This window comes from Rheinheimera sp. MM224 (assembly GCF_947090785.1).
In the GTDB taxonomy this organism is placed as follows: domain Bacteria; phylum Pseudomonadota; class Gammaproteobacteria; order Enterobacterales; family Alteromonadaceae; genus Pararheinheimera.
In genome coordinates, this window is sequence record NZ_OX352320.1 from 2,421,774 (window position 1) to 2,479,444 (window position 57,671).

Consider the following 57,671-nt stretch of genomic DNA (forward strand, 5'->3'; position numbering starts at 1 on the left):
GCACCGAAAGCCATTCGTTGTTTTATTTAAGTTTAGTTTCGCCGTTTTTTGCCTGGCTGTTAGTTAAATTACTAGGAAAGCCGGCGCTTTTTAAGCAAAGTTTGATTGCGATAGGGTTGGTGCTGCTGACTCATCCGCTGTTGGATACCCTGACCATCTATGGCACTCAGCTGGCTTTGCCTTTTAGTGATTATCCTTTTGGCACCGGCAGTGTTTTTGTCATCGACCCTTTGTACACCCTGCCGTTATTGATGGGCACTGGCATAGCGCTTTTTAATAAAAAACTAAGCTGGAACAGCGCTGGTTTAGCCTTGAGCATTGCTTATCTGCTGTTTGGTTTAGTAGCGCAGCAATGGGCTTACGCAAAAGTAGAGCAACAATTGGCAAATTTTGATCAGCAAGCAGATAAGTTATTAGTCACAGCAACCCCATTTAATACCTTGTTATGGCGGGCTGTAGTGATCAAGGATGGTGAATATCTGGAAGGTTATTATTCGTTGCTGGATGGCTCAACACCGATGCAGTGGCGCAGTTTTACGCGGGATAAGACCTTGATTGAGCAGTGGAAAGATAATCCGGCTGTGGCTCGTTTAGCCTGGTTCAGTCATGGTTTTTATCAGCTGGAACAAAAAGGCAATGAAGTGCTGCTGACGGACCTTCGGATGGGCATGGCACCTTTTTACAGCTTTAGTTTTGTAGTCGCAGATGGCACAGAAGCCAAGCCACCGGTGCAGCTCGAATTCCCACGCGATAATGCCGCCAGCTTTGCCTGGTTGTATCAGCGGGCTTTGGCTAAAACTCAATTGCCGTTATCGGATCTGGTTCAGTAATTAAAAAGGCAGAGCTATGCTCTGCCTTTTGCTCAATCCCAAAGCACTAAGCAAAGGCAATAGCGCCTTTACCAACCCCTTCAAAAGCAACCACTTTCACTGCGCTAAGCTGATGTGATTCTTTCACGCTAGCCGCAATGTAGTCCGCTAAACACTCCACTGTGGTATCACAAGGCACTACTTCGCAGGTTGCTGCTGGCAGAGAGATTTCAAAATAGCCCTGAGCTGAGCTATAGGCAAAATGAAGAGCCCCAGCTTCAGCTTTCAGGTAACGTAAGGCGGATGCTTCAATCTGATCTTCAGCGGTTGCCAAATAAATATCTTCCCAACGTTCACTCCAGTATTTACCTAATTTAGGCGACAACATACCGTTGTCAAAAATCTGGATGGTAGAACGGTGGCCATGAGCGATACGCTGGCAGTTGCCGTCATGTTTTTTCAGACCATGGGTGTAATGGTAAGAAAAACCGCTGACTTGCTCAGTGCGCAGCTGCAACACCAGTTTGGCGACGTTATCAGGCAACAGGGGTTTAATTTGTTCAGTTAAAAATTCGGTGACAGAGGCCATATCAACTTTTTCAGCCTGAATCACGGCAAAAGCTTCAACTGGGGATGCAATTTGCAACAGCCCTTTGGCGGAGCTAAATAACACTTGCTCCACTTCACCGCTGAGCAGTTGTGTGGCCGGGCTTAAAGCAGGGACGGCCAGTTTGTGGTCAACCAATTGATCAATGGCTTTTTTAATGACTTTTTTTACCAGACCAAAATCAAATACCATGGAGGTTTGATCCAAATCCCCATGCAACTCCACATCAACAATATAACTTTCGCCAAGCAAACCGCGTTGCTGACAAAGGTAAGAAAAATCGATGACGGTTAAGTCGCGGACAAATAAAATCATAAAAAACTTCCGGATGGCGCTGAAACAGCAAAAAGTGGCGGCATTATAAAGCAATACGCAGCGCGCGTTAAGTTGGCCTTATTTTTTATGCTCCGTCAGCCAGCCATTCAGTAAACCAATTTGTCCAAGCTTATGTGCTGCATACATTAAACGTATTGCATTGCTGAGCATCACACTGTCACTCCATTCAGTTTTTTGCTGAATTTCGTGATAACAAGCCAAAGCCTCAGGCGTTAAGTAACCGCGCAACTCCTTTTTTCCGGAGCCTTTTTGCCTTTCTCTATAGCGCTGTTGTTTCTCTGCATTAGAAAGTGGTTTTTTTTCTTGTTCCGTCATAATGCTTCTATCTTTTGATGTTAGTTTGATTTCAGAAGGTCAGCTTGACTAATCGGACTTGTTTAGCTTACAAGTGTTCGCTAAAGTGGCCCAGCCTTGATGATGGATCTAACATACATGACTAAGAATAGCTTTACAAAACAAGATTTAGTGGCCTGTGGCCGTGGGGAATTATTTGGCGAAGGTAACAGTCAGTTGCCTGTCGATAATATGCTGATGATTGACCGTGTTGTGCACATTTCGGAAGAAGGTGGTAAATACGGCAAAGGGGAAATCATCGCTGAATTTGATATTCATCCTGAACTGTGGTTCTTCGATTGCCACTTTAAAGGTGATCCAGTGATGCCTGGTTGTTTAGGTTTAGACGCTATGTGGCAACTGGTAGGTTTCTTCCTCGGCTGGGCTGGTGGCCCGGGTAAAGGTCGTGCTTTAGGCGTGGGTGAAGTGAAGTTTACTGGTCAAATCCTGCCTACAGCAAAAAAAGTAACCTACCGCATTGATATGACCCGAGTGATTAAACGTAAATTGTTTATGGGTATTGCAGAAGGTTCTGTCAGTGTAGATGGTCGCGAAATTTACACCGCCAAAGAGTTAAAAGTTGGTTTGTTCCAGGATACTTCAGCATTCTAAGTTTGAATTTGATGTGAAAAACGGAGCTTTTATAAGCTCCGTTTTTTTATGCTCCGAAACAACCCGACTATTTACAGTCCGCCGAGTTTTTCCAGCAATTTGTTTTTCAGTTTTTCTTTGCCACTTTCTACTTTCTCTTTCAACTGGCCTTCCAATAAGGCTTTGGTATCCAAAGAGTATTTAGGTTTTTGCATTGTACCGCTGATTTTAAGTGGTATTTCAACGCCAGCCAGATCGTCTTTTTCTTTACCACCCTGACCTTTTGACGTATTCACCAGCGCAGTACTGAGCTGATAATCCAATTCTTCATTCAGTAAGTTAGCTGAGCCCTTGCCTGCAAGTCGTAACAAGGGTGCCGCCATTTTTAAATCCGGATTCGTCAACACACCATCAGTCAGGTTAAAGCTGCCGGTTAAGCTGGAGAAGTCCGTTTTTTGCTCTGAATTATCACCGGTCTGAGCCTCATTTTTCAGTGTGGCTTTGGCATTGCGGATCATTTGCGCGATATTGACGCCATATAAAGAACCGTCCGTGACTTCAAAACTGCCAGTTGCCAGCAGGTTTTTCTTGATCTGCTCCGGCAACAAACTATGACCTTTGCCTTCGATGGTCAGTTTTGCAGTGCCACTTAATAAATCAATGTCAGCACCGTCCATCAGCATAGGCCGCAGCGCCAGGCCGGACAGTTGTTTATTAAAGCTGTAGCTGACAGGCGTTTTGCGGGCATCCAGCGTGGCTTTGGCGTGCACTTTTCCATCGTATAAATCTGCGCTGGCGTTTTGAATTTGAACCAGCCCTGCTTTATTGGTCAACGCCAATTGCAGGTTTTCTGTATGCAGGCCAGCAGCTTTTAATGTCTTCACTGCCAGTTTTAAATCCAGATCAAATTGGCGCAGCACTGATAAATCTGGTTCTGCGCTGTTTTTCTGAGTGGTTGTACTTGCCTGTTCTGCACTGTTTTCACCCATGTAAGAGGCTGTGTCTACTTCATCCAGTTGCAGATCCAGTTTAATCACTGCTTGTTTAGCGTAATTCACTGACAGTTGGCCTGAACCTTTGATCTCATCCAGTTGCAGCTTTTTCCATTGCCACTCCAGCTGTTTTTTATCCAAAGCCAGTTTTAACTCTGTCTCTAAAGAAAGCTGTTTGACCGGGACACCTGTAAAGTCAGTTTCTAAGGCAAAGTCTTTAAGCTGCACTAACTGATTATTTTCACTCAATTGCAATTGAGCAGAACCTTTGACATCGAGCTGAGTTTGGCCAGACAGTACGATCAGTTCAAAATCCAATGGCGCCCATTCATTGGCTTTAAAATCACTTAATTTGAGTGATTTCAAGCTTAATCGCTGGTCTGGACTACCTTCACTCAACAGATTTAATTGCAGATTGCTAATAGATAGATCCTGCAGTTGCAGTTGTTGGTTGGTCGCAGGTCCAGTTTCACTAGTTGTGGTGCTTTTATCTGCCGTCAGGCCATCCATACTGGAGCTGCCGTCTTTACGGGTGACCAGATTAGCTGTAACACCGTCTAAATGCAGCTGCTGAACCTGCAGATCTTTGTTAAACAATGGCATCAAGGCTACGGCGGCCGTCAATTCCGACACTTCCAGCATTTGCTCTGGCGCAAAACCCTTTGGATTCGATAATTTTACATCGGTCAGTGACACCCCAAGACTAGGGTAAATAGTCCAGCCAATATCCCCTGCTATCTGCAGCTGCCGTCCGGTTTGCTGTTCTACCTTGTTAGTGATTTCCGCTTTAAAGTCATTTAAATCAAACACGACCAGCAGATAAAAGGCAGCTACTGCGATAAAGCCTGCCACGACCGCGAGCAGCCATTTAAACCAATTCATATCCATCTTCCTTTGGGTGAAGTTATTAAAAAGCTAACAGCTAGCATAGCTCAGTGGCATAAACCTAAGCTGAACTTGATAGTTTTTATTGGGTTATCATTGGTGGGACAATAAATGACGGTCAGTTAATTTTTATATAAAGAGATTTAGATAAAAATAGACAGGGACAGGCGATGTCCCTGTCCCAAAATTTAAAAAAACGCCCTAAAGTAACTGCAAAAGCTGCTGCAACGGATGTTTAGGTTTAACACCTTCTAAACGTTTTACCTGGCTTCGACAAGAGAATCCTGTCACCAACACCTGATCAGCCCCAGTGTTTTGTACGGGTTGTTGCCAACTCATTTCGTAAAGCGTTTTGCTGTTATCAAAATTTTGCGCCTCATGGCCATAAGTACCGGCCATACCACAGCAGCCCACAGACACCGCTTTGAGTTCTAATCCAGCTTTGGCATAAATCTGCTTCCACTGATTCTCTGTTGCTGGCAGAGCCGTTTTTTCGGTGCAATGCGCCAGTAAACTAAAACTCTGCCCTGACTGAATAGCAGGTAAGTCTTGTTTCACTAACCATTCGTGGAATAAAGCCACCTGATAATCGCCACGTTCAGAGCCTAAGGTTTTGACATACTCATCGCGATACACCAGTACTAAAGAAGCATCTAAGCCCAGCAGCGGCGCTCCTAAAGCGGCCACCTGATTTAAAAAATCAGAGGCTGTTTTCGCTGTTTTAGCAAAATCGCGTAAGAAGCCTTTGACGTGCTGCGGTTTACCGTTCGGTAAAAATGGCAACAACACAGGCCTAAACCCTAGTTTCTCTATCAGCTTCAGCGCGTCAGCCACTAAATCAGCTTCGTAGAAGCTGGTAAATGGATCTTGCACCAACAGCACTAGTTTTTGCTTTTCGGCTGCTGGCAAGGCTTGCAGCGCAGTTAAATCAAAGCTGTAGTTACCCTCAACTCTTTGTTTTAAGGTCGGAACCGATAATTGTGGTGTATCGACATAACCCACAGTCTTTTTCAGCAGGCTTGCCATCCAGCCTTGCTGCAGGAAAAAATTGACCAGCTTCGGCATACTCGCCAGCAGTGGCGCCGAACGTTCAATATTTCCGACCAGATAATCTTTGGCCGGTCGTAAATAACGACTGTGATACAACTGAATAAAACGGGCACGGAAGGATGGCACATCCACTTTGATAGGACACTGGCCCGCACAGGCTTTGCAGGCCAAACAGCCTTCCATTGCCTCCATCACTTCATGGGAGAAATCATACTGGCCCTGCTTTTTCTGCCAGCTGTTTTTGATTTTGGCAACTACACCAGACAGCGTCTGAGATTTATTCAGCAGCTCTTGCTCCTGTGCCAATACATCGACACCTTGATTGCTCATTAATCGCAACCATTCGCGCATTAAACCCGCTCTGCCTTTGGGGCTGTGTCGTCTGTCTTTGGTGACTTTACTGGACGGACACATAGGCGAATTTTCTTCGTAGTTAAAACAAAGGCCATTGCCGTTACAGTTTAAGCTGCTGTCAAAACTCTCTTTCACTACAACAGGGATTTGCCGATCGTAAAACCCACGTTTTACATCATCAACACTGACCAGCTGTTCGCTACTGTCGATAGGCGTACAAATTTTGCCAGGGTTGACGCGGTTAAAGGGGTCAAAAGCCGTTTTGATTTTACGCAGCTCTGTAAATAAAGCCTCTCCAAAAAACTCCGGGCCATATTCGCTGCGATAGCCTTTACCATGCTCGCCCCACATCAAACCGCCGTATTTAGCGGTCAGTTTTACCACCTGATCGGAGATAACGCGTAACTGTTTTTCCTGCTCCGGGTCACACATATCCAAAGCTGGACGCACATGCAACACACCAGCATCGACATGACCAAACATGCCATAGGCCAGTCCATGGCTATCGAGTAAGGCGCGGAATTCCATAATAAAATCAGCCAGATTTTCAGGAGGAACTGCGGTATCTTCAGTAAAAGGAATAGGTTTTTTGCTACCTTTGGCATTGCCCAAAAGGCCCACTGCCTTTTTGCGCATCGCGTAAATCTGGGTGATGGCGTTGTTGTCAAAAGTCAGCTGATAACCAATAATTCCAGACTCACCATTTTCAACCGACTGTTGCAGGCGTGCTTCTAACTGCTGGACTTTTTGCGCCATATCCGCTTCGTCTTCAGCATTGTATTCGACCATATTCAGGCCAAGCATAGTTTTGCCTGGCACATCTTCAATAAAGTCTTTGACCTGATGCCAAATGATGTCGTTACGGGCTAAATCCAGAACTTTGCTGTCGACAGTTTCCACCGAGGTAGCCTGAGCGGCCACTAAAAATGGTGCATTACGCAGCGCACTTTCAAAGCTGTCGTACTTCACATTCACCAGACATTTGTATGGGGCTATAGGCGTGATATTCAATTTAGCTTCGGTGACAAAACCCAAAGAACCTTCAGATCCGGTAATAACGCGGGACAAATCAAACTGAGTTAAATCCTCGTTAAACACATGCTCTAAGTCATAACCTGTTAAAAAGCGGTTTAAACGCGGAAAAGTGTTTAAAATATCGGCACGGAAATCGCGGCAACTAGATAACACCTGACGATACACCCGGCCAATGCTGTCCTGACGTTGTGCCAGCTGCTCTGCCTGAGCTATAGGCATCACATGAGTATGCAGCGCCATGCCATCAATCAGCACAGTATCGAGGGATAACACATGATCACTGGTTTTACCGTACACCAAAGAGCCCTGACCCGAGGCGTCGGTGTTGATCATGCCCCCTATGGTGGCGCGGTTTGAGGTGGATAAATCCGGTGAGAAGAAAAAGCCATAAGGTTTTAAAAAGGCATTCAGCTGATCTTTAATCACACCAGCCTGTACCCGTACCCAGCGCTCTTCAACATTAATTTCAATGATGTCACGCATATGGCGGGATAAATCGACCACCACAGCAGAAGTTAAGGCTTGACCATTAGTGCCGGTGCCGCCGCCCCTTGGCGTGAATTTGATGTCGCTAAAACTGACTGTTTGAGCCAAAGAACAAATCAGCTGCACATCAGCAGCAGATTTAGGCAACAACACAGCAGCAGGCAGCTGCTGATACACGCTGTTGTCTGTGGCCACAGCTAAACGGCTGGCATAACTGACTTCAATGTCGCCGACAAAACCAGCAGCTGTTAGAGCAGTGACATAAGCCTGGACTTGGGGATTAAGTGTTTCTGTCGCAGTTAACTTCGGGATCATAAGACGCACCAGATTTAGAACTGGGCCGAGTATACCAAAGCGCAGGATGGATGGTCAGGGCGTAGGAAAAAAATTACTGTCTTTCCAATGCCCTGCTTTGCTTACATCACTTGCATCAGTAAATGAAGATGAGCTGCTTAGTTATCGCTTTTACGTTCCAACACTTCGCCTTCAATCACCCGGCCAGAGCCTTCTGACGAACGGCTTTGCTGGTGTTGCTGAGCCTGTTGGAAAAACGACTTGCCTTGTTTGCGTAGCTGATGCCGTTTGTATAAAAACACCGGAATAAGTAACCAGCTCAGCATCAGCACAAAAAGTAATACGCCCATTGCAAACACCAGCATAATACCGGCGACCAGCCATAGCAGCACACGGCTAAGGAAACTGCCCTGCTGTTTCTGACGGAATAAGGCCTGCCATTGTTGGGCTTGCTGTTGATAATTCATTGATTGCTCTCTTTAAAACGCCTGTTCATTGGCTCTGTAAACTTAATGGGGATGCGGAAACAAATTCCCAATGCCTTCTAGGACTGCAAATTGTAACAAATAGTTCAGGAGTTTCTCTGCGTCAGCTCAGATCCGTTCCTTTGAGCCAAATACAAAGCCCACCGAAGTGGGCTTTATTGTGAAGCTGCTAACTAAGCTACTAACCAGCCGACAGCTTACTGCTGGCTGATTTTGCAGGCGTCCAGTTTCCAGACTTTTTCTACATAGTCTTCAATAGAACGGTCTGAAGTAAACTTACCCATCAGTGCAGTGTTCAGAATGGCCTTTTTCGCCCAGCCAGCCTGATCACGGTACCAGCCATCCACCTTCTCTTGTGCTTTCACGTACGACTGGAAATCGGCCAGTACTAAATACGGATCGCCACCTTCAAGCAAGCTACGTTTGATGGCAGATAATTCACCTGGTTTACCCGGCGTGAAGTAATCAGTTTCCAGCCAGTCCAGAATAGCTTTGATTTCAGCATCCTGATAATAGTAATCCCAGCTGTGATAGCCTTTGGCCTGCAGAGCTTTTACTTCATCGACGGTTAAACCGAAGATAGAAATATTATCCGGTCCCACTTCCTCTGCGATCTCAATATTGGCACCATCCAGCGTACCTACAGTGATAGCACCGTTTAACGCCAGTTTCATATTACCTGTACCAGAAGCTTCTTTACCTGCGGTAGAGATTTGCTCTGACACGTCAGCAGCCGGGATCATTTTCTCAGCTAATGTGACACGGTAGTTAGGCATAAAGACCACTTTCAGACGGTTTTTCACGCGTTTGTCGTTGTTGATCTTCTCTGCCACTTTATTGATGGCGTAAATAATTTCTTTGGCCAGTTTGTAACCAGGAGCGGCTTTAGCACCAAACAGGAATACACGTGGCACCATATCGTAATCCGGGTTTTGCAGAATACGACGGTACAAGGCCAGAATATGCAACAAGTTCAGATGCTGACGTTTGTATTCATGCAAACGTTTGATTTGAATATCAAAAATAGCATGAGGATCAATGCTGATATTGGTCAGTTTCTTCACTACCGTCGCTAAATCAGCTTTATTTTGCTGTTTAATCGCCATAAAGGCATCCTGAATGGCAGGATCATCAGCAAAAGCAGCAAATTTACTCAGCTGTTTTAAGTCACGTGGCCATTCATCGCCAATGGTTTCGTCAAGCAACTTGGCTAAACGTGGATTACAGGCTTTTAACCAGCGACGTGGCGTAACACCATTGGTGACGTTGGTAAATTTATCCGGCCATAATGCAACCATTTCCGGGAATAAATCTGATTTCACTAACTCTGAGTGAATTTCGGCCACACCATTGACGCGGAACGAACCGACCACAGACAAATGCCCCATACGGACCATAGGTTCGTGGTTGTCTTCGATAATAGACAGTTTACGTTTTTTATCGTTATCGCCAGGCCATAACACATCCACTTGCTCAACCAGGAAACGACGGTTAATTTCGTAAATGATTTCTAAGTGGCGTGGTAATACTTTTTCAAATAAACGCACTGACCATTTTTCCAGAGCTTCTGGTAACAAGGTGTGGTTAGTGTAGGCAAATACATGCTGACAAATATTCCAGGCTTCGTCCCAGCTCATTTCCGCACGGTCAACCAAAATACGCATCAATTCTGGGATAGCTACAGCCGGGTGAGTATCGTTTAGCTGAATAGCCACTTGTTCTGGGAACTTGCTCCAGTCATCACCATTAGCACGTTTGTAACGACGGATAATGTCTTTCAGTGAACATGAGCAGAAAAAATACTGCTGAATTAAGCGTAATTCTTTACCTGCGTCTGTTTCATCGTTTGGATACAGTACTTTAGAGATGGTTTCAGCTTCGATGTTCTGACGCGCCGCATCGATGTAACCACCAGAGTTAAATACGTCCCAGTTGAAGAAGTCACTGGCACGGCTTTCCCACAGACGTAATACGTTGACTGAGCTGCCCTGATAACCAACCACAGGAATATCCCAAGGCACACCTTTAATGATACGGCCAGGGTGCCATACCTTTTTCATTTTGCCTTGCAGATCGTAAGTCGTTTCTACGTAACCGTAGACTGAAATTTCCTGGATAGACTCAGGACGGCAAATCTCCCACGGGTTGCCATATTCACGCCAACTGTCAGGACGCTCAATTTGACGGCCATCTGAAAACTCCTGTTTAAACAGGCCATTTTCGTAGTGGATACCATAGCCAATGGCTGGATAATTTAATGTCGCCATGGAGTCGATAAAACAGGCAGCTAAACGGCCTAAACCGCCGTTACCCAACGCCATGTCTTCTTCCTGATCTTCCAGATCAGCGATATTTAAGCCAAGCTCAGCCAGCGCATCTTTTGCAGCGTCATAGACACCCAAATTGTGCAGGTTGTTGCTGAACAGACGACCCATTAAATATTCAAGACTGAAATAATGAACGGCGCGGGTATTTTGTTGATAGTGAGTACGCTGAGTATTACGTAAACCATCGTACACATATTCGTTGATCGCAGCACAAGTGGCACGCCACCAGGCTTGTGGGCTGGCTTTATTTACATCTGTACCAAGGCTGCCATGTAAATGTTTAATAATACTGTTTTTTAATTCTTCCGTGCTCGGAAGGTCCGCAATAGCCACTGAGGCTTTTGCCTTTGAAGACGTTTTTTTCATTGCCAAATCCCGGTTTGATGAGCGGTGAGCCGCTTTTTTTTATAACTATAGTTGTAGAAAAATTACAAAAATGGCGGGCAATAGTCAAGAATTAGCAAAAATAAAGCCTGCTATCGTAATTTTATTACAACACGCTAACAGGCTGTTTCAGGTGCTTAAATCGCCTTGAACACCGCATCCACAAAGGCTTTGGCGTCCGATTCAAGCTGCATTAAATGCGTTTGATCAACAAAACTCTCTAAATAAATTTTGTAGCTGTTTTCTGTACCAGATGGCCGCGCAGCGAACCAGCCATTTTTGGTGACTACCTTTACACCACCAATACTGGCACCATTACCTGGTGCTTTTGTAAGCACTGCAAGTATTTCATCGCCAGCCAGTTCAGTCTGTTTTACACTGCTGACATCCAAATTTTTCAGCGCAGCTTTTTGCTCTGCTGAAGCCGCTGCATCGAGACGACGATACAAAGGTGAACCAAATTCTTTGGTCAACGCCTGATACTGCTGATAAGGATCGACTCCGGTTTTCGCCAGCATTTCTGCCGCTAGTAATCCCAGAATAAAACCGTCTTTATCGGTCGACCAAACAGTGCCATCAAAACGCAGGAAACTTGCCCCAGCACTTTCTTCACCACCAAAAGCCACAGTACCTTTGTACAGACCATCGACAAACCATTTAAAGCCAACAGGGACTTCATACACTTTACGACCACGGCCTTCAGTCACTCTGTCAATCAAGGCCGAAGATACCAGTGTTTTGCCAATAGCTAAGCTGGTTGACCATAAAGGTCTGTTGCTCAATAAATAGTTAATAGCCACAGCCAGATAATGGTTTGGATTCATCAGGCCGCCACTTCGGGTCACTATGCCATGACGATCAAAATCCGGGTCATTGCCTATGGCCACATCAAACTGATCTTTGAGTTGAATCAAGTTCGCCATCGCATAAGCAGAGGAGCAATCCATACGAATTTTTCCGTCTTTATCCAACGGCATAAAGCTAAAAGCTGGATCGACACGTTCATTGACCACAGTGATATTCAGACCATAGGTTTTGGCAATCACAGGCCAAAACGCAATACCTGAACCACCTAAAGGGTCAACACCGATTTTCACGCCCGCTTTGGCTATGGCTGCCATATCAATGACGTTCGCCAAATCATCGACATAAGGCTGTACATAATCGATGCTGACACACAAAGGGGACGCCAACGCCTCTTCGTAGCCTATCTGCTTCACGCCATCTAACTGCACAGCCAGTAAGGCATTGGCGCGTTTTTGGATCCAATCTGTCGCGTCTGTGTCGGCAGGACCACCATGAGGCGGATTGTATTTAATGCCACCATCTTCCGGCGGATTATGAGAAGGTGTAATGATTAAGCCATCGGCTAAATCAGTGGTACGGCCTTTGTTATAGCCCAAAATTGCATGGGAAATAACAGGAGTGGGTGTAAAACCGCCATCTTGCTGAATATGGGTGGTTACGCCATTGGCAATCAGCACCTGTAATGTGCTGACAAACGCAGCTTCTGATAAGCCATGAGTGTCTTTGCCCAGGAACAATGGTCCGCTAAAACCCTGTTGTTTGCGATACTCCGCAACAGCCTGCACTATGGCCAGAATATGCTGTTCGTTAAAGGATTTAAGTAAAGCTCCTCCCCTGTGGCCTGAAGTACCAAAACTGACTTGCTGACTGGCGATGGCCACATCAGGCTTCAGGCTATAATAGGCGGCCATCAGCTGCGCTATATTAGGTAACATGGCAGCTGGTGCAGTTTGCCCAGCCAGCGGATGTAAAGACATACACACTCCTTATAACAAATCGCGGATCCGTTCAACCTCTGCCGAACTGTAGCCAAGTTTGGTGGCGACTTCAGTCAGCATCATTTTCTTGCGCGTTGTATTCGAGTTGGTAATCACCCAAAAATCAGTATTTGGAATGGGTTTTGGATTGGTACTGCTGCCCGCTTCTAATAAAGACGACTCGGACTGACCAAAATATAATCTGTTACGACCTTTAATTTCCAGTACCTGAGCAAAATCTCCACGATGTGCGCGGGATAAAGCCGATAAAATGAATAAGAAGCGCCCTACCACGCTTTGTTCAGCAGACAAATCTTGCGGGCTGATAAAATCAAAAACGGAACCCGATTTATCTGCAGGAGCAGCAGAGGTGACCGTTTTTTCAACTACAGGCTGTGCTGCTGGTTTTGCTGCGGCTTGTGCTACAGGTTTAAGCGACTCTTGCACTGGAGTTTTACTGACGTTTTTTGCAGCTGGTACCGCAGGAGCTTGCGCTTCTGTCAGACTGACAATCAGTAAACGGCGCAGAATATCAGAGGCGCTTTCACCAATCTGTTGAGTCTGACTGGCGATAAATTGATAAAGATCGTCATCTATTTCGATGGTTTTCATGAAGTTATTCCGCGTTCTTAAAAAGTGAAGCCATTATATAAAGGCATAGTCGCTGACGCCAGCCAGCAGTTTTGATACCATGCCACTATGTCGTAAATAAGGTCGTTAAATCGGAAAAAATAATGATATTACATACCGAGATCACAGGCCAAGGTCAAGCTATTGTATTGATCCACGGCCTTTTTGGTAGTTACGAGAACCTTGGCGTGATTGCCCGTGCTTTAGCCGGACAATGGCAAGTGGTCAATCTGGACATGCGTAATCATGGCCGTTCAGACTGGCACGATAGCATGTCCTATGCGTTGATGGCAGAGGATGTCAAAGATACGCTGGATCACCTGGGCTTAGAGCAGGTGATCCTATTGGGCCATTCTATGGGTGGAAAAATAGCCATGGAGTTTGCGCTTCGTTATCCAGAGCGCGTTAACAAGCTCATTCTGGCGGATATATCGCCGGTGCAAAACAGACCGCGCCACCTTGAAATATTATCAGCACTGGATGGCATCGATCTGAATAACTTACAAAGCAGACAGCAGGCTGATCAGCAGCTGGCTTTGTCTATCACTGAAACCGGGGTACGGCAGTTTCTGCTTAAGAGCCTGCATAAAGAAGATGATCACTTCCGCTGGCGCTTTAATATCAAAGCTTTGATCGCCAATTATCAGCAGTTATTAGAGGCACCACCAAGCAAAGGCCCTTACACAGGCCCGACGCTTTTTATTAAAGGCGCAGAATCTGATTATCTGTTGCCAGAACATCAAAGCCTGATCCAGCAATTGTTCCCGCCCAGCAAAGCTAAAGTCATTATGGGCACAGGTCATTGGTTACACGCCGAGAAACCCGTGGCTTTCACTAAAATTGTCACTGACTTTTTATTGAGTTAACGCAATTAATTCCTAATAAAATTGTGCTATAGTGCGCGCAATTTTTAAGGGCTAGTGGGTCATTATGAATATTGAGCAGTTTGAGACCCTGGGTCTTTTTCTGGGTGTTGGTGCCCTGTATCTGTTTATTGTGATGGCCATTTGGGATGTGCTTAAAAAAAGTAACGCTCCTCGTTTTGGCAAAATTTTTGTGTGGTTAGTGCTGTTTTTATCTCCTGCAGCTTTTTTAGCTAAAGTGATTTTTGAGTTTTTTGTCGAATAAATGAGGTGCGCGACATGGCTAAAATAGCCACAGATCGCACAACAATAGATTTGTTTGCGCATGAAAAACGCCCCGGCCGGCCAAGGACCAATCCTTTACCACGGGAAGAGCAGCTCAAGCTGAACAAGCGCAATCAAATCAAACGCGATCGAAGTAAAGGTTTAAAGCGTATAGAGTGCAAAGTGTCAGAGCAGTTGTACGAACAACTGAGTTTGTCTGCACAGCAGCAAAATATGACACGTAGCGCCTATATAGAATGGGTTTTAGAACAAGCGTTGACCAGGTAGAAGGCGAAAGTTATGGCAACTGTAGGTATATTTTTTGGTAGCGATACAGGTAACACTGAACATATCGCCAAGATGATTCAAAAAGAGCTGGGCAAACATTTGTTTGATGTGATGGACATTGCCAAAAGCACAAAAGAACAAATTGCTGGTTATGATTTGTTGCTGTTAGGTATTCCAACCTGGTATTACGGTGAAGCCCAATGTGATTGGGATGACTTCTTTCCAGAGCTTGAACATATCGACTTTAACAACAAGTTAGTAGCGATTTTTGGCTGTGGTGATCAGGAAGATTATGCCGAATATTTCCTTGATGCTATGGGCACCCTGCGCGACATTATCGAGCCTAAAGGCGCCATTATAGTTGGACACTGGCCAACCAAAGGCTACAACTTTGTCGCCTCCAAAGCACTGGCAGACAACGATCATTTTGTCGGTTTAGGCATAGACGAAGACCGTCAGCCAGAACTGACAGAGCAACGTGTAAAGCAGTGGTGCAAACAGATTTATGATGAACTGAGCTTAAAAGAGCTGGAAAATCTGTAATCTCTAAGGGTCAGAGTTTCAACTCTGACCCTTTTGTTTTATTGAGATGTATCGCGGTATTTAGGCTTTTTACGGATATACACCTTACGTTTGACCTCGCACACCAACTCGCCTTTGTTGTCTTTCACATGCACTACAAAATCAGGGAAATACTTCTCCCCTGCTTCGGTCTGTTGTTTGATATGCTCAAGCTCATTATCTGTCAGCACAAACTCAGCTGTTAATTTGCCACGACCCGGTGTGATGTAGTTAATATCAGCCTGTTTATCCCACACCATATACTCTTTGCCCAAAGCCCCCATCAACATCAATGGATAAATAGGATCGGTCATCGCAAACATAGAGCCACCAAACTGGCTGCTATTGATATTGCGGGTCCAGGGCCGGTTTTTCAGCTCTACCTTGCAATACCTGTAGTCTTGCGATAACTCCACCACCTTAATGCCTGTGAAAAAAAATGGTGGCCACAAATTTAATAAATGCCGCATCACGGCCGGATTAAACGCCCAACGCATAAGAAACCTCTGGTAAGACCTGTTGAGCAGGATTCTAACGCCTTGTTTGTGCTTTGTCTGCGCTTTGCTGGTATTAATGGGCAGATTTATAGGTTGCTTCTGTCGTTAATGGCCTTATAATCATTTGAAATTCAAGAAAGAGTAGAACAGTCCATGTCAGATCATAATACCGAATTGCGTAAAGCAGGCCTCAAGGTCACCCTGCCACGAGTGAAGATCCTCGATATTTTGCAAGATCCTAATCATCAACACATCAGCGCTGAAGATGTGTATAAGATTTTGCTGGAATTAGGTGAAGATATTGGTCTGGCGACTGTATACCGTGTGTTAAACCAGTTTGATGATGCTGGCATTGTCACCCGTCACCATTTTGAAGGTGGTAAGTCGGTATTCGAATTAAGCCGTATGGATCACCACGATCACCTGGTGTGCTTAAACTGCGGTAAAGTCATTGAGTTTGAAGACGATGATATCGAACGTAAGCAGCTGGAAATTTCTGAGAAAAACGGCATCAAATTAACTCACCACAGCTTGTATCTGTATGGTGAGTGTGTGGATAAAAAGTCCTGCGAAGAAACCCGTAACAGCAAATAAGTCGCTGACTTGGTTGCTTTTGGTGTCACGCCGAAAATGTGCTCCTGCATTTCCGGCATACCGTACGTCCTGTACATCGCCGAAAATATGCTCCTGCATTTTCGGCATACCGTACGTCCTGTACATCGCCGAAAATATGCTCCTGCATTTCCGGCATACCGTACGTCCTGTACATCGCCGAAAATGTGCTCCTGCATTTCCGGCATACCGTACGTCCTGTACATAAACCGGCTGCTATGCCGGTTTTTTTGTGCCTGTTAAAATCTGCTCTGTTAAATACTCCACTTCATTGGCCCAGCAGCACTCAGGACGTGGCTGATGTACACCAAACTGGCCTTTGAGAGGTCTGCAGTGAGTAATAGCATTTCGCAGTAATTCAGGGACCTCAGCCACACCATAACAAGCTCCTAATAAAGCTCCAGCCACAGCAGCATTGTTAGCCGTATCCCCACCTCGTCTAAGGGTATCCAGCATGCCATCCAGATAATCCTGGGCGTACAACAGCTGCCAGATAGCGTTTTGAAAACACACCAGCACCGGAGTATCTGAAGTTTCAGCATCAGTGGGAGGCATAAATAACGCCTGGTCAATCACGCGGATAATACGTTTATCCACTTTAAGCTGTGACGCCCAGTCTTTGATCAATTGATACAACTCATCGGCACTACAGTCGTTTTCCAGTACATGACCAAGTGCCATCACATACAAACCACTGACTTGTTGGCACAACATATTAGGATGGGTTAATGCGGTATCAGCCATAGCCCAAGCCGCTAGCTGAGGTAAAGACTGATAAGGCACCATCAAAGCCACAGCGCCTACGCGAGCCAAAGCTGTAGTTGCATTGGATTCCTCGTCCTGTTCACTCAGCAAAGCACGCTTTAATTCATCAGGTACAGAAAAGGGTTCGGTTCTGAGCCAATATTCATAAGCCTGCCAGGCGCCATCTTCCTGATACTCACCATAATGAGCTAACAGGCGACATAACAACACGGCTAACTCACCGCTGTCGGTCGGCTGACCAGACAAAGTCTGCCAAGGGTTTTGCAGTAAAATTTCATTCAGGTCAAAGCTTAGCCGCTCATCGCGTTCGTTTTGCTCGAGACCTTCAACGGCGGAACCTAAAACTTCTCCGGCCAATAAGCCATACATCAAACCCAGGGCTTTGGATTTGAGCACCGGATCGCTCATGCTGACCTCCGTTGTGATAAAGCCTTAAGCGGCTAATTTTTACGCATAACTAATTTATAAGGTATTGCAGCCAAGAAGCCAAGTACTTCGCTTTAAAATCAACTAAATAGCTCATTTTTAGAAAGACAAAAGCCAGCATCGACGCTGGCTTTTGGTTCAATCAGCTTAATTTACTGACCGTATTTTTCTGCCAGATATAACCAGGTTTCCAATACTGTATCAGGGTTTAATGACACAGAATCGATGCCTTGATCCATCAGCCATGCCGCAAAGTCTTCATGATCTGAAGGGCCCTGACCACAAATACCCACGTATTTGCCTTTAGCTTTCGCGGTTTGAATGGCCATAGACAACAGCTTTTTAATGGCCGGGTTACGTTCATCAAACAGATGCGCTATTAAACCACTGTCGCGATCCAAACCTAAAGTCAACTGAGTTAAGTCATTTGAGCCGATAGAGAAACCATCAAAATACTCAAGGAACTCTTCAGCCAGCAAGCAGTTGGACGGCAATTCACACATCATAATAACTTTTAAGCCATTATCACCACGTTTCAGGCCATGAGCTTCCAGCAGTTCAATCACAGCTTTGGCTTCTTCCAGTGTGCGGACGAATGGGATCATCACTTCAACATTGGTAAAACCCATTTCGTTACGAACCCGTTTTAAGGCTTCACATTCCATCGCAAAACAGTCGCGGAAATCTTCAGAAATGTAACGCGATGCACCACGGAAACCAATCATAGGGTTTTCTTCGTGTGGCTCGTACTGACGACCACCCACCAGATTGGCGTATTCGTTCGACTTAAAGTCGGACATCCGCACTATCACCCGCTCTGGCGAGAAGGCTGCAGCCAGGGTAGAAATACCTTCAACCAGCTTCATAGTGTAAAACTCGACCGGAGAGCTGTACCCTGCCATCATCTCACTGATCGTGGCTTTGAGTTCATCTGTTTGAGCATCAAAGTTCAGCAATGCTTTTGGATGCACACCAATCATACGGTTGATAATAAATTCCAGACGGGCTAAGCCAATACCAGCATGAGGCAGCTTCGCAAAGGAAAACGCGCGTTCAGGATTACCAACGTTCATCATGATTTTCATCTTCAGCGCTGGCATTTTGTCTACACGTGAGGTCATCACGTCAAAACCTAAAATACCGTCGTAGACAAAACCTGTGTCGCCTTCAGCACAGGACACTGTGACATCCTGACCATTTTTGATTTTTTTAGTCGCATCACCACAACCCACTACAGCTGGGATACCCAGTTCACGCGCAATAATAGCGGCGTGACAAGTACGGCCACCACGGTTGGTGACAATAGCTGAAGCGCGTTTCATGATAGGTTCCCAGTCCGGGTCTGTCATGTCGGTGACTAACACATCACCTGGCTGGATCTGATCCATATCAGCGATGCTGGCGAGGACTTTGGCTTTGCCTGAACCAATTTTATGACCAATGGCGCGACCTTCAACAACTATAGGTGCTGTGCCTTGCAGCTGGAAGCGCTCCATTTCGTTGCTGTCTTCGCGGCTACGCACAGTTTCTGGGCGGGCCTGAACTATATACAGCTTACCGTCCTGACCATCTTTAGCCCATTCGATATCCATAGCGCGGCCGTAGTGTTTTTCGATAATAATGGCTTGTTTCGCCAGTTCCTGCACTTCAGCGTCTGTCAGTGAAAACTTCTGACGATTTGCCGCAGGCACATCTTCAATCAATACCTGTTTGCCATGGTTTACGTCTTTGGAATACACCATCTGTAACAGCTTGCTGCCTAAATTACGGCGCACCACTGCAGGACGACCAGCCATCACTGTCGGCTTATGCACATAAAATTCGTCAGGGTTTACCGCGCCTTGTACCACCATTTCGCCTAAACCGTAGGACGAGGTGACAAAAACCACATCTTCAAAACCTGATTCAGTGTCGATACTGAACATCACACCTGAGGCAGATAAGTCTGAACGCACCATACGCTGTACACCAGCAGATAAGGCCACCCCACGGTGGTCGTAGCCCTGATGCACACGATACGAAATAGCGCGGTCGTTAAATAATGACGCAAATACGTGTTTAATGGCTTCAATCACGTGAGCATAACCACGTACGTTTAAGAAAGTCTCTTGCTGACCTGCAAAAGAAGCATCCGGCATATCTTCAGCTGTGGCTGATGAACGCACTGCAAAGGAGACATCTTCAGCACAACCTTGTTGCAGCTGTTGATAGGAAGTTTGAATGGCTTGCTCAAATTCGGCCTGGAATGGTGTGTCGATCACCCATTGGCGAATTTGCGCACCAGCTTTTGCAAGGGCATTTACATCATCAACGTTTAATCCATCCAGCAGTTGATAAATACGCTCGTTAAGACCACTCTGTTCAAGAAATTGATTAAAGGCATAAGCTGTGGTGGCAAAACCACCCGGAACTTGTACCCCTGCATTTGCCAGGTTACTGATCATTTCACCTAATGAAGCATTTTTTCCGCCAACGCGAGGAACGTCGTGCATGCCCAGATCCTGGTACCAAACAACGAATTCTTGCACAATGAGTCTCCAATTTTTGTTGCAGGTTATGTAAGCTTACATGGTCAGCCACACAAGCAACTTAATTCTACACTGGCGCGAAAACTAAATAAAACCTTAATTTTTATGTAATTTAATAACGACAAAATGGAGAAAATCGTGAGAACAGCCTTTTATATATCTGATGGTACAGGCATTACCTCTGAAGTGTTCGGGCACGCTCTATTGTCACTGTTTCCGGCAGAATTCGACCATGTAACTATCCCATTTGTTGAAACTAAAGAGATCGCCTTACAAGCCAAACAACGAATAAACGATCGTTATAAAACAACCGGAATTCGCCCTTTGATTTTTCAGACCTTTGTCGACGAAGAATTACGCCAGATCATTAACAGCAGCGATGGCGTCTGTTACGATTTTTTAAATGCCTTTATTGAGCCAATGCAAAAGGAATTAGGCATAGCTGCTATGCCAAAAACTCATCGCACTCACAGCATTCATGAAAAAACCTATGATTTCCGTATTGACGCGGTGAACTATGCGCTGGCCAATGACGATGGGGTGAATTTAAAGGAATATGCCAAAGCTGACATTATTCTGGTGGGCGTCAGTCGCTCAGGTAAAACCCCGACCAGTTTATATCTGGCCTTACAGTATGGTATCAAAGCAGCAAACTACCCTTTTGTGCAGGAAGACATGGATATGTTGCGATTGCCGGATGAGCTGAAAAAGCAAAAAGCCAAGCTGTTTGGCCTGACCATTACACCAGAGCGTTTAAGTAAAATTCGTGAGCAGCGCCGCCCTGGCAGTAAATATGCGTCACTGCGGCAATGCAAACTGGAATTAGATGAAGTAGAAGCCTTGTATCAAAAGGAAAAAATTCCGTTTTTAAACTCAACTCATTTATCCATCGAAGAGATATCGGCGAAAATTTTGTCGCAAACCGGATTAAAACGACAGAAGTACTAACTGCTTTGAGGGATCAAGGCCTTTGACTGCCACTGGCCTCTTGCAGCAGTTGTTTGACATGCAAGGGGCAAAGCCGGATAGGTTCGCCCTGCTCTTTACGTTTAACCAGTTGCACCAGTAGTCTGTTGACCGGCGCATCCAGCTTTAACTGCTCTGCCAAAGTGACCACAGCACCGTTTAAAAACGCGATTTCAGTCGCTTTACCGGCCTGAATGTCATCCCACATCGACGAACGCGCATCGGGTGATACCGCCAGCATTTTTTTTGCCAGTCGTTTGAATAACCAGTTGGGAGTTTGCAGTAAAAGTGGGATGTAGCTGTTGGGAATAGAGGTATAAGAATAGGTCTCTATATTCAGGCGCCGACATAAATCCAGCAGCTCCTTCATCGCAGCGGCGAGCAATAATCGGTAAGGACGCTGCAGCAACTGCTGCTGTAACGGCAAGTCAGAGAGTGCGTTAATGGCATTATTGAGATTCAGCATCAATTTACCAAATTCAGCCGCTTTAACATTCTCCAGTTGTTTTGACTTGATACCCTGGTGTTGCAGCTGTTCCAGCACAGCCCCAATTCGTGGATCATCACTCTGCTGCCAGATCATTTGTGCACCTGTGGTGCGGGCATAAAACCCCGGGCTTATTTTCACCACATTAAAAGGCACTATGGCTCTGAGCACGGGCTGAGACAAAAACTGTTGATATAAAGGTGCTATAGCGACACCATTTTGCATCGCCACCACCAGACAGTCAGCAGACAGATACTGTGTCAGCTGAGGGAGCAAGGTCTGCAGATCCAAAGCTTTTACCGTCACCAGCACCAGCTGTGCGGTGCGAAGGGCTTCAAATTCTGTGTAAACGGCAGGTGATGTCAACCGATGGCAGGCGCCCTCTAAATCCTGTGCCGTTAAGCCATAAGCTGCGGATTCAAGCGCCATTCGTTCGCGCCCGATAAAGATCACTTCAAATTCAGAGGATTGAGCAAGCATGGTGCCGAGGTAACAACCTATAGCGCCGGCTCCTACTATGGCGACACGTAAAGACGCTGAACTTTTGCCTGAATGATCAGACAAGAGTTCAGCGACTGGTTTTTTATTTGCGGACCGCACGAAGGGTATCTGCGATCAGGAATGCCAGTTCCAGCACCTGATCTGAATTTAAGCGGGGGTCACACTGAGTGGTGTAACGCTTGCTTAAATCGTTTTCAGACAAACCATAAGCACCACCTGTACATTCAGTGACGTTATCACCTGTCATTTCCAGATGGATACCACCGGCATGAGTACCTTCAGCCTGATGCACCGCAAAGAAATAACGGATTTCACGCAAAATCGCTTCAAAGTCACGGGTTTTGTAGTCGTTGCTGGCTTTGACTGTGTTGCCATGCATAGGGTCTGAACTCCAGACCACTTTGCGACCTTCACGCTCAACACGACGTACTAAAGCAGGTAACTTTTCGGCTAATTTATCCGCGCCCATCCGGGTGATCAACGTCAGGCGGCCTGGAGTATTGTCCGGATTCAACGCGTCGATAAGGCGCAATAAATCCACTTCATCCATACCAGGGCCCACTTTCACACCCACAGGGTTTTTGATGCCACGGAAAAACTCAAGATGTGCATGATCCAACTGACGTGTGCGTTCGCCTATCCAGACCATATGGGCTGAACAGTCATACCAGTCACCTGTTAACGAATCACGACGGGTTAAAGCTTCTTCGTAATTCAGTAACAGCGCTTCATGCGAGGTATACAAAGAGGTTTCACGGATAGACGGTGAGTTTTCAGCCGTAATACCGCAAATCTCCATAAACCGCAGCGCTTCCTGAATACGCTGAGCCACATCCTGATAGCGGCCTTTCAGTGGATTGGCGTCAACAAAACCCAGATTCCAGCGGCTGACCTGATGCAGGTCTGCTAATCCACCTTGTGCAAAAGCACGTAACAAATTTAAGGTAGCAGCTGAATGATGGTAAGCCGTCATTAAACGGTTTGGATCCGGCTTGCGGGCCTCTGCTGTGAATTCAAAGCTGTTGACTATATCACCACGGTAGCTTGGATGAGATACACCAGCTATGGTTTCTAAATCGCTGGAGCGAGGCTTGGCGTATTGGCCAGCCATACGTGCTACTTTGACTACAGGACAACCACCAGCAAAGGTGAGTACCACGGCCATTTGCAGCAATACTTTAAAAGTGTCACGAATTTTTGGTGCATTAAAGTCACTAAAGCTCTCCGCACAATCTCCGCCTTGCAGTAAAAATGCTTTGCCTTCAGCCACTTGTCCAAGCTGACTAAAGAGATCACGAGTCTCTTGCGCAAACACCAAAGGCGGATATCTGTGCAATTGCTGCTCAACAGTGCTGAGTAAAGCCTGATCATCGTAATGAGGTTGTTGTTGGATTGGAAAAGCTCGCCAACTTTGAGGCGTCCAGGTCGTCACTTTAAGTAGTCCTATAGTTTTGAATTGATAGTTAAGGTCACTAGGTTATTTATCCGCAGACAAAGTAAATTTATTGGCGGCTAAATTCAATGCTTAAATGAGTATATTGCGCTGAAATCTGCAAATAGTACGAAATTTATCGGCAAAAACACCCAGATGTCTAAACATCTGAAAATATCAAGCCTTTTTTAGCCAGGTTTCAAGGCTGAAAACGGCATTTAATGCGGAGCTTTTATGGCGGAAATTCAGGCTTTACAGCAGTTAGAACAAAAGCTGAATCAGGTGATTTTAGGTAAACCTCAAGCTGTGCGACTAGCCTTGTGTTGTTTGCTGTCTGAAGGCCATTTACTGATTGAAGATTTGCCAGGCTTGGGTAAAACCACCCTCGCCCATGCGTTGGCGCTCAGCCTTGGTGTTCATTACAAAAGAGTGCAATTTACTAACGATATGTTGCCTGCGGATTTGCTGGGGCAGTCGGTGTTTTTAAGAGATACCCAGGAGTTCCAATTCAGAAATGGCCCGATTTTCAGTCAAATTTTATTAGCCGATGAAATCAACAGAGCCAGTCCTCGCACTCAAAGTGCGTTATTAGAAGCGATGGAAGAAAAACAGGTGTCTATCGATGGCTTGTCTTATGCGCTGCCTAAACCCTTTTTTGTTATTGCGACCCAAAACCCATTGTTTCATGCCGGCACCAATGCCTTGCCTGAATCTCAGCTCGATAGATTTCTGATGCGTCTTGCGCTTGGCTTTCCTGATCTGCAGACCGAAAAACTTATTTTGCAGCAGGATCATGGTCAATCCAGGCTCGAAGGACTAACTCCTTGTTTAGATGAATTGCAGCTGATGACACTGCAGCAGCAGGTCGTGCAGGTCAAAGTCAGTGACGCCCTGCTGGATTATCTGCTGGCATTGGTCACACAAAGCCGTCAGCAGCAGGATTGCCTTCCCCTGTCACCACGCGCAGCAAAGGCTTTGCTTCGAGCTACCAAAGCTTTTGCATTATTATCTGGCCGCCATTTTGCCACCGCAGAGGATGTACAACAGGTGTTTCCGTCTGTGGCTGAGCACAGGCTCAATCCAGGCAGCTCCAGAGACAATAAAAGTCTGAGTCTGCAGTTACTACGTCAGGTACCTTGCCCTTTATGACGCTAGCGATGACAATACGGCAAAAGCTGATAAACACCTTCAGACAGCGATTTTACCGCTGGCTGGATAAACGCCAGCCAGCAGCAAAAGAAGTACAACTGAAACAGCATCTGCTTTTTGTCTTTCCTACGGCCTATGGTGGTTGGTTTGTATTGCTTATCGCTTTATTGTATTTATTTGGCACTAACTATCAAAACAACCTGATTTTGCTCTGCGCCTACCTGCTGTTGTCTTTGTTCTGTTTTTGTATTCTCGCCGCTTTTTTTAATCTGCATCAGTTGAAGATCAGCGCAGACACCGAACCCTTTGGTTATGCCGGATCCTCTTTACAACTGACAGTGCAGCTACATCAGCATCAGTATAAAAAAATGCTTTATTTATCAGGCGAAGATTTTACACCGCTATTTTTTGAGACGGTGCCAAAAGAACTACAGCTCGAGCTTTATCCACAACGACGAGGCTTTTATCAGCTTCAGCGTTTTACATTGCGCTCCTATTACCCCTTTGGACTGATCCGCTGCTGGACCCATATTCAGCTGCAACAGCCCTATTGGGTTTATCCTGAACCTGCAGCACTGAAGCAGGCTGTATCGACAATGGTGCCGCAGCACCCCGATCATCCGGACCAGTTGGCTCCTTATCAGGCTGGCTCACCAGCAACAGCTATCGACTGGAAACGACTGGCGAAAAATCCATGGCAACCTGTGATCCGGCAGTATTCCCCTGCTGCTGCCCCTCATCAGCCCAGGCACCTGGTTGTCGATGCTGCAGGGCTGGCTTTGGAGCAACAATTATCCGAATTTTGTGGCCTGCTGCTGCAGTTTGAACAACAAGGCCAAAGTTATAGCCTGAGCGCTCCCGGTATTGAAATTGCCGCAAGCCATGGCCAGGCTCATTTGCACCGCTGTTTACAGGCGCTGGCTTTATGCTGAATCCACTCTTTGTGCATATCGCCTTATTGGTGCAACTGCTGTTACTGGCGCTGTTACAGGATGGCTTAAGCTGGTGGTCCAGCCTGGTGCTGCTTTGTATCCTGCTGTTTAAATACGCCAGTGTGCGGGCAAAAAAAACAGTACGAATGATGACTGTTAATGCGCTGGCGGTGCTTTTGTGCCTGTTGCTGCTCTCTCAATTATGGCAACAGGATATGCAGGACTCTATGCTGCAATTGCTGTTTTTCTCTGCAGCGCTGCGGCTATTTTCTATCGCATCGGATCTGCGTCATGCCAAAAAACTGGTGTGGGTGCAGTATTTTCTGATCAGCACCGGCTTTATGCTCAATCAGAGCCTTTGGTTTGCTGGCGCTGTGTTTCTGCTGTTTTTTTGCAATTTATATCTGCATTACCTGTTGTTTGCGCCGGTGCAACGCCGTCAATTTCAATGGTCTGAATTTCGCCTTCTATTATGGGTGATGCCTTTGTGTATCGCACTTTTTGTGCTTTTTCCAAGGCTACCGCCTTTGTGGCAGACCGATCGTCAACATCAGGCGCAAACGGGTTTAGCCGATGAGTTGTCTTTAGGGGGCCTGGAGCGACTGGTGCAAGACAACAGTCTGGCATTCCGAGTCGAATTTAACGGAGAAAAACCACCTCAGCAGGAGTTGTACTGGCGAGCCAAAGTGTTTGAGCGCTTTAATGGGCAGGACTGGTTACCCGCTTTGTTGTCTGCGTCACAACCTCTGTCACCACAACAAGCCGGCTATCACTATAAACTAGTGGTTGAACCTCACTTTCAGCGCAGCTTATTTAGCTTGGGTCAGGTGAATCAGCTTCAGGGTCAGGTCAGACCCATAGCGGCTGGTTTGATTGAAAGCTACCAGCAAATCAGCCGCCGTTTTTCTTATGGGCTGAGCTCAGACGGTGAAGCCGTAGCGCAGCAAAATAACGAAGAAGCCATTCGAAATCTGATACTGCGCCACAGCAACCCACAAACCAGTGCTTTAGCATTACAGTTCAAACAGCAGCATCCGACAGCATCTGCTTATGCAAAGGCGTTGTACCAGTATTTTCAGAATAATCAGTTCAGTTATAGCCTGCGCCCGCCGGTGCTGAATAAACAGGCTCAAATTGACCAGTTTTTGTTTGAACACAAAGTCGGCTTTTGTGGCCACTATGCCTCTTCTGCCGCCTACCTGTTTCGTGCTGCAGGTATTCCGGCAAGAGTAGTGGGCGGTTATCAGGGCGGCAGCTGGCAAGGTACAGGAGATTATTTACAGGTTCTGCAAAAAGATGCCCATGCCTGGGTGGAATATCTGGATCAAGGTCGCTGGCAGCGTTTTGATGCAACAGCCATAGTGGCTCCACTTCGCTTAACTCAGGGCTTATCTGATGCATTGTCTTTGTCAGAGCGACAATTTTTAGATCAGTTTTTCCAACAGGGCATGCTGGGAGACTGGCTGCAACAACTGGAGTGGCTGGATTATTATTGGTCTGTCTGGGTATTGAGCTTTGATCAAAACGAACAACGTTTTATCTGGCAGAGCTTAAAATCTTTGCCCTGGGTATGGATTGGGGCTGCTTTGCTTTCATCCTTACTTCTGGCATTGGCTGTCTATCTGCTGTTGCAATACAACGCAGAAAATAAAAATCAGGCGTTGCGACGTTTGATGCTCAAGCTACTTAAACCCTATGGCGAAAAAATCGTTCACCAAACGATGGAGGCCTATTTGCAGAACTTAATGTTGTCTCACCCGCCTCAACGTAAGACGCTGCATCAACTGCTGCTGGCGTATCAACGTTTTGAATTTGCAGAGCAACACGAGCAGTTGCAACAGTGTCGCAAACTGCTCCGTCAGTTATCTAAAAATAAGCTCAAGGGTGATTAAGAACTCAGTATACGTAATGCACTCTGTAAGTGTTCAGCACAATTACGCCCCAGATCTGTCAGATAACCACCATCCGCCTGCGTGAGTAAGCCCTTTTTATATAAGCGCTCAATCGCTTCTTTCGCACCCGGATCGGCTGATTTATGCGCTTTAATCCCCTCCAGCGACGTATCCAGATTAAATAAAGTCAAAATACGAATTTCATCATTCAGTTGTGAATTTACCGGCATCTCGTCTTTTCCTTTGTCATTGTTTTGCTTGAAACTAGACCCTATTTGACAAATTTTCCAGAAAAAGTGCCTGTCAACTCTATATTCCGTGAAGCATCATTAAAAACTGCTTCTATTTAGCCTGGGCAGCTGTATTTTTAAGCAGATATTTCCTATAGTCAGGCAAATTATGGAGAGCTTTACAAATCGTGGCTAAAGGACATTCACAAGCAAATATAGCTTTTGGCTGGACGGACTTATTTCAGTCCCTGTCCGATCCTGTCGCTTTGCTGCAAATTCAAGCCACAAACACTGCTCCGTACTTGCTTCAAAGTAATACTGCTTTTCAGTATTTATTTGGATTAAACCAAACAAAACGCCCGCTGATACACAAAGAGGTGCTGAACCACTTGCCCGCTGATTTTACCGGCCTGCTTAACGGGTTAAATCAGAACTCTACCGCACCCATCTGGTGTTTGTTGGCAGACGATGGCAGTTGCAGGCATTTTAAATTGCAATGCGCTCGGAGCGACTTAGCTCCTGACACCTGGTTACTACTGATGCAGGATATCAGTGAGCAGGAAAATGCCTTAATGCTGCTTAAACAACAAAACGAGGAGTTGCAGCAACGTCTGACGGATATTGAACAGCTGAAAAACCGGATCCGCGAGCAATCTATCCGCGACCCACTCACCAATTTATACAACCGCCGCTTTTTGAATGAATTTATGGAACGTGAACTGGCTTTGGCAAGACGGAATCAAAAACCTTTGGCTGTGGTGATGCTGGATCTCGACCACTTCAAACAGCTCAATGATCAGTTTGGTCATCAGACCGGTGACAAAGTGATTGAAATGGTGGCCAAGCATCTGCTTCGGCAAAGCCGCAGAACAGATATTTTATTCCGCTATGGTGGTGAAGAGTTTCTGGTGATTCTGCCTAACACAAGTGCGACACAAGCCAGGCATCTGGCCGAGAACTGGCGGGTGCATGTAGAGCAAGCTCAGGTTTTTGCTAAACATCAGGCGGTCAACATTACCTTATCTGCTGGTGTTGCGGTGTACCCAGAACATGGCACCACGGCTTTCAATTTAATTCAGGCCGCAGATGAAGCCTTGTATCAGGCTAAGGCTGCAGGCCGTAATCAGGTGATTATGTGTTAACTCTTGTTGCATCCAGCTCTCACTAAAACAAAAAGGAACCGAAGTTCCTTTTTGTTTTTTTGCCTTTAATAATTTTGCTTAAAAACCACCACGCAAAGCAGCAATACGTTTTTCCAACGGAGGGTGACTTAAAAACAGCTCAGAAGTCGCTGGCTTGCTGGCAATACCAAAAGCCATCATTGAACCTTCCAGCTGGCTTTCATGGTTATTGCGCAGACGCTCCAATGCAGCGATCATCTTATTGGCACCCACTAATTTTGCGGCACCGGCATCGGCACTGAATTCACGCTTACGGGAGAACCACATCACTATGATACTCGCCAGTACACCGAAAGCCATTTCCAGCACAAAAACTGTGATCATATAGGCGAAACCATTGCCACCCCCGCCTTCTTCGTTCCGGTTACCACTGATAGCACCAGCAATTAAACGGGCAAAGAAAATAACGAAGGTGTTCACCACGCCCTGGATCAGAGTAAGAGTCACCATATCGCCATTCGCCACGTGTGACACTTCATGCGCTAATACGGCTTCGACTTCTTCTTCACGCATATTACGCATTAAGCCTGTGCTGACCGCCACCAATGCATTGTTACGGCTGGCACCTGTGGCAAAGGCGTTCATTTCAGGAGAGTCGTAAATAGCCACTTCAGGCATACCAATACCGGCCTGCTGAGCCTGACGGCGCACTGTATCAAACAACCATTGTTCTGTAGCGTTACGTGGCTGAGTGATCACCACTGCGCCCGTAGAGCGTTTGGCCATCCATTTCGACATAAACAATGAAATGAAAGAACCGCCAAAACCAAATACTGCTGCAAACACCAACAAGCCGCCTATGCTACGGCTATCAATGCCCAGCACTTTAAAGACGATGCTAAGTACAATACTTAACACCAACATCACCGCCAGGTTTGTGGCAAGGAACAGTATAATTCGCTTCATAGATACCTCGTTTATTAAGCTACTGCTTGTACTATATGGCTTAGAAGCCGTTTTTCAATGAAAGTGCGACAAGCAATTGTAAATAAAGATGAATGGAGCTGTCGGTGCGATGTGTCACATCAGCTCTGCAGCTGTTTGATCAAGGCTGCGGCAAGAGAGGTATTGATCTGTGGTTCAGAGTGATAAGGCAAAACACCAAGGCAAGGTGCTGTCAGCCTGTGTTGCAAATAGCTGATATTTTCTTGCTGATACGCCATATCCGGATCTATACAATTAGCCACCCAGCCCAGCAGTTTCAAGCCAGAGCGTTCAATTTCCCGTACCGTGAGCAACGCATGATTTAGACAACCCAGCTTCATACCTACTACGAGCAAGACTGGCAATTGCTGCTCTATCACCCAATCTGCCATAGTTGTTTTATCATCCAAGGGTAATAACCAACCACCAGCTCCTTCCACTAATGCTATATCGGCATTGCTGTTTTTAAGTTGCCGCAGATGTGTGGTCAGAACCGCAGGCTCGATACAAAGTCCGGCTTTTGCAGCAGCTAAATGCGGCGCCACCGCATCGGTCAGACAATAGGGATTCACCAGCTCGTAACTCAGTTGCTCTGTTGCATGCTGCTGTAATTGCAAAGCGTCGGTATTAAAGCCCGCGTCATTGACTCCGGCAGCCACTGGTTTTTGTGCGACTGTGCAATACCCCAGAGCTTTTAAACCTTGCAGTAGCGCTACAGCCACATAGGTTTTACCTGCATCAGTATCTGTGCCCGTAATAAAAATCGTCTGCATGAGTTTACTCTTCTGTTATGACTCAGAGCTTTGCTTAGTCAGGGTCAGATACAGCACCTGATAACTGGCGCTGATTTGACCATCAATGCAACGGGATGGATAAGCCTGCTGCACTTTTTGCCAGCTCTGTTTGCCGGTTAAGGCTTTATTGCGGCCTTGGGTCACCGTATTGGCACCTAAATCTTTTAGTTCCCGCGCCAAAGCCAGCACATCCGGATAGTCAAGCTGCACCAGCTCAGTCTGTAGCTGCAAGCAAAGATCTGGATACTGCTGTTGTAACTGCTGATAAAAACCCAGTGGCAAAAACTGATTGATATGCTGATGAGTATCCACCTGTGACCATGCCTGTTTAAATTCCTGCAAGGTGCCATCCAATAAGGTACTCAGAACTGCTGAGCCACCTGGCTTTAACACACGGTCGATTTCCTGCAGCACAAGCCCCGGTTGTTCGCACCATTGCAGCATCAGGCTGGAAAATACCCTGTCTATGCTTTCACTCGCTACAGGCAAAGACTGAGCATCGGCCTGAAATACCAAAGTAGCCTGTTGTGCTGCCATGGTTTTTTGCAGCATGTCATGGCTTAAATCCAGCGCTATAAGTTCAGAGCAGTGCTGTTTTAGCTTTGGATGAAACCAACCTGGGCCAGAACCTAAATCCAATAACAATCCAGCTGTTGGTGTTAATAAACTCAAGGCTCTAGAAGCAACTAAACGTTGCAGCCGTGCCGCCTGTTCGTAACTTTCACGGGCACGACCAAAATGGCGGGCAATGTCGTCCGTCAATGCCAAAGCATTCATACCAATTGCTCCAGCTTTTGTACTAAAAAGTGAATATCGTCACTCTGATGTAACGCAGATAAAGTAATGCGTAACCTGGCGCTGCCTTGTGGCACTGTAGGTGGCCGTATGGCACTTAACCAAATGCCTTGTTTTTTCAATGAGGCACTTATCAGCATGGCTTTGTCTGAATCGCCAACAATCAACGGTTGTATGGCGGTGTTGGATGGCAATAATGTGAAGCCAGCACCAGCAGCCAGAGTTTTAAACAGCTGAATATTGTCATTCAGTTTATCTCTGCGCCACGGCTGGCTACGGCTTAATTCAACGGAAGTCTTCATTGCCCAGCACAGCGCAGGAGATAACGCAGTGCTGTAAATATAATGCCGTGCAAACTGGCGTAAATAATCAATCACTGTGGCTGAACCTGCTAAAAACGCGCCCTGACCTGCTAAGGCTTTACCAAAGTTCGCCATCAGGCAGAGCATATCCCCAGGTTGAAGCCCCTGCGCATCCCAGCTGCCTTTGCCTTCTTTACCAAGCACTCCCAGTCCATGGGCATCGTCCAGCAGCAAATCCGCTTTATTTGTTTTACAAAGCGCAGATACGCCGGTTAAATCCGGACTATCGCCGTCCATGCTAAATACGCCTTCAGTCACCACCAAAGCTGATGAGTAACGTTGTAATAGCGTTTCAAGCGCGGCTAAGTCCTGATGCGGGAATCGTTTGTAAGGAGCATCACTATTGAGCGCAGCGTCAATCAAAGAGGCATGACAGAGTTTATCTAACAGCAGGTGATCAGTTTTATCAGCTAAATGCTGCAGCATCACCTGATTGGCAGCAAAACCAGAGGAAAACAACAATACATCGTCCACACCCAGCCAGTCGCAAAGTGCATCAGACAAAGCGCGGTGCGCATAATGAAAGCCGGTCACCAAAGGTGACCCTGAACTGCCAACGCCAAAACGTTCAGCACCTTCTGCCAGAGCTTTGATCAGCTGTGGTTCAGTGGCCAGACCCAGATAGTCATTACCGGAGAAATTAAGATAAGCGCCCTGCTTATTTTGCAGCAAACGGCCCTGATACGAATCAATAGCCGGATGCTGCCGATACAAACCAGCTGCTTTGCGCTCTGAAATCTGCTGCGCAAAGCGCTGTAACCTGTCCATAACCAGACTTAAACCGCGCTATGGAACAATGAAGGTGTATTTTGCTCTTTAATGGCATCGGCTAAAGCCGCTTCATAGGCTTCGTCTGATACATCGTGGCGCTGCTCTGGATTGATACCGAGCTTGGCGAACAACAGCATATCAGCATCTGCTTCAGGGTTTTCTGTGGTCAGTAACTTATCGCCATAAAATATCGAGTTAGCGCCTGATAGAAAACACAGCGCCTGCATTTGCTCGTTCATGCGGGAACGGCCTGCGGATAAACGCACATGGCTTTGTGGCATCATGATTCGGGCGACAGCTATCGTGCGGATAAATTCGAAGCCATCGAAGTCTTCGACGTTTTCCATCGGTGTGCCCTGCACTTTCACCAGCATATTAATAGGCACACTTTGTGGATGCTCTGGCAAATTCGCCAACTGCATTAAAAGTGCAGAACGATCGTTAGCCGATTCGCCCATACCCACTATGCCACCACAACATACTTTCATACCGGCATCACGTACGTGTTGCAAAGTGTCTAATCTGTCCTGATAAGTACGGGTAGTGATAATTTCACCGTAGAACTCTGGCGAGGTATCCAGATTATGGTTGTAATAATCTAAACCAGCTTGTTTTAACTCCTGCGCCTGATCTGCATCGAGCTTACCCAGCGTCATACAGGTTTCTAAGCCCATTTCTTTGACGCCTTTTACCATTTCCATCAGAAACGGCATATCACGCTGTTTTGGATTACTCCAGGCAGCGCCCATGCAAAAACGGCTGGCGCCTTTGTCTTTAGCGGCTTTGGCCTGAGTTAATACTTTTTCCACTTCCAGCAAACGCTCACGCTCAAGGCCGGTATTGTAATGACCGCTTTGCGGGCAATATTTACAATCTTCAGCACAAGCACCGGTTTTAATCGACAGTAAAGTGCTGATCTGCACTTCATTGGGTTTAAAAAACTGGCGGTGCACCGTTTGGGCCTGAAAGACTAAGTCATTAAAAGGTAAAGCAAACAAGGCATTTACTTCAGCCAGAGTCCAGTTGTGACGAAGTGGTAAAACTGCAGACATAAAATTCCCCGAAGACAAGCCACAGACAAATTGTGGTCTTTTAAATTTTCCGTTAGTCTATCGGCCCTTAGCGCCATGTCAACGCCAACCAGTTCACAAAGTTTACCACAGGTCATTTTATGAGCATCAATCTTGAGTTTGACCGCCAGCATATCTGGCATCCGTACACCTCTTTAAGTAAACCTTTGCCTGTCTATCCTGTGGTCAGCGCCCATGGCTGTGAGCTGATGCTGGAGGATGGCAGAACTTTGGTTGATGGCACGTCGTCCTGGTGGGCAGCTATCCATGGCTACAATCATCCGGAGTTAAACCAAGCTCTGGTGGCGCAAAGTCAGAAAATGAGCCATGTGATGTTTGGCGGTATCACCCATCAGCCTGCAGTAGATTTGGCGAAGTTATTACTGGAGATGGTGCCAGAGGGGTTAACCAAAGTCTTTTTTGCCGATAGCGGATCTATTTCAGTCGAAGTAGCAATAAAAATGGCGCTGCAATACTGGTTAGGTTTAAATCGTCCGGAAAAAAGCCGGTTACTGACCATTCAAAAAGGCTATCACGGCGATACCTTCGCCGCTATGTCGGTGTGCGATCCAATCGACGGCATGCATTCGATGTTTAAAAATCAGATCATTCCGCAGCTATTCGCCCCTGCACCACAAAGCCATTTTGACGGCGATTTTTTAGCAGAAGATGAGATGGCTTTGACGGCTTTATTTGAGCAACATCATCAGCAGTTGGCGGCTTTTATTCTCGAACCCATATTACAAGGGGCCGGAGGGATGCGCTTTTATCATCCGGATTACTTAAAACTGGCGCGTAAACTTTGTGATCAATACCAGGTGCTGTTGATTGCCGATGAAATAGCCACAGGTTTTGGTCGTACCGGGAAACTTTTTGCTTGTCAGCATGCAGGCATCAGCCCGGATATTATCTGTCTGGGTAAAGCCTTAACCGGCGGTTATCTGACTTTAGCGGCGACCTTGTGCAACGACAAAGTAGCGGACGGTATAGCTCAGGGCGCTGTGCCTGCGTTAATGCATGGCCCTACTTATATGGCGAATCCACTGGCCTGTGCCGTAGCGCTAAAAAGTTTGCAACTTGTGCAGCAAAACCAGTGGCCAGCACAAGTCGCCGCCATAGAGCAGCAGCTAAAGCTTGAGCTGGAGCCATGTCGTAACTCACCTTATGTGGCTGATGTGCGGGTATTGGGCGCTATTGGTGTGGTGGAAATGAAACAGAATGTCGATGTCGCCGGCATGCAAAAAGCTTTTGTTGAACTGGGTGTCTGGATCCGACCTTTTGGCAAACTGCTGTATCTAATGCCGCCTTATATTATTAATAAAACACAGCTGACTAAACTCACTTCTGCGCTGACATTACTTTGCCATCAATCCCAGCAGCACGGTATAGAAGCTCTACCCGGAGCCTGAAGCTTTTAATCAACCCAAGCATCTAATCAATAGTTGAAAAAATAAATAACACCACGGCGCTTAAAAACAGTAGAAAAAACAAGTTTAAGCGCCAGCTATCGTCACGACGTCTGTTGCGAAACTGATGCAGCACTAAAGTGGCGGCAGTAAACACCAGACACCAGCGTACTAACACTTCCAGTTTTACCACCAATGCTTTATCCCATTCCTGATCAATGGGAATCCCCCAGTACTGCACTAAACCACTGTTAAACTCAGGTTTGGCCAAATGCGCCAATGCCAGACCCATGATCAGCAGAAACCAGGCGCCCAAATTCAGCATGGCCAATAGTAACATCAGCCAATCTGCGCCTTTACGACGCTCTTTTGGCTTAAGATCGGGCTCTGAAGCGCTCATTTTAGAATTCCTCACAATTTTTACTTGTGTTCAGTCTTTGCCTCAGTATGATGTCTGCTTTTGGGTTTTTACAGTTTCTTAAGTAAGTTGGAGCAGGTTGCATGACGCATGCAGTAATCAAAGATGTGCTGTCTGGCCAGTATCAGGTTGGCGATACAGTCACAGTAAAAGGGTGGATCCGCACTAAGCGTGATTCCAAAGCCGGGATTTCATTTTTAGCCGTGCACGACGGCAGCTGCTTTGATGCAGTTCAGGCCGTTGCTCCGGCTGATTTGAATAATTACGAAAACGAAATTAAACGTCTGACTACAGCTTGCTCTGTCATTGTGACAGGCACTATTGCCAAGTCAGAAGGTCAGGGCCAGGCTTTTGAAATCCAGGCATCTTCTGTTGAAGTAGTTGGCTGGGTGGAAAATCCGGATACCTACCCTATGGCACCAAAACGTCACAGTATGGAATACCTGCGTGAACAGGCGCATTTACGTGCCCGCACTAACATGGTTGGTGCTATAACCCGCGTTCGTCACTGTTTAGCTCAGGCCATTCACCGTTTCTTCCACGAACGTGGTTTCTATTGGATCAGCACGCCTATCATTACAGGTGCTGATGCTGAAGGCGCTGGTGAGATGTTCCGTGTTAGTACGCTGGATATGGAAAACCTGCCACGTGACGACAAAGGCGCTATTGATTACAAACAGGACTTTTTCGGCAAAGAAACTTTCCTGACGGTATCAGGTCAGCTGAACGTTGAAACTTATGCCTGTGCTTTATCCAAGGTGTACACTTTCGGCCCAACTTTCCGTGCTGAAAACTCAAACACGACCCGTCATTTAGCCGAGTTCTGGATGATTGAACCAGAAGTTGCTTACGCCGAATTAAAAGACGTAGCGCAACTGGCTGAAGACATGCTGAAGTTTGTATTTAAAGCTGTTTTAGAAGAACGTGCAGATGATATGGCGTTTTTTGCTGAACGTGTGGACGAAAACGCGGTCAGCCGCCTGCAAAACATGATCGATTCCACCTTTGTTCGCATGGATTACACTGACGCGGTTGAGATCCTGAAAAACTGTGGTAAGAAGTTTGATTACCCTGTGGAATGGGGTGTGGATTTACAGTCTGAGCACGAACGTTACTTAGCTGAAGTGCACGTAGGTGCTCCTGTTATTCTGCAAAACTATCCAAAAGACATCAAAGCTTTCTACATGCGTATGAATGAAGACGGCAAAACTGTGGCTGCTATGGATATTCTGGCGCCTGGTATTGGTGAAATCATAGGTGGTAGTCAGCGTGAAGAGCGTTTAGAGCAGCTGGATGCCCGTATGGATCAGATGGGTCTGAATAAAGACGACTACAGCTGGTACCGTGACCTGCGCCGCTACGGCACAGTACCTCACGCCGGTTTTGGTTTAGGTTTTGAGCGTCTGGTGTCTTATGTGACAGGTGTGGGCAACGTACGCGACGTCATCGCCTTCCCTCGTACACCAGGTAACGCTGATTTCTAACCAGCTCTGCGAGTCAGAACTTAAAAAAGTAAAAAGGCCTCTTCTGAGGCCTTTTTTATTACACTGAATCGCTTATTTATTGCTGTAAAAATTGATAAACATCCGGATAGAACTTAATAAAACAACTTCATCTACTTTGGTTTCGGTGGTCATGTTAAATACTCTTGGCCAAAATGCAAAAGCTTTAAACATCCCCCAGAACTGGGTTACAGCCAGCTGGATATCGGGAATTGTTAAAACGCCATGCTGCTGTGCCTGCGCCAACCAAAGTTCAAGCCCCCCTTCCTGACTTGCCATCCTCTGCATGGCTGCCTGAGCTTTTTCAGAACTACGGATATACTCAGCCATCACCACCCGGGCCAGCTCTATAAAATCTTCTTGTTCATATACAGCCAGACATTGACGGCATATAGTCAATAATTGCAGCTCCGCTGACTTTGATGGATCAAAAGCGACGCTGGCAGCCGATTTGCTGCTGCGCCATAACTCAGTGGTCGCCAGTTCAAACAACTGCTCTTTGCTGACGAAGTGGTTGTATACAGTGCGTTTGGAGGCGCCAGCCAACTCCGCAATCCTGTCCATACTGGCACCAGCAAAACCAAACATACGAAATTCCTGAATGGCTGCACGCAACACATCCTGCTTTTTTTGCTCGGAACGAGTCAGCTTTGGTTCTGCTTCTGTTTTCACACTAGAGCTTCCTGAAAAAATTTCACGCATTATTACACTCACCAGTTTACTTTTGAAGCAAAATAAGTAAACTGCACAGTGTAGTTTACTTTTAAAGGGCCAGCTGATGAGCTTTCGTCGCCACAGTGTTGCTGTTATTTTGTTACTTATAACCGGAGCCGTTATGACATCCTATTTATCTGCTACCAATGAAAACCAGAGATACATCAATAGTTCCGGCGCAAATGACGCTGGTTTTGCCAAGCTACCGCAAATTTTATGGCTGTACCTGACCAATACCAATAAAGAGCGCAGCCCGGCTTTTAACTTGCCAGTAGCCAAGATGCAATTGCCTGCAGTGGCTACTGCAGAATCGTTACTATATAAAATCAGTCATTCCACGGTACTGATGCAACTCAATGGACACTATTGGTTAACCGATCCGGTATTTTCTGAACGCGCGTCGCCAGTGCAATGGGCGGGCCCGAAACGCTTCCATCAACTGCCCTTGCAGCTGTCTGAAGTCCCTGCTCTGGCTGGTGTTATTTTGTCGCATGACCATTACGATCACCTGGATAAGCACAGTGTGCTTGCCCTGAATGACAGAACAGAACGTTTTATTGTGCCACTAGGTGTGGATCAGCACTTGATACGTTGGGGCATTCCCCAGCAGAAAATTATCGCGCTGGACTGGTGGCAAGACACCAGTTTGCATGGCGTCACCTTGACAGCCACTCCGGCTCAACATTTTTCCGGCCGTGGCCTGAGTGATAAAAACAAAACCTTGTGGGCTTCGTGGGCAATAAAAACTGACGAGTTGAACCTGTTTTTCAGTGGCGACAGCGGCTATTTCTCAGGTTTTAAAACCATTGGAGAACGGCTGGGCCCTTTTGATCTGACGTTGATTGAAACCGGGGCTTATAACGAATTATGGGCAGATATTCATATGCTGCCTGAGCAATCCTTGCGTGCGCATCTGGATGTACAAGGCAAACACATGATGCCTATTCACAACAGTAGTTTTGATTTAGCCATGCATAACTGGCATGAGCCATTGGAACGATTGGAAGCAGCGGCCAAAGCCTATCAGGTGCCTTTGCTCACGCCAGTCTTTGGTCAGGCGATATCACTGCAACAACTTGATGCTACAGCAACGCAAAAGCGCTGGTGGAAAAGTATGATGGCCGAAACCACTCATACTGAAGAAGTGCTACGTCTGGAGTAAAACAACAAAGCAACACTAAGGGTTCACTGCGGTGTTGCTTTTTATTGCGATGGTCAAAAACTGTGGCTTTGTCAGTTGCGAATTCTGTGAAAAGCAGGCTCTTCAAAGTATTGATAAAATTCATTTTCCAGCGCCTGCTTACGCTCTGTCTGGTAAGACGAGGTTTTAGACAGAGCGACACCAAAGACGTCAAGATAACTTTGTTCCATCAGCTGCTGTAACAGCGGCTTATCCACCAGTCCCAGCAACTCTCCGGCATAAAAAAGCCTTCAGCGCGGTGTTTAAGTGTCACCACATTCTGACCGGCTTTTTTTGCCTGAAATAAGCGGTCAAACTGCAGCCTGACTTCGTTGATAAATAGGCTTTGCTGATCCATCCCCTGCTCTCAATCCTTTGAAACTAGTTTATTGATAGTCGCTGAAAAACTCTTCGACCGCCAAAGGCGCCTTCGCTGGCAATTCCTGAGCACAAGTGCCCAAATACAGGAAACCGACTATTTCATCGTCTTCGCCAAGCTCAAATGCCTGTTTTACAAATTCATACTGAGTGTAAGCACCAGTGCGCCAAATGCCGCCAAAACCCAAAGCAAAAGCAGCTTGTTGCATCGCCATCACAGCACAAGCAGCCGACTGGGTCTGCTCAGATAAAGGCACTTTCGGATGATTGACACATTTAGCGATGCAGACAATCACCATTGGAGCACGCAATGGCAACTGGCGGGCGCGCTCAATCAATTCGTTAGCAACGGATGGATCTTCTTCCAACGCCGCTTCAGCAAAAACATCCCCTAATTTTTCCAGAGATTTACGGCCGTTCACCACCACAAAACGCCAGGGTCTTAAATGACCGTGATCAGGCACCTGCAATGCAGCTTGTTTGATAATAGCCAGAGCTTCGCCACTGGGTGCAGGTTCAGTTAAACGTGCAGAAGAATAGCGGGTCGTCAGTAATGTAACAGCATCCATAAATAAACCCTTTGATTTAGCTCGCTTAAGGCTACCAAACTTTATTTTATTCATACAACAGCTTTCGCACCCACAGCCGCTGTTTGTTCACCATCTGGGCAAAATACCCTTGCGGTGATGTGTTAAGACTGGAGTTGTTGATACAGAACCTGATACTGCACGGCTGATTCAGCCCAACCAAAACGTTGTTGCATACCCCGTTGTTGTATTTTTTTGTACAGGACAGCTTCGCGATATAAAGCCAAGGCTCTGTCTAAGGCTTCCAGCAGAGCTTGCACTGTGGGTTCAGAAAAACCTATACCTGTGGCTTCTTTGTCTGTCAGATCGCGCACTGTATCTTTTAAGCCACCCGTTAAACGCACTAAAGGCACAGTGCCATAACGTAGACTGTAAATCTGATTTAAGCCACAAGGTTCAAACAAAGATGGCATCAGAAAAAAGTCACCCGCAGCTTCCAGTTGATGTGATAAAGCTTCATCAAAACCTTCAACGAAAACAAAGCGACTCGGAAATTTGTCGTTTAACGAGCGTAGTCTACTGACATAAGACTGATCGCCAGTACCCATCATCAACACTTGTGCCTCTGCTTCTGCAAGCCACTGCTCTAACGCCGGCAACAAATAAGCAAAACCTTTTTGTTCGGTGATACGGCTGACCAACACAAAAAGAGGCGTTGAGTTTTGCTCAAGATGATATCTTTGTCTCATTTCAGCTTTGCAGGCCTGCTTGCCTTCGAGTTTGCTACGACTGTATTTGGTTGTCAGATAAATATCAGTGGCCGGATCCCATTGTTCGTAATCACAGCCATTTAAAATACCGGAGAAGTCCTCACCACGAGCCTGATACAAAGCCGCTAACCCATTCGCGGCGGGTTCAGACAATAATTCAGTGGCGTAACCTTTACTGACGGTATTGACCTTATCGGCGTAAGCTAAGCCTAAGGCCAACATACTGGAACCTGCCACAGAACTTGAGGGATAGACTTCAGTTTGCGCTCTGTCTGCAGCGGATAAGCCTTGCTGATAAGCACCATTGTGAATGGTAAACAGCATTTTGGAGCCGGGCAAAGCCTGCTGATAGAACTGTTTTAAATAATACGCCGCTATACCAGTTTGCCAGTCATGGCCATGGATCAGATCGGGTACCCAGCCTGTATCAACACAAAACTGCAACGCAGCCTTGCAGAAAAAGGCAAAACGCAAAGCGTTATCCGGGTAGGCGTGATGTCCATCATCATAAGGCCGTGGCCGACCAAAATAATCATGATGTTCAATCAGTGAGAGCGGTACTTCAGAATTTAATACACTGCGCACAGCACAAGCCTGAGCCTGGCCACCCAGCGCAAAATAGACAGAATGCCAGTTCTCTGCAACAGGAACTGCGTAGAGACTGCCATAACGAGGCAACAACACTCTAACTTCATGCCCTAGTTTTTGCATCTGTAACGCTAAACCCCGGCTGGCATCAGCCAAACCTCCGGTTTTAATCACACCTTCAAATTCACTGCATAAAAACAACACGCGCATTGATTATTTCCCACTAAAGGCCGCATTCCAATCTGCGGCCTTCTGGCCCGCAGTATTAGTCAAATCCCACCATCGCCCCTTTTGGGATCACCACAACACCGTCAGCCGACACATGGAAACGCTGACGGTCCAGCACCGGATCTTCACCAATAATGGTGTTCGGCGCTATTTTCACGTCTTTATCGATGATAGCACGTCGAATACGGCAACCCCGACCAATATCGTTATTGCCCATCAAGACGCTTTTTTCAATATAAGCATGGCTATGCACTACGGTGTTATAACCCAAAATAGACTGATAGACGATAGCACCACTGACAATACAGCCTGAAGCCACCATGGAGCTGATCGCCTGACCTGTTCTGTTGGCTTCATCGTGCACAAACTTCGCAGGTGGCATAGGTGGCGTATAACTACGTAATGGCCAGTATTTATTGTATAAATCCAAAGGCGGTTGAACTGATATTAAATCCATATTGGCTTCATAATATGAATCTAAAGTCCCCACATCACGCCAGTAACCTTTCGAATCTGCCTGCTCACCACGGATCACGTTGGTCGAGAAGTCATACACATACACACTGCCTTGCGGGTACATCTTCGGAATAATGTTATGACCAAAATCGTGTTTCGAATCAATTTGTGCTGCATCTTCGTTCAGTACATCCACTAAGGTCTTAGCGTCAAAAATATAATTGCCCATAGACGCCAATACATAGTCGGGCCGGCCCGGAATAGTTTTTGGATTCGATTTAGGTTTTTCTTCAAACCCGACCATTTTGCCAGTGCTGTCGACTTCAATTACACCAAATTCATGGGCTTGAGACACATGTACAGGAATAGCAGCAACCGTTAAGAGTGCATGGTTCTGACGATGGAAGTTCAGCATTTGCCGCACATCCATTTTATAAATATGGTCACCACCGAATACGCAGACTTCTTCAGGATCCAGGCCGTGGATCAGATGGATATTCTGGTAGACCGCATCTGCAGTGCCCAGATACCAGTGTTTACCTGTTTGCATCTGAGCAGGAATGGGATCAATAAATCTGTTAGTTAAGCCAGTCACCCGCCAGGCACGGCTTAAATGTTTCATTAATGAATGCGATTTAAACTGGGTGATGACAAAAATCTGTAATAAATCCGAATTCACAAAGTTATTCAGTACAAAATCGATAATCCTGTAATTGCCACCAAAGGGCACAGCCGGTTTGGCTCTGACTCCAGTCAAAGGTGCCAGTCTGGTCCCTTCGCCCCCCGCTAAAATCATGGTAAGTACACCAGACATAAAAGTCTCCCTGTTGATAAAACCGACGATTTGAATATTATTTTTTTACTCTGTTGTTGTGAAAGCAAAGCTGATACCACAAACCGCAGAGGTCTTAAGAATTCTTGCCACTCCATTGGAATCAACACTTCTACGAGCATTCAATTTAGGAACAACAGATGACGCAGGTATGACAATTGTCCATTTTGGTGCAGCGTTTGAGCATCGCACCAGAATCGGACAATGCAACTATGCATACGAATGCAATCATGACCTGAGTAATAGCGGGAATTGGGTAGGCTTAGCAAGTGAAATTTAGAAAAATATATTTCACAGGGTGGATCAAAATGATGAACCTGAGAGGATTTAAACAGCTTCAACCTTAATCAACTCAGGTTGAAGCCACATATTGCCAACAAAAACTACAGACGGGCAGCTAATTCAGCGCCCTGACGAATGGCACGTTTTGCATCCAGCTCAGCAGCCACATCAGCACCACCGATCAGGTGCACTTGCTGACCTGCATCCAATAGCTGCTGCTGCAAACTGCGCTCTGGTTCCTGTCCTGCACAGACAATGACGTTATCAACCGCCAAGCAACGTTCCTTACCATCAATGCTGATCCAAAGCCCTGCATCATCTACTTTGTTGTAGCTTACGCCAGAGAGCATTTCTACGCCCTTTTTCTTTAATGAACTGCGGTGGATCCAGCCTGTGGTTTTACCAAGACCAGCCCCTACTTTGCTGGTTTTACGCTGCAACAAAAATACTTTGCGCTCTGAAGGTTCGGACGGAGCATCTGCCAGCAAAGCACCACGGCTTTGATAGTCTTTATCTATACCCCAGTCTTTTAACCAGGCTTCAGGTTGCAAAGTTAATGAATGTGGTTCTGTTAAATATTCAGACACATCAAAACCAATACCACCAGCCCCTATCACAGCCACGTTCTGGCCGACTGGCTTATGATGTTTCAGTACATCGAGATAACTTAATACTTTAGGGTGATCAAAACCAGGGATATCCAGCTGACGTGCTTTAATGCCACTGGATAACACCACATGATCATAACCACCTGCGGACAAACTTTCTGCCGTTTGCTCCGAATTGAGTTGCACATTGACCTTGTTTACTTTCAGCATCTCGCCGAAATAACGCAGCGTCTGATGAAACTCTTCTTTACCTGGTATTTGCTTGGCGTAATTAAACTGGCCACCAATTTCACTGCCACGATCAAACAGCGTGACATCATGACCACGGGATGCTGCATAAACACTAAAAGCCAAACCTGCAGGACCAGCCCCTACTACGGCGATTTTTTTCTTTGCCGCTGCGGTTTCAAAATTCAGCTCTGTCTCATAACAGGCTCTGGGGTTAACTAAACAGCTGGCGCGTTTTTTCTGGAATACATGGTCCAAACAGGCCTGATTACAAGCAATACAGGTGTTAATTAAATGCGCCTGGTTTGCCGCTGCTTTATTAACGAACTCAGCATCCGCTAAAAATGGCCGGGCCATACAGACCATATCGGCCTGGCCTGACTCAAGAATAGTTTCCGCGACCTGCGGATCGTTAATTCTGTTGGTCGCAATCACAGGAATACTGGCGTGTTTGCGCACTTGCTCAGTTACCCAACTAAAGGCGGCGCGAGGCACCATAGTGCCTATGGTCGGAATTCGTGCTTCATGCCAGCCAATGCCCGTATTGAGCATGGTGGCGCCAGCCGCAGCAGCAGACGCTGCCAGTGCGATGACTTCATCAAAGCTATTGCCGTCTTCCACTAAATCCAGCATGGATAAACGATAAATAATAATAAAGTCTTTACCACAGGCTTCACGCACTGCTTTTAAAATTTCCAACACAAAACGGCAACGGTTCTCAAAACTACCGCCCCATTGGTCGGTACGCTGATTAGTTCGGGCACACAGGAACTGATTCAGTAAATAACCTTCAGAGCCCATAATTTCAACGCCGTCATAGCCGGCTTTTTTCGCCAGTTTGGCAGAATGAGCAAAGTCAGCAATAGTGCTGCGAATTTGGCTGTCGGACAGAGCTTTAGGCTTAAAAGGTGTGATAGGTGATTGCACAGCGCTTGGTGCCACACTAAATGGATGATAGCCATAACGGCCTGCATGCAGCAGCTGAATACAAATTTTCCCGCCGTGCTGATGCACAGCTTGTGTCACTTTTTTATGTTTACCAGCCTGCCACCACCAGGTCAGCTGACTACCAAAAGGCACCAGATTGCCGCGAAAATTCGGGCTAATGCCACCGGTGATAATTAAACCTACGCCACCTTTGGCCCGTTCGGCATAAAAAGCGGCCAGTTTATCAAAGCCTTGTTTCTCTTCTTCCAGGCCAGTATGCATAGAACCCATAATGACGCGGTTTTTTAATTGAGTGAAGCCCAAATCCAGTGGGGCTAATAAATGCGGATATGCCACAACAATCTCTCTGGTCGTACCTGTTGAATAGCAAGAATGTAGCCGTTTTAATGCTTTATCGCAAGATATAAACATTTACTTACAAATTCCACCCTGAGCTTTCCCTCTAAATTCGTTAGCATAGACCTCTATTACTTTGCCGAAACTATAGGTACATCATATGTCTGAGAAAAAACCTGGGATCTTAAGACGCTTTTTTGGTGGCATTTGGCGCGCTATCAGTCTGGTTCGTCACATCACCTTTAATCTGATTTTTGCCATCTTATTTATCTTTATTCTGGTCTCCATTTTCAGCGGCGACGATAAAGTGGAAGTCCCTGAAAGCGCGGCTTTAGTGCTGAACTTATCCGGCGATCTGGTGGAAGAAAAACGTTATGTCGACCCTCTGGATCAAGTGCTGAATGAAAGCATGGGTTCAGAAGAAGAAGAACCTGAAATTTTAGTCACCGACCTGCTGAAGACTATTCAGGCAGCGAAAACCGACGAACGAATTAAAGCCATCGTATTGGATTTATCTTCTTTTGGCTCAGGCTCAATGGATAAGCTGACTATGGTGGGCAGCGCGTTGCAAGACTTTAAGGCAGCAGGCAAAAAAGTCCTGGCGACTGGCGACTACTACAGTCAGAACCAGTATTTCCTGGCATCTTACGCCGACAGCATTAACTTAAATCCTATGGGCACCGTATTGCTGGAAGGTTTCGGCAGCTACCCTATGTATTACAAATCTGCTTTAGAAAAATTAAAGGTCACCACTCACGTCTTTAAAGTGGGCACCTATAAATCGGCAGTAGAGCCTTTTACCCGCGATACGATGTCTGATGAAGCCAAAGAAGCGAATAAAGCCTGGTTAGAGGAATTATGGGCCAGCTACAAAGCGCAAGTCGCTGAACGCCGTGGTTTTGCCGTCGACAACTTTGATGAAACCATTACTGGTTTGTATCAAAAGCTGCAGGCCGTTAACGGTGATATGACCCAGTATGCGCTGGATGCGAAATTAGTCGACAGCATTAAAACCCGCGAAGAATTCCGCCAGGACTTAATTGCTTTGGTCGGCGAAAGCGAAAAACACAGCTTTAATCAAATCCAGTTTAAAGATTACCAAGATGTGGTGTTGCCTCCTGTTCAGTACGATAATCCGTTGACTGAAAAAGTCGCTGTTGTTGTAGCTCGTGGCACTATTATTGATGGTTCCGCTAAAGCCGGCACTATAGGTGGTGATACCACTGCTGCTTTATTACGTCGCGCCCGTTTCGATGAGAAAGTAAAAGCTGTAGTAGTGCGTATCGACAGCGGTGGCGGCAGTGCCTTTGCATCAGAAGTCATAGGTCAAGAAATCAAGCTGTTAAAAGCCGCTGGTAAACCTGTCATAGCCTCTATGGGTGCTGTTGCTGCTTCTGGTGGTTATTGGATTGCAGCACCAGCTAATGAAATTTGGGCCTCTCCTACTACGATCACAGGCTCTATTGGTATCTTCGGCTTATTCCACACGCTGGAAAATGCGATGCCAGTCTTAGGTTTGAACATTGATGGTGTAGGAACTTCTGAACTTGCAGGTTTAAGTTCTGGTTTACCACTGTTTAAAGGTTTAACACCAGAGATGTCAGGTATTTTCCAATTGATGATAAATAAAGGCTATGACGACTTTATCGGCATGGTGTCTGAAAACCGTGGTATGAGCAAAGAAGCAGTCGACAAAGTAGCACAAGGCCGCGTCTGGACTGGCACCAAAGCACTGGAGTTTGGATTGGTCGATAAACTGGGCACCTTTGATGACGCTATTGCTGCTGCCGCTGAAAAAGCTGGCTTAAAGCAATACGACATTAAAGTGATGGAACAGGAATTAACTCCAACCGAACAGCTGCTGCGTGATATGTTTGCCTCAAGTACAGTACAGGCCATGTTACCTGATGCGAAAGAGTCAGCCTTCAGCCCACTGCTGAAAAACATTGTGACGCAAATTAACCAGGATTTTAAAGTGCTGGAGCAGTTTAACGATCCAAAAGGTATTTACTCAGTTTGTATGAGTTGTACAGCGGTGAATTAAAACTTGTGTCAGCAACAGAAGCCGCCTCGTGCGGCTTTTTTTATTGCTTGATGCATGAAAACACAGAACCAATAGGCAAACGAACCCGTAATTACCCAAAGTAATTGGAGTTGCAGGGAGGCGACAAGTGATTGAGTCCCCAGGAGCATAGTAGTCCTATGTGACTGGGGCGAGAGTGCGCGGTCAACAAAGCTGCAGCTTCAAGTACGAAGGGGATAAGCTTTCGTTGATACGGGTTCTGGGAAAAATGGCGGAGGGGGAGAGATTCGAACTCTCGGAAGGCTATTAACCTTCGCCGGTTTTCAAGACCGGTGCATTAAACCGCTCTGCCACCCCTCCGGCGCCGCGTATAATAATCAGATCGGTTGCGAAAGAAAAGCATTTTTTTAAACTTTGATAAAACAAGGTAAATGATTGAATTGTTTTACAAAGATAACTGCTGGCACTTTGGGAACTTCCCAAGTAAGATAAAGTCAGAAAAGTAACTATTGAATGGAGAGAACAGCAATGTCCTACAACCAAAACACGCACACTGGCCAGATAGGCCACAGTGTTGAAGTCAACAAAGTATTACGTAATACCTATTTCCTGCTGGCGATGACACTGACATTCAGTGCAGTCACAGCAGGTATTTCGATGGCTATGAACTTCGGCTTTCTAATGGGTCTCGCATTTTTAGTCGCTGGCATAGTCTTAAGTATCGTTGTGATGAAAAAAGCTGAAAGCGCGAGCGCTTTAGGCTGGATCTTTGCGTTCACAGGCTGTATGGGTGCCTCTATTGGCCCTATGCTGAATCGTTTTGCTGCGATGGCCAACGGTCCTGAATTGATTATGCAGGCACTTGGTCTCACCGCTGTGGTGTTTTTCTCTTTGTCTGCATACGTTTTGACATCGCGCAAAGATTTCAGCTTTATGGGCAATTTTCTGTTTGTAGGTTTGATTGTGGCAATTGTGGCTGGTCTGGCTAATATCTTCCTGCAAATTCCAGCTCTGCATCTGGCCTACAACGCAGTTATCGTAATGATTATGTCTGGTTTAATCCTGTTTGACACCAGCCGTATTATCAACGGTGGCGAAACTAACTATATCCGCGCTACAGTCGGCTTATACCTGAACATCTTCAACCTGTTCACTTCGTTACTGCAGTTACTGGGTATCATGGGCAGCGATGATTAATTAAGGCTTGAGATAAGCTGATGTTGCAGTAAAATACCCCGCCAAATGCGGGGTATTTTTTTGCCCTGATTTAGAGAAATTTTCTGCGGGATCCAGAAACATGACCAGTTTTGCCGTTCTGATTGAAGGCCCGGTGTTACAAGGCCAAAGTTTTGTCAGCGCCTTGCGGTTTATGCAGCAGGCCGTTGAGGCCAAACATGTTATTGATTCCGTATTTTTATACCGCGATGCAGTAGGTGCAGCGTCCGCCCTGATTGATTTACCTTCAGACGAACCTAATCTATCGGTCAAACTGCAGCAGTTTTGTCAGGCGCATCAGATCCCTTTGCTGTTTTGTATCACTGCTGCAGAGAAACGTGGTGTTTGCTCCAATGAGCTAAAGCCAGCAGATGGCTATATAGCTGCTGGGTTAGCCGAGTTTGCCATGCGTTTGGCCAAGGCGGATAAACTGGTGCAATTTTCATGAAGATAGCAGTGTTAGTGACCAGCTTGCCTTTGCAAGGCATAGCAGCACGCGAAAGCCTGGATTTAATTTTTGCTTTAGCTGCAGTCGATCATCAGCTCAGCGTTATTTTTAGTGGCGATGCTGTATATCAGTTGGTACAAACCGATGACAGCGCAGAGCTGATGGTCAAAGACTTCAGACGTAGTTTTAAGCTGTTTGAACTTTATGATATTGAAAATTTATATATCTGCGCGGAATCGTTACGGCAAGGTCAATTACAAGCCAATACGCTTGTGCTGGACGTGCAGCCGCTGGATAGCTTAGAGCTTAGCCAATTGCTTTACACGCAACATCATGTGATTAAGGCCTGATATGAGACTTTTTGATCTAAGCCACAACCAGTTGCCTGATGTACTGAGTCTTGTCAGTGCAGAAGATAAAGTTTTGTTAAGGCAAGAGGCTGTATATTTAATGACAACAAGTCAGCTAAACAGCCTGCCCTGTGCTGTCTATTGTTTGGCTGCAGACGCCGCTGTGCGTGGTATAACGATCTCAGAACCTTTCACCGCATTGAATGACAGCCAGTGGCTGGATTTAGTGCTACAAGCGAAGCAACAACTCTGATGAACGAATTGATTTTAAATAACCAAAGCTACCCGCTGGATAAACATGGTTACCTGGCCGATTTAGCGCTGTGGACGCCGGAGCTGGCTGAAGAATTTGCCCGCTTAGAACACATCACTATGACGGAAGCTCACTGGGAAGTAGTGAATTTTGTCCGTGCTTTTTATCAGGAGTACCAAACTTCTCCAGCCATACGTTTATTGGTGAAAAGCATGGGAGAAAAACTGGGAGCAGATAAAGGCAACAGCAAATATTTGTTTTTGTTATTTCCGGAAGGGCCAGCCAAGCAAGCCACTCGTATCGGCGGCTTACCAAAACCAGCTAAATGCCTGTAAACAAATACAAAAAAGGGGCAATTAGCCCCCTTTGTACATCGACATACCAGCTTCAAAACTGGTCATCACCACTATAGCTATTACGCCAATCAACACCAGCCAATACATCCAGCGCAGCATCACCTTGATAGGATTTGCCCTGCTTTTACGTACGACAACATGACGTGGTATAGCAGTCTTTTTTGAATTTTGTTGTTGTTCTTTGATGAGCGACATCCGACTTACCAGGTTAAAGGAGCAGAACAGCTGCTCCTTACAGAAATTAAACAAAGTGCAGATTAACAGCGGATCTCTGTTTTACCACCCATATAAGGTTGCAACACGGCTGGGATCTGAATAGAACCATCAGCTTGCTGGTAATTCTCCAGAATAGCAACCAGTGTTCGACCAACGGCTAAACCAGAACCATTTAGGGTATGCAGCAGCTCAGGCTTTTTACCTTCACCGGGACGGAAACGAGCTTGCATACGACGAGCCTGGAAATCACCCATGCTTGAACATGAAGAAATTTCACGGTAGGTATTTTGTGCCGGCAACCAGACTTCCAAATCGTAGGTTTTGGTTGAACCAAAACCCATGTCACCAGTACACAGCAACATAGTGCGGTAAGGTAAACCTAACAGCTGCAGTACTTTTTCTGCATGGCCAGTTAACTCTTCCAGTGCAGCAAATGACTGATCCGGATGCACTAACTGCACTAATTCCACTTTATCAAACTGGTGCTGACGAATTAAACCACGGGTATCACGGCCGTACGAGCCGGCTTCGCTGCGGAAACACGGCGTATGAGCTGTGTATTTTTGTGGCAGTTCAGCCAATTCAAAAATGCAGTCACGGGCTAAGTTGGTGACAGGCACTTCAGCCGTTGGGATCAACGACATGCCTACGCCTTCTTCTGTCGCAGGTTTGGTATGAAATAAATCCGCACCAAATTTTGGCAACTGGCCTGTACCATACAACGAAGCCGCATTGACCAGATAAGGCACATACAATTCGGTATAGCCATGCTGCTCAGTGTGTAAGTCCAGCATAAACTGGCTTAAAGCACGGTGCAGACGGGCAATTTGGCCACGCATTACGACAAAACGAGATCCTGCAATTTTGACAGCATTTTCAAAATCCAGACCTTTGTCCAGCGCTTCACCTAAAGCCACATGATCTTTTGGCTCAAATTCAAAAGCACGGGCTTCGCCCCACTGACGTACCATCACATTACCGGTTTCATCTTTACCCGTTGGCACAGATTCATGCGGTAAGTTTGGAATAGCACTGACAATAGTGTCCCATTGGGCTAAAACGGCATCGAGCTTTTGCTTAGCCTCTTCAAGCTCTGCACCTAAACCATCCACTTCAGCCAGTAATGGTGTTATGTCTTCACCACGGGCTTTGGCCTGACCTATGGCTTTGGATTTGGTATTACGTGAATTCTGTAAATCCTGAGTCGCCATTTGCAACTCACGGCGCTGCTCTTCCAACTGCTGCAGAGTATCCACATCCAGCTGAAAACCACGGTCAGCCAAACGTTGGGCAGTTTGAGCTAATTCGGCTCTTAAAAATTTTGCATCTAACATAGTGATTACTTCATTGAGCCCAGCTTTAAACCCAGCCAGGCGAGTGTTAAACAAATCAGCACGTTCAGTACAACGTTCAGGCCGGCTTTCACCAAATCGCCTTGTTGCAGCAGTAAAACAGTGTCGAGTGAAAAAGTCGAAAAGGTAGTAAAGGCACCTAAAAAACCTACGCCGATCAGAGTCTTCCACGGGTTTACCGTCAGATGTTCGGCTAAAAACAGGCCATAAAGCAGACCTAATACAAAAGACCCGAGAATATTAACCAGCAAAGTGGCAAAAGGGAATGATTTACCACAAAGATGCAGGATAAATTCGCCTAAACCGAAACGGCAACAGGCACCTAAAGCTCCACCAATAGCTACAGCCAGATATGCGTGCATCAGTCCTGTCCTTTTGCTTGTTGGTCCAGCATGGCTAAATAGGCCATTTTGTCCTGCAGTTGTTTCTCTAAACCGCGATCGGACGGCTGATAAAACTTCATTCCTGCCATTTCAGCTGGCAAGTACAGCTCTCCCGCTGCATAAGCGCCAGGTTCGTTATGGGCATAGCGATAGGCCTTGCCAAAACCTTGTTGTTTAGCCAAAGCAGTTGGCGCGTTACGTAAATGATCCGGCACTTCAAAGGATGGATGTTGCTGCACATACTGCCGCATCTGGTTAAAGGCGCTGTACACCGCATTGGATTTTGGCGCTAACGCCATATAGACGGCAGCCTGAGCTATAGCGCGTTCACCTTCGGCAGGACCCACACGAGCAAAGGTATCCCAGGCATCCAAACCAATAGTTAAAGCGCGTGGGTCGGCATTGCCTATGTCTTCACTGGCGATTGCGAGTAGCCTGCGCGCCACATACAAAGGATCGCCACCGCCTTCTAAAATACGGCAGTACCAATACAAAGCCGCATCCGGGTTGGAGCCACGTACCGATTTATGAAAGGCAGAAATTAAATCGTAAAAAATATCGCCCTGCTGATCAAAACCCGGCAATTGCCGTGGTACTAACTGACGGAATAAATCAGCTGTCAGTTCAGTTATCGCGGCGCCCTGCTGCGCTGTTTCAACGGCTTGCTCAAACAGGTTTAATAAGCGCCGCGCATCGCCATCCGCCAATTGCAGCAATAAGGATTGGGCTTCACTGCTAATCTGCACCTGCTGGCCAGACTGCTGATAATGTGCCACGGCTCGTTCTATGACTAAAGCCAGATCCTCTGCCGTCAGCTTTTTTAAAATGCAGACGCGGGCGCGGGATAACATGGCGTTATTCAAAGCAAACGCAGGATTTTCAGTAGTAGCACCAATAAAAATAATGGTGCCATCTTCAATATGAGGTAAAAACGCATCTTGCTGGGCTTTGTTAAAACGGTGCACTTCATCAACAAATAATAAGGTGCGTTGATTTTGCACCAGACGTTGTTTGGCTGCCTGAATTTCTTCGCGTATTTCTTTTACACCAGCAGTTACAGCAGATAAGCGGGCAATAGCAGCTTTGGCATAAATGGCAATCAACTCTGCCAACGTGGTTTTGCCTGTGCCAGGAGGGCCCCATAAAATCAAAGAAGAGATACGCCCTGCTTCTATCGCCTTACGCAGCGGTGTGCCAGGACCCAGCACTTGCTGCTGTCCAACATAGTCCGATAACTTCGTTGGCCTCAGCAGCGCTGCCAGAGGCCTTATATCGTCGTGGAATTCAAAGCCGAGGTTGTTCACTTGACGCGTTGATCATCCACTTCAGCTGTAGCAGGAATTGCAAACTGGAACAACTCTGATGCCAGCGGCGTGTTGTACTGCACCAGATTAAAATCAAAAGTGCTGTTCTGGCCATTGCTGTCGATGACGATCATTTTTGATAAAGCTAAACCCGAGAATTTCAGGCTCAACTTTTTCACCGCATTGCTTGGATCTTTAGGCGTAATATCAAACTGATCGTCTGCACCAGTCACACTGTACTGAGCCCATAATTTAGGGTCGTGTGAGGTCAGCAGCACAAAAGGAGTTTTCTGCACTTGCTCTTTTGCATCATAAATACTGACCTGATCCAATAATTCGGCATAAAACCACAGCGTTTTACCATCACCAATAAACAGGTTTGGCTCTGGTGTCTGGGTTTCAAAGCGAAATAAAGACGGCTGTTTCAGTGACAACATGCCTTCGCCCTGTTGGATCAGCTTATTGCTGGCATCAACGACGGTTTGGTCAAAACTGGCCTGAAAGCTGGTTAAACGTGCTAATTTTTTCTGCAAATCATCAGCCTGATCCGCCACCGCCATAAAAGCAGGCAGTATCAGCGACAACACCAGGGCAACAGCTTTATTTGCTACAGTTTTTTTCATAATGACCTTATAACAATCGTTTAAAATACTTTAGGAGGAGGAGGCGCTAATACTTCACGGTTACCGTTGTGGCCTGCACCACTGACGATACCGCTCATTTCCATTTGTTCAACTAAACGGGCGGCGCGATTATAGCCAATACGGAAGCGTCTTTGTACACCTGAAACCGAAGCTTTACGGCTTTCAGTGACAAAAGCCACAGCCTGGTCAAACAATGGGTCCGACTCGCCTTCATCATTTTCCATGCTTTCGCCCGGCAGTAAGCTATCTTCTGATGGCTCACCGTTTAAGATTTCAGAAATGTAATTCGGTTTGCCACGGCGTTTCCAGTCCGATACCACAGCATGTACTTCATGGTCATCGACAAAAGCACCATGCACACGGGTTGGTACACCAGAACCTGGTGGCAGATACAACATATCGCCCTGACCCAATAAGCTTTCAGCACCCTGCTGATCCAAAATGGTTCTGGAGTCAATTTTCGACGACACCTGAAACGCCATACGGGTTGGAATATTGGCCTTAATTAAGCCTGTAATGACATCCACTGACGGACGCTGAGTAGCTAAAATCAGGTGGATACCGGCAGCACGGGCTTTTTGCGCTATACGGGCAATCAGCTCTTCTACCTTTTTACCGACAATCATCATCATGTCAGCGAATTCGTCGATAACGACAACGATAGAAGGTAACTTCTCAAGCTCAGGCGGCATTGTCATCATATTATCGCTTGGCTTCCAAATCGGGTCACGAATGGGTGTACCAGCTGCTATAGCATCCTGAATTTTCTGGTTGTAACCTTTTAAGTTACGCACCCCAAGGGCCGACATCAGCTTGTAACGCCGTTCCATTTCACCGACACACCAGCGCAGGCCGTTAGCCGCTTCTTTCATATCTGTGACTACTTCGGTCAGCAAATGCGGAATGCCTTCATAGACAGACAATTCCAGCATCTTCGGGTCGATCATTAAAAAACGCACATCTTCAGGCGTAGATTTATACAACAGACTACAAATCATCACGTTCACGCCGACCGACTTACCAGAGCCTGTGGTACCGGCTACCAGCAAGTGCGGCATACGGCCTAAATCGGCGACTACAGATTTACCGGCGATGTCTTTGCCGAGCACCATAGTTAAAGGTGATTTAGACTGAATAAAGACTTCATCGCCTATCACTTCTGATAAACGCACTATTTCACGGAACTGGTTCGGAAGCTCCAAACCTATATAAGATTTACCCGGGATAACTTCCACGACCCGCACACTGATGGCCGATAAAGAACGGGCTAAGTCTTTAGATAAACCGGTGATCTTACTGACCTTCACACCAGGTGCTAAATCCAGCTCAAAACGGGTCACCACAGGACCTGGCAATACGGCAACAACTTTGGCATCGACACCAAAATCCAATAGCTTAGTTTCAACTAAACGTGACACCCGCTCTAAATCGGCTGGATCTATAGGGTTAGTGGCTTTGTCTGGTCTGTCTAATAAAGCTAAAGAAGGTAAATCATCTGGGCTGAACGAGGCAGCAACAGGAGTATCGTCTTCTTCCTCTTCTTCAATCACCACAGGAGCGACCACTGTCTGACGTTCCACTTCGGCAAAACTTTGTTCCAGATGCTGCAACTGCTCAGGATAATAAGCGTCATCTACAGCAGAGAAACTCAAGTCATCATCAGCTAATGTATCAACACTGACAAAAGCTACAGCTTCGGTTTTTTCGTCCAACGGTGCAAAAGGCAAAGGCTCTATCCGCTCATTACCGGGGAAATAGGCACGGCTTGGCTGGCTTTGCACTTCCTCAATGTCAGGTAAAGGGATTTGTTCTTCTTCAGGCGCAATAAACGCAGATTGCACTGCTTCATTACGAACCGGGCTTAAACGAATTACTTCTGGTGCTACAGCGGGCTCAGTAAAAGAAATATCAGCCATTTTAGGCGTCGTAGTGGCATCCATCTCTGGTTCGCGACGCTGCTGTGGTACTGTAGATTCGGTCTGGAAAGATAAAGGGGATGCAGCTTTGGCAGCAGAGCGCTGCGCCAGATAATGGCCTAAACGGGTTGGAGCCTGATACAAAGCGATCAGCGCACGCATAGTTAAAGCACCGAGCTCATCCGCTACTGTGACCCAGGAAATACCTGTAGCCAGAGTTAAGCCTGTAGATAAACCACAAAGCAGCAATAAAATAGTACCGATAAAATTAAAATTCGGCATCAGCATAGAGGAAACCACGTCGCCCACTACACCGCCGGAAGAAAAATAGAAAATATCGTTGAAGTTGATACTGCTGATCGCGCTGGCGCAAAGAATAGTTAAAACTAAACCTATCAGACGCAACCCCAAAATAAGGTAATCCATCTCCATTAAAGCTTTGGCGCGGCGGGTTAATAAATAACCGGCAAAAGCCACCAGAGGCGGCACTAAATAAGCAATCCAGCCAAAGGTAAATAACAGAATATCAGCAATCCAGGCGCCTTTTGGTCCTGCATAATTATGAACAGCGGTTTGATAACCTGCCTGAGACCAGCTTGGGTCAGCCGGGTCGAATGACATTAAAGCCAATAACATAAAGGCAGCAAAACCAAAGCTGAGGATCAACCCCACTTCAGATAAACGCTGCATTCCGTTTAAAGAAAACAATAATTTGGCTCGTAACCTTCTGGCTTCACTCAACACTACAAGATCCCATTTATTCTAAGAATTCTACCTACTTAAGATACCAGAGAGACAACTCTGATGCACCCCTTTATAGCCGTATAACCTGAAGCCACAGCCTTATTGACTATAACTTCAGCGACAAAAGCTTATATAAACTTTAACGCCTGAACACTGGCTGTACAAAACTCCTTCGTCCTTGATGCCATAGCGTCGTTGACTGCCTGCTTTTAATAAAAGAGGCTCGCCCCAGTCACATAGGAACAACTATGCTCCCGGGGTCTCACTCGCTTGTCGCCTCGCTCTGGCAACAAAGCTTTTGGGATTTACCCTTCTCTTTGATGTTACAGCCCTATTTAAGACGCTGGCATCAATTGACCGCAACAAAAGTGGTTTGTTTCACTTCTTCCATCACCACATAAGTGCGGCTTTCCCGTACGCTGGGTAAACGTAATAAGGTTTCACCTAATAGCTCGCGATATGCCGCCATATTGGCAACCCGGGTTTTCAATAAAAAGTCGAAACTGCCGGAGACTAAATGGCATTCCTGTATTTCATGCAGTTTCTGCACGGCTTTACTGAATTCGTCAAAGTCCTCAGGCGAAGTTTTACTTAAAGTAATTTCCACAAAAACCAGTAACGCGGAACCCACTTTATTTGGGTCGACCTGTGCTGTGTAGCCCAGTATATAGCCCTCCGCCTCCAGCTTACGCACCCGCTCAAGGCAAGGAGTAGCACTCAACCCTACCCTTTTCGCCAATTCAACATTGGCAATACGACCGTCGTGCTGTAATTCAGTCAGAATTTTGCGGTCTATCCGGTCTAGTTTTTTGACACTTTTACTGGTTTCGTACATAGCAGATAAAAATTTCACTTTTGAATTTATAACAGGATTTATAACTGCGATTCATTCAAAAAACAACAGGTAAAACTACAAATCAGTAACTATACTAGGCGAAAATTTTACTCAACCCTACACAGGCGGAATATCATGATTATTGGCGTACCTAAAGAGATTAAAAACCACGAATACCGCGTCGGTATGACCCCTGCCAGCGTGCGTGAGCTGACTGCTCTTGGCCACACTGTTTTTGTTGAACACAATGCAGGTAGTGGCATTGGTTTTGGTGACGATGCCTATCAGGCTGCTGGTGCAACAGTATTAACTACTGCTGCTGAAGTCTTCGCTAAAGCAGAAATGATTGTCAAAGTAAAAGAGCCTCAGGCTGTTGAGCGCGCTATGTTGCGTGAAGGCCAAATCCTGTTCACTTACCTGCACTTAGCACCGGATTTGCCACAAACTGAAGACCTGATCAAATCAAAAGCTATTTGTATCGCGTACGAAACAGTCACAGACAACCGTGGTGGTTTGCCTTTATTAGCTCCTATGTCTGAAGTTGCTGGCCGTATGTCTA

At 46.3% G+C, this 57,671-nt stretch carries 56 protein-coding genes and 1 tRNA gene (2 of these 57 cut by a window edge); 22 read left to right on the plus strand and 35 right to left on the minus strand.

Annotated elements, in window-relative coordinates:
* Positions 1 to 830 carry the 3' portion of a metal-dependent hydrolase gene (locus OM978_RS11415; protein ID WP_264342314.1) on the plus strand. Its footprint begins 184 nt before the window's first position, so the window shows 830 of its 1,014 coding nt (coding positions 185-1,014); the start codon falls outside the window, past its left edge; the stop codon is at positions 828 to 830.
* Positions 831 to 876: 46 nt separating this feature from the next.
* Here OM978_RS11415 and OM978_RS11420 read toward each other — a convergent pair whose 3' ends face one another.
* A complete protein-coding gene (locus OM978_RS11420) occupies positions 877 to 1,731 on the minus strand; it encodes a 6-pyruvoyl trahydropterin synthase family protein (protein WP_264342316.1) in 855 nt (284 codons plus the stop codon).
* Positions 1,732 to 1,809: 78 nt separating this feature from the next.
* Positions 1,810 to 2,067 (minus strand): hypothetical protein, encoded by a 258-nt coding sequence (locus tag OM978_RS11425; RefSeq protein ID WP_264342318.1) that lies wholly within the window; start codon positions 2,065 to 2,067, stop codon positions 1,810 to 1,812.
* A gap of 117 nt (positions 2,068 to 2,184) precedes the next feature.
* Between OM978_RS11425 and fabA the strand changes: the two genes are divergently transcribed.
* Positions 2,185 to 2,697: a 3-hydroxyacyl-[acyl-carrier-protein] dehydratase FabA gene (gene fabA, locus OM978_RS11430; protein ID WP_264342319.1), complete on the plus strand. Its 513-nt coding sequence runs from the start codon at positions 2,185 to 2,187 to the stop codon at positions 2,695 to 2,697.
* Between the two features lie 71 nt (positions 2,698 to 2,768).
* Here the strand turns inward: fabA and OM978_RS11435 are convergent, their stop codons facing one another.
* The 6 genes from OM978_RS11435 to seqA all read right to left on the minus strand — a co-directional run bounded on the left by OM978_RS11435 (position 2,769) and on the right by seqA (position 13,364).
* A complete protein-coding gene (locus OM978_RS11435; RefSeq protein WP_264342321.1) occupies positions 2,769 to 4,550 on the minus strand; it encodes an AsmA family protein in 1,782 nt (593 codons plus the stop codon).
* A gap of 204 nt (positions 4,551 to 4,754) precedes the next feature.
* A complete protein-coding gene (locus OM978_RS11440) occupies positions 4,755 to 7,793 on the minus strand; it encodes an FAD-binding and (Fe-S)-binding domain-containing protein (RefSeq protein ID WP_264342323.1) in 3,039 nt (1,012 codons plus the stop codon).
* Positions 7,794 to 7,930: 137 nt separating this feature from the next.
* Entirely contained in the window at positions 7,931 to 8,239 is a 309-nt protein-coding gene (locus OM978_RS11445) for a hypothetical protein (protein WP_264342325.1), read from the minus strand.
* 215 nt (positions 8,240 to 8,454) lie between these two features.
* Positions 8,455 to 10,950, minus strand: a complete 2,496-nt coding sequence (locus OM978_RS11450) for a glycogen/starch/alpha-glucan phosphorylase (protein ID WP_264342327.1) — start codon at positions 10,948 to 10,950, stop codon at positions 8,455 to 8,457.
* Between the two features lie 155 nt (positions 10,951 to 11,105).
* Positions 11,106 to 12,752 carry a phosphoglucomutase (alpha-D-glucose-1,6-bisphosphate-dependent) gene (pgm, locus tag OM978_RS11455; protein WP_264342329.1) on the minus strand — a complete coding sequence of 549 codons (1,647 nt, stop codon included), beginning with the start codon at positions 12,750 to 12,752 and terminating at the stop codon, positions 11,106 to 11,108.
* 9 nt (positions 12,753 to 12,761) lie between these two features.
* Positions 12,762 to 13,364 carry a replication initiation negative regulator SeqA gene (gene seqA / locus OM978_RS11460; protein ID WP_264342331.1) on the minus strand — a complete coding sequence of 201 codons (603 nt, stop codon included), beginning with the start codon at positions 13,362 to 13,364 and terminating at the stop codon, positions 12,762 to 12,764.
* 122 nt (positions 13,365 to 13,486) lie between these two features.
* Between seqA and OM978_RS11465 the strand changes: the two genes are divergently transcribed.
* The 4 genes from OM978_RS11465 to fldA all read left to right on the plus strand — a co-directional run bounded on the left by OM978_RS11465 (position 13,487) and on the right by fldA (position 15,340).
* Positions 13,487 to 14,248, plus strand: a complete 762-nt coding sequence (locus OM978_RS11465) for an alpha/beta fold hydrolase (RefSeq protein WP_264342333.1) — start codon at positions 13,487 to 13,489, stop codon at positions 14,246 to 14,248.
* A gap of 64 nt (positions 14,249 to 14,312) precedes the next feature.
* Complete coding sequence (locus OM978_RS11470; RefSeq protein WP_053426051.1) at positions 14,313 to 14,510, plus strand: DUF2788 domain-containing protein; 198 nt, start codon at positions 14,313 to 14,315, stop codon at positions 14,508 to 14,510.
* A 14-nt stretch (positions 14,511 to 14,524) separates the two neighbouring features.
* Positions 14,525 to 14,797 (plus strand): LexA regulated protein, encoded by a 273-nt coding sequence (gene ybfE, locus OM978_RS11475; protein ID WP_046521060.1) that lies wholly within the window; start codon positions 14,525 to 14,527, stop codon positions 14,795 to 14,797.
* 12 nt (positions 14,798 to 14,809) lie between these two features.
* Positions 14,810 to 15,340 (plus strand): flavodoxin FldA, encoded by a 531-nt coding sequence (gene fldA, locus OM978_RS11480; RefSeq protein WP_233007244.1) that lies wholly within the window; start codon positions 14,810 to 14,812, stop codon positions 15,338 to 15,340.
* 38 nt (positions 15,341 to 15,378) lie between these two features.
* Here fldA and OM978_RS11485 read toward each other — a convergent pair whose 3' ends face one another.
* Entirely contained in the window at positions 15,379 to 15,855 is a 477-nt protein-coding gene (locus OM978_RS11485; protein ID WP_233007245.1) for a DUF4442 domain-containing protein, read from the minus strand.
* 153 nt (positions 15,856 to 16,008) lie between these two features.
* Between OM978_RS11485 and fur the strand changes: the two genes are divergently transcribed.
* A complete protein-coding gene (gene fur, locus OM978_RS11490) occupies positions 16,009 to 16,449 on the plus strand; it encodes a ferric iron uptake transcriptional regulator (protein ID WP_264342340.1) in 441 nt (146 codons plus the stop codon).
* A 234-nt stretch (positions 16,450 to 16,683) separates the two neighbouring features.
* Here fur and OM978_RS11495 read toward each other — a convergent pair whose 3' ends face one another.
* Positions 16,684 to 17,640, minus strand: coding sequence for an ADP-ribosylglycohydrolase family protein (locus OM978_RS11495; protein WP_264342342.1), 957 nt, complete (start codon positions 17,638 to 17,640; stop codon positions 16,684 to 16,686).
* 170 nt (positions 17,641 to 17,810) lie between these two features.
* A complete protein-coding gene (gene ppsA / locus OM978_RS11500; protein ID WP_264342344.1) occupies positions 17,811 to 20,186 on the minus strand; it encodes a phosphoenolpyruvate synthase in 2,376 nt (791 codons plus the stop codon).
* A 135-nt stretch (positions 20,187 to 20,321) separates the two neighbouring features.
* Here ppsA and OM978_RS11505 point away from each other — a divergent pair, with 135 nt between their 5' ends.
* Positions 20,322 to 21,134, plus strand: a complete 813-nt coding sequence (locus OM978_RS11505; protein WP_319633910.1) for a pyruvate, water dikinase regulatory protein — start codon at positions 20,322 to 20,324, stop codon at positions 21,132 to 21,134.
* Positions 21,135 to 21,147: 13 nt separating this feature from the next.
* On the opposite strand, the gene OM978_RS11510 is transcribed toward OM978_RS11505, so the two are convergent.
* Both OM978_RS11510 and OM978_RS11515 read right to left on the minus strand, forming a co-directional pair.
* Entirely contained in the window at positions 21,148 to 22,239 is a 1,092-nt protein-coding gene (locus OM978_RS11510; RefSeq protein WP_264342347.1) for a 2-dehydropantoate 2-reductase, read from the minus strand.
* The gene (locus OM978_RS11515) at positions 22,223 to 23,572 is read right to left on the minus strand and encodes a class II 3-deoxy-7-phosphoheptulonate synthase (protein ID WP_264342349.1); all 1,350 of its coding nucleotides are present in this window, start codon (positions 23,570 to 23,572) and stop codon (positions 22,223 to 22,225) included. Before OM978_RS11515 ends, OM978_RS11510 begins: the two co-directional genes overlap by 17 nt.
* A 234-nt stretch (positions 23,573 to 23,806) precedes the next feature.
* Between OM978_RS11515 and OM978_RS11520 the strand changes: the two genes are divergently transcribed.
* The 3 genes from OM978_RS11520 to OM978_RS11530 are packed head-to-tail and all read left to right on the plus strand — an operon-like array spanning position 23,807 to position 27,545.
* The gene (locus OM978_RS11520) at positions 23,807 to 24,721 is read left to right on the plus strand and encodes an AAA family ATPase (RefSeq protein ID WP_264342351.1); all 915 of its coding nucleotides are present in this window, start codon (positions 23,807 to 23,809) and stop codon (positions 24,719 to 24,721) included.
* Entirely contained in the window at positions 24,718 to 25,653 is a 936-nt protein-coding gene (locus OM978_RS11525; RefSeq protein ID WP_264342353.1) for a DUF58 domain-containing protein, read from the plus strand. Before OM978_RS11520 ends, OM978_RS11525 begins: the two co-directional genes overlap by 4 nt.
* The gene (locus OM978_RS11530; RefSeq protein ID WP_264342355.1) at positions 25,647 to 27,545 is read left to right on the plus strand and encodes a DUF3488 and transglutaminase-like domain-containing protein; all 1,899 of its coding nucleotides are present in this window, start codon (positions 25,647 to 25,649) and stop codon (positions 27,543 to 27,545) included. The genes OM978_RS11525 and OM978_RS11530 overlap by 7 nt, the downstream gene beginning before the upstream one ends.
* Here OM978_RS11530 and OM978_RS11535 read toward each other — a convergent pair.
* Positions 27,542 to 27,775 carry a TIGR02647 family protein gene (locus tag OM978_RS11535; protein ID WP_053423535.1) on the minus strand — a complete coding sequence of 78 codons (234 nt, stop codon included), beginning with the start codon at positions 27,773 to 27,775 and terminating at the stop codon, positions 27,542 to 27,544. The genes OM978_RS11530 and OM978_RS11535 overlap by 4 nt on opposite strands.
* A gap of 188 nt (positions 27,776 to 27,963) precedes the next feature.
* On the opposite strand from OM978_RS11535, the gene OM978_RS11540 reads away from it, so the two are divergent.
* Positions 27,964 to 28,917 carry a GGDEF domain-containing protein gene (locus OM978_RS11540; protein ID WP_264342359.1) on the plus strand — a complete coding sequence of 318 codons (954 nt, stop codon included), beginning with the start codon at positions 27,964 to 27,966 and terminating at the stop codon, positions 28,915 to 28,917.
* A 78-nt stretch (positions 28,918 to 28,995) separates the two neighbouring features.
* Here the strand turns inward: OM978_RS11540 and htpX are convergent, their stop codons facing one another.
* From htpX to bioB, 5 genes are all read right to left on the minus strand, one after another.
* Positions 28,996 to 29,862: a protease HtpX gene (htpX, locus tag OM978_RS11545; protein WP_264342361.1), complete on the minus strand. Its 867-nt coding sequence runs from the start codon at positions 29,860 to 29,862 to the stop codon at positions 28,996 to 28,998.
* Positions 29,863 to 29,981: 119 nt separating this feature from the next.
* Positions 29,982 to 30,653, minus strand: coding sequence for a dethiobiotin synthase (gene bioD, locus OM978_RS11550; protein ID WP_264342363.1), 672 nt, complete (start codon positions 30,651 to 30,653; stop codon positions 29,982 to 29,984).
* Between the two features lie 15 nt (positions 30,654 to 30,668).
* Positions 30,669 to 31,451: a methyltransferase domain-containing protein gene (locus OM978_RS11555; RefSeq protein WP_264342365.1), complete on the minus strand. Its 783-nt coding sequence runs from the start codon at positions 31,449 to 31,451 to the stop codon at positions 30,669 to 30,671.
* Entirely contained in the window at positions 31,448 to 32,599 is a 1,152-nt protein-coding gene (locus OM978_RS11560) for an aminotransferase class I/II-fold pyridoxal phosphate-dependent enzyme (RefSeq protein WP_264342367.1), read from the minus strand. The genes OM978_RS11555 and OM978_RS11560 overlap by 4 nt, the downstream gene beginning before the upstream one ends.
* Positions 32,600 to 32,607: 8 nt before the next feature.
* Positions 32,608 to 33,654, minus strand: coding sequence for a biotin synthase BioB (gene bioB / locus OM978_RS11565; RefSeq protein WP_264342369.1), 1,047 nt, complete (start codon positions 33,652 to 33,654; stop codon positions 32,608 to 32,610).
* A 119-nt stretch (positions 33,655 to 33,773) separates the two neighbouring features.
* Between bioB and bioA the strand changes: the two genes are divergently transcribed.
* Positions 33,774 to 35,081, plus strand: a complete 1,308-nt coding sequence (gene bioA, locus OM978_RS11570) for an adenosylmethionine--8-amino-7-oxononanoate transaminase (protein WP_264342371.1) — start codon at positions 33,774 to 33,776, stop codon at positions 35,079 to 35,081.
* Positions 35,082 to 35,103: 22 nt separating this feature from the next.
* Here the strand turns inward: bioA and OM978_RS11575 are convergent, their stop codons facing one another.
* Positions 35,104 to 35,478: a hypothetical protein gene (locus OM978_RS11575; RefSeq protein ID WP_264342373.1), complete on the minus strand. Its 375-nt coding sequence runs from the start codon at positions 35,476 to 35,478 to the stop codon at positions 35,104 to 35,106.
* Positions 35,479 to 35,579: 101 nt separating this feature from the next.
* Between OM978_RS11575 and asnS the strand changes: the two genes are divergently transcribed.
* The gene (gene asnS / locus OM978_RS11580; protein WP_264342375.1) at positions 35,580 to 36,980 is read left to right on the plus strand and encodes an asparagine--tRNA ligase; all 1,401 of its coding nucleotides are present in this window, start codon (positions 35,580 to 35,582) and stop codon (positions 36,978 to 36,980) included.
* 72 nt (positions 36,981 to 37,052) lie between these two features.
* On the opposite strand, the gene OM978_RS11585 is transcribed toward asnS, so the two are convergent.
* Complete coding sequence (locus OM978_RS11585; protein WP_264342377.1) at positions 37,053 to 37,670, minus strand: TetR/AcrR family transcriptional regulator; 618 nt, start codon at positions 37,668 to 37,670, stop codon at positions 37,053 to 37,055.
* A gap of 163 nt (positions 37,671 to 37,833) precedes the next feature.
* Here OM978_RS11585 and OM978_RS11590 point away from each other — a divergent pair, with 163 nt between their 5' ends.
* Positions 37,834 to 38,874, plus strand: a complete 1,041-nt coding sequence (locus OM978_RS11590; protein WP_264342379.1) for an MBL fold metallo-hydrolase — start codon at positions 37,834 to 37,836, stop codon at positions 38,872 to 38,874.
* Between the two features lie 71 nt (positions 38,875 to 38,945).
* Here the strand turns inward: OM978_RS11590 and OM978_RS11595 are convergent, their stop codons facing one another.
* The 6 genes from OM978_RS11595 to OM978_RS11620 all read right to left on the minus strand — a co-directional run bounded on the left by OM978_RS11595 (position 38,946) and on the right by OM978_RS11620 (position 45,073).
* The gene (locus OM978_RS11595; RefSeq protein ID WP_264342381.1) at positions 38,946 to 39,083 is read right to left on the minus strand and encodes a hypothetical protein; all 138 of its coding nucleotides are present in this window, start codon (positions 39,081 to 39,083) and stop codon (positions 38,946 to 38,948) included.
* Positions 39,083 to 39,250 carry a hypothetical protein gene (locus OM978_RS11600; protein ID WP_264342383.1) on the minus strand — a complete coding sequence of 56 codons (168 nt, stop codon included), beginning with the start codon at positions 39,248 to 39,250 and terminating at the stop codon, positions 39,083 to 39,085. Before OM978_RS11600 ends, OM978_RS11595 begins: the two co-directional genes overlap by 1 nt.
* Before the next feature lie 28 nt (positions 39,251 to 39,278).
* Positions 39,279 to 39,839, minus strand: a complete 561-nt coding sequence (locus OM978_RS11605; protein WP_264342385.1) for an NAD(P)H nitroreductase — start codon at positions 39,837 to 39,839, stop codon at positions 39,279 to 39,281.
* Between the two features lie 122 nt (positions 39,840 to 39,961).
* Positions 39,962 to 41,365: a glycogen synthase gene (locus OM978_RS11610; protein WP_264342387.1), complete on the minus strand. Its 1,404-nt coding sequence runs from the start codon at positions 41,363 to 41,365 to the stop codon at positions 39,962 to 39,964.
* A gap of 55 nt (positions 41,366 to 41,420) precedes the next feature.
* A complete protein-coding gene (glgC, locus tag OM978_RS11615) occupies positions 41,421 to 42,653 on the minus strand; it encodes a glucose-1-phosphate adenylyltransferase (protein ID WP_264342388.1) in 1,233 nt (410 codons plus the stop codon).
* A gap of 401 nt (positions 42,654 to 43,054) precedes the next feature.
* A complete protein-coding gene (locus OM978_RS11620; protein ID WP_264342390.1) occupies positions 43,055 to 45,073 on the minus strand; it encodes an FAD-dependent oxidoreductase in 2,019 nt (672 codons plus the stop codon).
* Between the two features lie 160 nt (positions 45,074 to 45,233).
* On the opposite strand from OM978_RS11620, the gene sppA reads away from it, so the two are divergent.
* Positions 45,234 to 47,117 (plus strand): signal peptide peptidase SppA, encoded by a 1,884-nt coding sequence (gene sppA / locus OM978_RS11625; protein ID WP_264342391.1) that lies wholly within the window; start codon positions 45,234 to 45,236, stop codon positions 47,115 to 47,117.
* 248 nt (positions 47,118 to 47,365) lie between these two features.
* On the opposite strand, the gene OM978_RS11630 is transcribed toward sppA, so the two are convergent.
* A tRNA-Ser gene (locus OM978_RS11630) sits at positions 47,366 to 47,456 on the minus strand.
* 168 nt (positions 47,457 to 47,624) lie between these two features.
* Between OM978_RS11630 and OM978_RS11635 the strand changes: the two genes are divergently transcribed.
* The 5 genes from OM978_RS11635 (at position 47,625) to OM978_RS11655 (ending at position 49,697) form a co-directional block, all read left to right on the plus strand.
* The gene (locus tag OM978_RS11635) at positions 47,625 to 48,293 is read left to right on the plus strand and encodes a Bax inhibitor-1/YccA family protein (RefSeq protein ID WP_264342392.1); all 669 of its coding nucleotides are present in this window, start codon (positions 47,625 to 47,627) and stop codon (positions 48,291 to 48,293) included.
* 100 nt (positions 48,294 to 48,393) lie between these two features.
* Positions 48,394 to 48,759, plus strand: a complete 366-nt coding sequence (tusD, locus tag OM978_RS11640) for a sulfurtransferase complex subunit TusD (protein ID WP_264342393.1) — start codon at positions 48,394 to 48,396, stop codon at positions 48,757 to 48,759.
* Positions 48,756 to 49,109 (plus strand): sulfurtransferase complex subunit TusC, encoded by a 354-nt coding sequence (gene tusC / locus OM978_RS11645; protein ID WP_264342394.1) that lies wholly within the window; start codon positions 48,756 to 48,758, stop codon positions 49,107 to 49,109. Before tusD ends, tusC begins: the two co-directional genes overlap by 4 nt.
* Before the next feature lies 1 nt (position 49,110).
* On the plus strand, positions 49,111 to 49,362 hold the full coding sequence (locus OM978_RS11650; protein ID WP_264342395.1) for a DsrH/TusB family sulfur relay protein: 252 nt from the start codon (positions 49,111 to 49,113) through the stop codon (positions 49,360 to 49,362).
* Positions 49,362 to 49,697: a TusE/DsrC/DsvC family sulfur relay protein gene (locus OM978_RS11655; protein ID WP_264342396.1), complete on the plus strand. Its 336-nt coding sequence runs from the start codon at positions 49,362 to 49,364 to the stop codon at positions 49,695 to 49,697. Before OM978_RS11650 ends, OM978_RS11655 begins: the two co-directional genes overlap by 1 nt.
* 21 nt (positions 49,698 to 49,718) lie before the next feature.
* Here the strand turns inward: OM978_RS11655 and OM978_RS11660 are convergent, their stop codons facing one another.
* From OM978_RS11660 to lrp, 7 genes are all read right to left on the minus strand, one after another.
* Positions 49,719 to 49,913 carry a hypothetical protein gene (locus tag OM978_RS11660; RefSeq protein WP_264342397.1) on the minus strand — a complete coding sequence of 65 codons (195 nt, stop codon included), beginning with the start codon at positions 49,911 to 49,913 and terminating at the stop codon, positions 49,719 to 49,721.
* Between the two features lie 62 nt (positions 49,914 to 49,975).
* The gene (serS, locus tag OM978_RS11665) at positions 49,976 to 51,268 is read right to left on the minus strand and encodes a serine--tRNA ligase (protein ID WP_264342398.1); all 1,293 of its coding nucleotides are present in this window, start codon (positions 51,266 to 51,268) and stop codon (positions 49,976 to 49,978) included.
* Positions 51,269 to 51,273: 5 nt separating this feature from the next.
* Positions 51,274 to 51,648 carry a fluoride efflux transporter CrcB gene (gene crcB / locus OM978_RS11670; RefSeq protein WP_127023096.1) on the minus strand — a complete coding sequence of 125 codons (375 nt, stop codon included), beginning with the start codon at positions 51,646 to 51,648 and terminating at the stop codon, positions 51,274 to 51,276.
* On the minus strand, positions 51,648 to 52,973 hold the full coding sequence (locus tag OM978_RS11675) for a replication-associated recombination protein A (protein WP_264342399.1): 1,326 nt from the start codon (positions 52,971 to 52,973) through the stop codon (positions 51,648 to 51,650). Before OM978_RS11675 ends, crcB begins: the two co-directional genes overlap by 1 nt.
* Positions 52,970 to 53,596 (minus strand): outer membrane lipoprotein chaperone LolA, encoded by a 627-nt coding sequence (gene lolA / locus OM978_RS11680; RefSeq protein ID WP_264342400.1) that lies wholly within the window; start codon positions 53,594 to 53,596, stop codon positions 52,970 to 52,972. Before lolA ends, OM978_RS11675 begins: the two co-directional genes overlap by 4 nt.
* 20 nt (positions 53,597 to 53,616) lie before the next feature.
* Positions 53,617 to 56,277: a DNA translocase FtsK gene (locus OM978_RS11685; RefSeq protein ID WP_264342401.1), complete on the minus strand. Its 2,661-nt coding sequence runs from the start codon at positions 56,275 to 56,277 to the stop codon at positions 53,617 to 53,619.
* Positions 56,278 to 56,626: 349 nt separating this feature from the next.
* Positions 56,627 to 57,112 carry a leucine-responsive transcriptional regulator Lrp gene (lrp, locus tag OM978_RS11690; RefSeq protein WP_046521198.1) on the minus strand — a complete coding sequence of 162 codons (486 nt, stop codon included), beginning with the start codon at positions 57,110 to 57,112 and terminating at the stop codon, positions 56,627 to 56,629.
* A 135-nt stretch (positions 57,113 to 57,247) separates the two neighbouring features.
* Here lrp and ald point away from each other — a divergent pair, with 135 nt between their 5' ends.
* Positions 57,248 to 57,671 carry the 5' end (the start) of an alanine dehydrogenase gene (gene ald / locus OM978_RS11695; RefSeq protein ID WP_233007282.1) on the plus strand. Its footprint extends 698 nt past the window's final position, so only the first 424 of its 1,122 coding nucleotides appear in the window; the start codon lies at positions 57,248 to 57,250; its stop codon lies beyond the right edge, outside the window.

Excerpts from the sequence above, each read along its gene's own strand:
- bioA (WP_264342371.1), top strand. The coding sequence starts at position 33,774 with ATGAGCATCAATCTTGAGTTTGACCGCCAGCATATCTGGCATCCGTAC.
- lrp (WP_046521198.1), bottom strand. The coding sequence starts at position 57,112 with ATGTACGAAACCAGTAAAAGTGTCAAAAAACTAGACCGGATAGACCGC.
- OM978_RS11555 (WP_264342365.1), bottom strand. The coding sequence starts at position 31,451 with ATGAATGCTTTGGCATTGACGGACGACATTGCCCGCCATTTTGGTCGT.
- OM978_RS11420 (WP_264342316.1), bottom strand. The coding sequence starts at position 1,731 with ATGATTTTATTTGTCCGCGACTTAACCGTCATCGATTTTTCTTACCTT.
- OM978_RS11650 (WP_264342395.1), top strand. The coding sequence starts at position 49,111 with ATGAGACTTTTTGATCTAAGCCACAACCAGTTGCCTGATGTACTGAGT.
- seqA (WP_264342331.1), bottom strand. The coding sequence starts at position 13,364 with ATGAAAACCATCGAAATAGATGACGATCTTTATCAATTTATCGCCAGT.
- OM978_RS11655 (WP_264342396.1), top strand. The coding sequence starts at position 49,362 with ATGAACGAATTGATTTTAAATAACCAAAGCTACCCGCTGGATAAACAT.
- OM978_RS11560 (WP_264342367.1), bottom strand. The coding sequence starts at position 32,599 with ATGGACAGGTTACAGCGCTTTGCGCAGCAGATTTCAGAGCGCAAAGCA.
- OM978_RS11535 (WP_053423535.1), bottom strand. The coding sequence starts at position 27,775 with ATGCCGGTAAATTCACAACTGAATGATGAAATTCGTATTTTGACTTTA.
- OM978_RS11525 (WP_264342353.1), top strand. The coding sequence starts at position 24,718 with ATGACGCTAGCGATGACAATACGGCAAAAGCTGATAAACACCTTCAGA.
- bioB (WP_264342369.1), bottom strand. The coding sequence starts at position 33,654 with ATGTCTGCAGTTTTACCACTTCGTCACAACTGGACTCTGGCTGAAGTA.
- lolA (WP_264342400.1), bottom strand. The coding sequence starts at position 53,596 with ATGAAAAAAACTGTAGCAAATAAAGCTGTTGCCCTGGTGTTGTCGCTG.
- OM978_RS11495 (WP_264342342.1), bottom strand. The coding sequence starts at position 17,640 with ATGAGCGATCCGGTGCTCAAATCCAAAGCCCTGGGTTTGATGTATGGC.
- fur (WP_264342340.1), top strand. The coding sequence starts at position 16,009 with ATGTCAGATCATAATACCGAATTGCGTAAAGCAGGCCTCAAGGTCACC.
- OM978_RS11635 (WP_264342392.1), top strand. The coding sequence starts at position 47,625 with ATGTCCTACAACCAAAACACGCACACTGGCCAGATAGGCCACAGTGTT.
- fabA (WP_264342319.1), top strand. The coding sequence starts at position 2,185 with ATGACTAAGAATAGCTTTACAAAACAAGATTTAGTGGCCTGTGGCCGT.
- OM978_RS11530 (WP_264342355.1), top strand. The coding sequence starts at position 25,647 with ATGCTGAATCCACTCTTTGTGCATATCGCCTTATTGGTGCAACTGCTG.
- OM978_RS11435 (WP_264342321.1), bottom strand. The coding sequence starts at position 4,550 with ATGAATTGGTTTAAATGGCTGCTCGCGGTCGTGGCAGGCTTTATCGCA.
- tusC (WP_264342394.1), top strand. The coding sequence starts at position 48,756 with ATGAAGATAGCAGTGTTAGTGACCAGCTTGCCTTTGCAAGGCATAGCA.
- OM978_RS11450 (WP_264342327.1), bottom strand. The coding sequence starts at position 10,950 with ATGAAAAAAACGTCTTCAAAGGCAAAAGCCTCAGTGGCTATTGCGGAC.
- OM978_RS11470 (WP_053426051.1), top strand. The coding sequence starts at position 14,313 with ATGAATATTGAGCAGTTTGAGACCCTGGGTCTTTTTCTGGGTGTTGGT.
- fldA (WP_233007244.1), top strand. The coding sequence starts at position 14,810 with ATGGCAACTGTAGGTATATTTTTTGGTAGCGATACAGGTAACACTGAA.
- OM978_RS11600 (WP_264342383.1), bottom strand. The coding sequence starts at position 39,250 with ATGGATCAGCAAAGCCTATTTATCAACGAAGTCAGGCTGCAGTTTGAC.
- OM978_RS11575 (WP_264342373.1), bottom strand. The coding sequence starts at position 35,478 with ATGAGCGCTTCAGAGCCCGATCTTAAGCCAAAAGAGCGTCGTAAAGGC.
- OM978_RS11520 (WP_264342351.1), top strand. The coding sequence starts at position 23,807 with ATGGCGGAAATTCAGGCTTTACAGCAGTTAGAACAAAAGCTGAATCAG.
- OM978_RS11590 (WP_264342379.1), top strand. The coding sequence starts at position 37,834 with ATGACATCCTATTTATCTGCTACCAATGAAAACCAGAGATACATCAAT.
- serS (WP_264342398.1), bottom strand. The coding sequence starts at position 51,268 with ATGTTAGATGCAAAATTTTTAAGAGCCGAATTAGCTCAAACTGCCCAA.
- OM978_RS11440 (WP_264342323.1), bottom strand. The coding sequence starts at position 7,793 with ATGATCCCGAAGTTAACTGCGACAGAAACACTTAATCCCCAAGTCCAG.
- bioD (WP_264342363.1), bottom strand. The coding sequence starts at position 30,653 with ATGCAGACGATTTTTATTACGGGCACAGATACTGATGCAGGTAAAACC.
- htpX (WP_264342361.1), bottom strand. The coding sequence starts at position 29,862 with ATGAAGCGAATTATACTGTTCCTTGCCACAAACCTGGCGGTGATGTTG.
- OM978_RS11465 (WP_264342333.1), top strand. The coding sequence starts at position 13,487 with ATGATATTACATACCGAGATCACAGGCCAAGGTCAAGCTATTGTATTG.
- sppA (WP_264342391.1), top strand. The coding sequence starts at position 45,234 with ATGTCTGAGAAAAAACCTGGGATCTTAAGACGCTTTTTTGGTGGCATT.
- OM978_RS11485 (WP_233007245.1), bottom strand. The coding sequence starts at position 15,855 with ATGCGTTGGGCGTTTAATCCGGCCGTGATGCGGCATTTATTAAATTTG.
- OM978_RS11445 (WP_264342325.1), bottom strand. The coding sequence starts at position 8,239 with ATGAATTATCAACAGCAAGCCCAACAATGGCAGGCCTTATTCCGTCAG.
- crcB (WP_127023096.1), bottom strand. The coding sequence starts at position 51,648 with ATGCACGCATATCTGGCTGTAGCTATTGGTGGAGCTTTAGGTGCCTGT.
- OM978_RS11660 (WP_264342397.1), bottom strand. The coding sequence starts at position 49,913 with ATGTCGCTCATCAAAGAACAACAACAAAATTCAAAAAAGACTGCTATA.
- glgC (WP_264342388.1), bottom strand. The coding sequence starts at position 42,653 with ATGTCTGGTGTACTTACCATGATTTTAGCGGGGGGCGAAGGGACCAGA.
- tusD (WP_264342393.1), top strand. The coding sequence starts at position 48,394 with ATGACCAGTTTTGCCGTTCTGATTGAAGGCCCGGTGTTACAAGGCCAA.
- OM978_RS11605 (WP_264342385.1), bottom strand. The coding sequence starts at position 39,839 with ATGGATGCTGTTACATTACTGACGACCCGCTATTCTTCTGCACGTTTA.
- OM978_RS11610 (WP_264342387.1), bottom strand. The coding sequence starts at position 41,365 with ATGCGCGTGTTGTTTTTATGCAGTGAATTTGAAGGTGTGATTAAAACC.
- OM978_RS11595 (WP_264342381.1), bottom strand. The coding sequence starts at position 39,083 with ATGGAACAAAGTTATCTTGACGTCTTTGGTGTCGCTCTGTCTAAAACC.
- pgm (WP_264342329.1), bottom strand. The coding sequence starts at position 12,752 with ATGTCTTTACATCCGCTGGCTGGGCAAACTGCACCAGCTGCCATGTTA.
- ybfE (WP_046521060.1), top strand. The coding sequence starts at position 14,525 with ATGGCTAAAATAGCCACAGATCGCACAACAATAGATTTGTTTGCGCAT.
- OM978_RS11425 (WP_264342318.1), bottom strand. The coding sequence starts at position 2,067 with ATGACGGAACAAGAAAAAAAACCACTTTCTAATGCAGAGAAACAACAG.
- asnS (WP_264342375.1), top strand. The coding sequence starts at position 35,580 with ATGACGCATGCAGTAATCAAAGATGTGCTGTCTGGCCAGTATCAGGTT.